Origin of the sequence: Devosia naphthalenivorans (assembly GCF_003056355.1) — a bacterium.
In the GTDB taxonomy this organism is placed as follows: domain Bacteria; phylum Pseudomonadota; class Alphaproteobacteria; order Rhizobiales; family Devosiaceae; genus Devosia; species Devosia naphthalenivorans.
On the sequence record NZ_PYVW01000021.1, the window covers coordinates 1 to 45174 of the forward strand.

Below are 45174 nucleotides of genomic sequence, written 5' to 3' on the forward strand. Positions count from 1 at the left end.
TGCGACCGGCACTTGACCAGGCCAAATCCGAAAACCCCATAGCGCAGCGTGTGCGGACCGCGGGTTCCTGCATGGGTGGCTTTGCGACGCCAAGCGGCATCCCAAACCCTTCACCTTTCCGGCCGTTCGACTGCCGCTTGCGGCGTCCCGAAAGCCGACATTGCTCACGGCGTAGCCAAGCGCAAGCCGATTACTTCGGCGTATATGTTCGAATCCCACCCGGTCCGCCACTTTGGTAAAAACCGGGAACGCCGATTCCCGCCGACTTTCCTCCTTTGGTGGCTACCGGCGTCCTCAATAGGGTGTTTTTTGCTGCCCTCGATGTAGATCGCGTCGTCCGCGATCTCGGCGTGTTGGGCGAAGGCGCGGACATGTTCCCGCCGATAGCCGCCCTTTCCAAGCCGGAGGCGAGTGCGAGCTTCGCTTGCCAGTTCCGGCACGGCCGCTTTGGCGTGAATCTAAATTCAAACAGCAAAGCGCCCGATGGATTGCACCGGGCACTTCTTTCTCAAGTCACCTCGAGATTACTTGGTAGCGAGGATTTCGAAATTGTGGACGTTTGCCACCACACCGTCGTCCCATCCACCTGAGATCAATTCTGAAGCCTTTTCATTCAGGAGTCCGGCGACTTGTCCGGCAAAGTGCGCTTCGCGGCCAGAGTTGTCGGCAAAGATGTCGAAGATGGCGAAGTTGTTCCCGTCAATCTGCAGCGCCGCCCAGAACAATGTCTTGGGTTCAGTTTCTGCGACGATGGGGCCGGCGGCGGTCAGCAAGGCTGCCAATTCGGGGCCTTTACCTGGAGCAGCTTCGAGCTTGATGTAAGTTGCGGTCGTTGCCGTGTAGAGATCAACCGGCGCCTTTACCGACAGGACATCGGAGTTGTTGATATTCGCGACAACACCGTCGTCCCATCCTCCGTCGACCAGCGCGTCGGCGTTTTGCTTCAAAGCCGCAGCAACCGCTCCTGAGAAGTGAGCGTCGCGTGCTTCTTCATCTGCGAAGATGTCAAAGATTGCGAGCATATCGTCGGCTTGCAGAGCAAACCAAAGTACAGTTCCCGTCTCTGTTTCCCGCACGATAGGTGCGGCACCTGCCAGAAACTCCGCGAAGGCTCCGGTCTGGCCTTCGGCGGCGGGCATGGCGATGTAGCTGGCAGTATGATTTTCCATTGCGTTGTCCTGTGCAGTTGCAGAAGTTGTGAACAGAGCCAGTGCGGCGAATGTCTGAAGGATTTGCGCTTTCATGGTCGTCTCCTGATTTGAAGTGCATCGTGTTTGGTTTCGATGCACTCTTGTCCCATGCTGGGTGCGCCGGGCTCCAATTCCGAAATTCTATTCTTTGATAGACGTGGACTATCGAACTTGTTTTGATGGCCTGAAATGAGATGTGACGGAGAATGTGGCGATGGAAATGAACCAGATCAGGTATTTTCTTGCCGTCTGCGAGCACCGAAACTTCACCCACGCAGCCAGTGCCTCCAATGTCTCCCAACCTTCCTTGACGACTGCGATCAAGAAACTTGAAGACGAGCTTGGAGGTGACCTGTTTGTCAGGGACCGTGCGGGATGCAGGCCTACGTCCCTCGGTAAACTCATGCAGCCAAGGTTGCAGAAGGTTCACGATGAGACGCGACAGGCTAAGGCAGAGGCGGTCCGTCATATGCGCTTGGAGCGGGTTCCAATCTCTGTCGGTGTCGGCGAAACGATTGGCCACAACAGGATTTCGGCAGCTATGGAGCGTACTCGTACGCGATTGCCGCAAGCCGAAATCGAATTGATCGTTGCGTCAACCTCCGAGCTTCTTGCCGGGTTACGAGATGGTGAATTTGACGTTGTAGTCACCGCAGAGAAGGTCAGTGAAGACCTCTATCGTATAGACCATCTCTATGAAGAGGACTACAAGGTCGTGGTGTCAAAGTCGCATCCGTTGTCTGAACTAAATGCGATCTCTCTTTCGGCTCTTGCTAAAACTGACATGCTTGACCGCCTAAATTGCGAAATGCGGGATGTTTTGCATGGGGCCTGCGCGGATCATGGTCAGGAACTCTACGCGGCCTATCGGTCAAATCGCGTGGATTGGTTAGTTGAACTTGCTCGGCAAGGGTCAGGTGCGGTGATCCTGCCAGCCACCGCTATTCCTTCGGACATGGGCCTGGTGTCGAAACCCATCGATGGCCTTGAAATATCAAGAACTGTTTTGGCCCTTCGATATCGGCACCAAACGACGAGACCAGAGACAAATGATCTGATCCGTGAGATGACGCGCACGCTGGCGTAGTGAGGTCGGTAATCGACATTCGCCCATCGTGCAGCATTCGTCACTTTGGGCTCAGACCAGACTTTCGCGGCATCACGCTCGAACGTCCGTTCTACTTTTCTTCGAGATCTCGCCCGCAATCCGCCACTTAGCGCTGGAGAAATTGCGCCAGATTGCGGTGAAGGTCACAGCGAACCACACCCATTGTGTGCGGTGATAGTCGTCGGTGACGAGGCCGTACTCTTCAAGAAGCCACAGCGCCGCGTGAGGCGACCTTCGGCGCGGGTAACAGTGGGTGGGTTCTTTTCAATCTTGAAGAGCCGCTTGATTTCCCTGATGACCTCTTCAGCAGACGGCCCCGACTTTGCCGTCGGGTGGAAGTGAATGAACGGCAGGTTTCGGGCGCCGAACGCGGCGCTCCGAACGGCGACAATAGGTCGCTTGCAGACCGGCAGCTTTGGTCCTTCGATGAGCCAAAGCGGTGGCTCCTATATTAGTATCTGGGGTTCTTAGCGATAACGAATAGTTTTACGTGGTCGGCGCATCTCGGGCACCGTATCTTTCTTCTTCAAGCCCGTGAGCCATCAATATATTTGAGCCATCCGAGCTAGACGCTGTATGCCGCCGGCTTGCGGGATGGTATCTGGTCTGGCTGAGATCTTTGTAACCGGGCGGAACAGCGCATGGCACTTGTTAAAACAACCGCTCTCGCCAAGCGCGTGGCTGGTGATACGGCGGTATCGCGAACTATAGTGACCCCGAAGGCGTCGAGGCCGCCAGCCAAGCCACGCATGCCGGTGTCCCGCGAACAGGCCGCGGAGCGGGTTGCTGCGGCGACTATGCAACTGGCCAGCGGTATCGCTGAATCCGCGGCGGCGGCTGAAGAACTTCGGCGGACTCTCGAGCAGATCGCCAGCGGGGCCGAGGAAGCGGCCGGCGCGGCCCACGAGTCGCTGGCGACGGTTGGGGAACTGTCGCGCCAGTTTGCCAGCGCCCGAACCGATGCAGAGGCCTCACGCCGTCAGGCCGAAGTCCTGCAGGCGGCGGTGGTTGAATCCGCTGCCACCATTGAGGGCTCATTGCTGGCTATCGAAAGCAATGCTTCCCGCCAACTGGCCGCCGTCGACCTCATCAACCGGCTGCAGAGCCAGGCCGGCAGCATCGGCGAGACGACCCTGGTCGTCGCCGATGTATCGGACCAGACCAATCTTCTCGCCCTCAATGCAGCGATCGAAGCGGCGCGAGCGGGCGACAAAGGCGCTGGATTTGCCGTGGTGGCCGACGAGGTGCGCGCGCTGGCCGAAAGCGCCGAACGCAGCGCCCGCGATGTCAAGCAACTGGCCCAGTCGATCGGCGATGGCGTGGCCGAAGTGGCCGCGCGCATAGCTGCCACTGCCCAGTCGGCACGGGCTCAGACCGATGTCGGCCAGGCGATTTCGGCCGACCTCGCGACGATCCGCACCGATCTCCTCGCCCTGCTCGACGGCAGCACCGTCATCCTGACTGCCGCGGTTGAGGCCGATCTCGCTGCGCGGGAGGCCCAGAAGGGCGCCGAAAATGTCGCCGCTGCCGCCGAAGAACAGGCCGCTGCGGCAGCAGAAGCCCAGCGCGCCGTGCAGCAGCAGAGCGCGGCCCTCGAGCAAAGCCAGCAGGCGGCCCAGAGCCTGTCGCAGATCGCCGAAGGTCTCAGCGATAGCCGCGACACCGCGAGCGGACCCGCCGCCATGGGAGCGGCGGCCGAGGAACTGTCGGCGACGGTGCAGGAACTGTCGAGCGCAGCCGCCGAGATCCTGATTGCCGTGGATCAGATCAGCCGTGGCGCCGAGGAACAAGCGGCGGCCACCCAAGAATCCAACGCAGCCATGGCAGAGATCGAAACCAGCGCCGGTCTCAGTGCCCAGAATGCACAGGATGCCCTGCAACGGGTTCAGGCGATTGCCGAACGGCTGGCGCGCAACCGGACCAGTGTCGTCGGCATCGGCGGCGACCTTGAGAATGGCCTGACCGATACGCGCTCCGCTATCGAGACATTGTCCTCGCTCGACGAGGTGGCGCGTCGCATCGAGCGCGCTGTGGATCGCATCATTCTGGTTGGCGTGCAGACCAGCATGCTCGCTGTCAGCGGCTCCGTCGAGGCAGCCCGGGCCGGCAGCGAAGGACGAGGCTTTGCCATTGTTTCCAGCGACATCCGCAAGCTGGCCGACAATGCATCCGATACGATAGAAGGCGCCAAGGAAGGCGTGCGATCGATCCAGAGCACGATTGGCTCCGCGAGGCGCGATCTCGAACTGACCGTTCAGACCGCTGAAGCTGAGCTGGCCCGCAACAAGTTGATCGTCGAACGGCTCGATCAGGTGCAGCGCGATTGCGAGACGATCAGCACTGGCAATGCCGCTATTTTGACCAGTGCCGATGCCGTGGTGCTTGCGGTGCGCGAAATCCTGGCCGGCACCGAGCAGATTGCGACCGTGGCGCAGGAAGCGGGCGCTGCCGCGGGACAGGCGGCGTCGACGGCCCGCGAACAGTCGAGCGCCGCTGAAGATCTGGCAGCCTCAATCGAAGAGATTGCGCTGCTGTCGGAAGAGCTTCAGGCGACGGGCGGAGCGTGAGCACCGAGGCGCCAGCCATGTCCAGCGCGCAGCGCCAGTTGACGGTCGTTGTCAGTGGGCAGAGTTATCTCCTGTCCGGCGAAAACGTGATCGAGGTATTGCGCCGCCCGCGCGTGACGCGCGTGCCCCATGGCCCGCCGGCACTCCTGGGCGTCAGCAATCTGCGCGGCGCGGTGTTGCCGATCGTGTCCCTTGCGGGGCTTATGGGCAGTGAGCCTGGCAGCGAAGAGCGGGTCGTTGTGCTCAATCACGCCGGAGCCGTGGGCCTGCTGGTCGACGCAGTGCTGCGCCTTGACCTTGGCGACAAGGGATCGGCCAACCAGCAGATTGATATCGTAGGTTTGCTCGAGGCCGGGTTCAAGCGCCAGGCAACGCGGACTGTTGGCGGACGGGTTCCTGGGACTGCCTTGCCGGCCCAGGCCAAAATGGAGATCGCTCAGCGCGTACTTTTGTCCTTCCTGGTAGGCGAGCAAACCTTTGCCCTGCCGCTCGATGCGGTTATCGAAGTGCTTCGTCTGCCGGAGCTGTCTCGCGTTGCCGGGGCCGATGTGGCGGTGCTTGGCATGGCGAATGTGCGCGACCGCGCGCTGCCGATCATATCGCTGGCTGGCCTTCTGGGGTTTGCTGCCCAAGGGAACGATATCGGGGATAGCCGTGTTCTCGTCGTTGATCATGCTGGCGCTCAGATCGGGTTGGTTGCGGATGCAATCGAAGCGATCCTGCGCCTGGATGAAACCGCCATCGACACGGTGCCCCCAATCCTGCAGCGCGGAAGCGGACAAGCCGAACTCGATGCCATTGGTCGACCAAGCGGCGGTCGGCCCCTGGTGTCGATCCTTTCAGTGCCGCGGCTTTTTGCCAATGCGGCGGTGGAGGCGACGGTCGCTGCGACCGGTAACGAGGCGGCAAGCATGCTCGAGCAAGATATCACCCAGATGCAGGAACAGTTCGTGGTATTCGACCTGGGCGAAGAGCGGTACGGCTTGCCCATCGCCGCTGTACAAGAAGTGCTTCGGCTGCCTGAGAACGTGACCCGCCTGCCCAACGGCCCGCGCTTTGTCAGTGGCATTATCAATCTGCGCGGGAGGCCGGTGCCCGTCATCGACCAGCGGCAACGTTTCGATGCGCCCTCGGCTCCCGCCTCCATACAGCCCCGCGTCATCATCGTGACGGTCGGGGAATTGCAGGCCGGCTTCGTAGTCGATGCCGTATCGGAAATCCTTTCGGTTGCCACCGACCGACTTGCCGTGACGCCGTCGCTTTCCAGCGAGCGTTCGGCCGTATTCAATCGCGTTGCCAATGTGGGCGCGGATGGCCGGCTCATCCTGCTGATAGATCCGGAAGAATTGCTCAGCCGAGCCGAGCAGGACGTCATCGCTGAGATTGCGGCCCGGCAAGACCCGGTTGGTACAGCGTGATCCGCATCCTTATCGCCGAAGATTCGGCGCTCATGCGCAGGCTCCTGAGCGGCATTTTCACGGCGGCCGGAGATTTCGAGATCTCGGTGGCAAAGAACGGTCTGGATGCGTTGCAGCAGATCGCCAGTTTCCGCCCCGATGTGGTGACGCTCGACATCAATATGCCCAAGCTGGATGGCCTGGCCTGTCTGGACCGGATCATGCTGGAGCATCCGGTTCCAGTGGTGATGGTCTCGGCCCTGACCGAGGATGGCGCCGACGAAACGCTGACGGCGCTCGAAATAGGTGCGGTGGACTTCATCGCCAAGCCAGAAGGAGTTGTGTCTCTGCATATGGCTGCACTGGCCGATGAACTGGTGTCCAAGGTCAGAGCCGCTGCCGCGGTACAATTGCCGCGGGCACGGCGACTTGCCGAACGGATGCGATTACGCCGACTAGACGACACACCCTTCCCAATTGCCGCCAAGGCAGTTCCGGGGAAAGCAGGAGGTTTGGGGCTTGTCGTGGTTGGCACTTCGACAGGTGGTCCGCCGGCCCTTGATATCCTGCTCTCAAAACTGCCCGCAGACCTGCGCTGGCCCATCGTTATCGCCCAGCACATGCCGCAGGCTTTCACTGGCCCACTGGCGCGCCGGCTGGACAAGTTGTCGCTACTCTCAATCAGCGAAGTCACCGGACTGACACCGCTACTGGCCGGCGGCGTATACATCGCGCGCGGCGGTACCGACATGGTCATCGGCCTGCGAGGGGGCCAACTGATCGCCAATGCCGCACCGATGCGGGACGATTATCCCTGGCATCCCAGTGTCGATCGCTTGGTGCGCACCGCCATGGAGCATGTACCGCCGGCGCAATTGCTGGGCATCCTGCTGACCGGCATGGGCTCGGACGGGGCCGCCGCCATGGCCGAACTTCGCACAGCAGGCGGTCATACCATCGCCGAAGCCAAGGACACTGCCGTGGTTTGGGGCATGCCAGGCGAACTGGTCAGCCTTGGTGGGGCGGTGGACACATTGCCGGTTGACGAGATTCCACGAAGGCTGGCGGAGTTGCTCGCATGACCCGCCGTAGCGCCGAACTACTGGCCCGGGCGCGGGCGCTGTCGCCCCTCTCCGTCATCGACCTTACCACGCTGTGCGATTTCCTCTACGCCCGCACCGGCATGCAGTTCGGCGAATCCAAGCGCTACTATATCGATCGCCGAGTCGCCGACCGCATGGCTCAAAAGCACATGACGGACTTTGTCGACTACTATGCCCTGTTGCGGGCCGAGCCCGGCGAAGCGGAGCAGTTGATCAACAGCTTCACCGTCAACGAGACCTATTTCTATCGCGAGGAACACCAGCTAGCTTGCCTAAGCCAGTCCATCCTACCTGAAATCATCCGATCCAAAGGGCCTGGCGACAAGATACGCATCTGGTCCGTACCCTGCTCAAGCGGGGAGGAGCCCTATTCGATTGCCATCTGGCTGCTGGAAAACTGGGCTCTGGTCGATGCATACAATGTCGAAATCGTTGGCTCGGACATCGATACCGCTATTGTCGCTGAGGCCCTCGACGCCATATACGGCCGCCGCGCCGTCATGCGCCTGCCGCCCGGACTGGTCGAGCGCTATTTTTCGCCCGCCGCAGACGGCCGCGTCCGCCTGATCGAAGACCTGCGGGAATCGGTCACCTTTACGCCGTGCAACATCACCGACGCCGCATCAGTGGCACGGCAGGGGCGTTTCGACGTCATTTTCTGCCGCAACCTGCTGATCTATTTCGACGGCGCGGCGCGGGTGCGCTGCATGCAGAACCTGTTCAACAGCCTCGTGCCCGGCGGCTACATGTGTCTGGGGCACTCTGAATCAATGTCACGCATTTCCGAGCGGTTCGTCACGCGCCGCTTCTCCGAAGCCATCGTCTATCAGCGGCCGGAACAGCCCTGATGGACGAGCTGATGGCCCAGTTCATCGTCGAGGCGCGCGACCTGGTGCAGGGGGCCATCGATGATCTTTTAGCTCTCGAAACTGAGTCGCTCGATGTGGCGCGGCTCGATAGCGCCTTTCGGGCCGTCCATACACTGAAGGGCTCGACTGGTCTTTTCGACCTGCCCGCCCTGCACTCGGCCCTGCACAAAGCCGAGGACAATCTGGGCCATGTGCGAGCCGGAACGGCCAGCCTCGACGCGCCGCAAATCGACGCACTCATCGCTGTTCTCGAATGGATTGACCAATGCGTGGACGATCTGGAAGGTGGGGGTGTCGTCAGCCTGCAGCGACTGGAGCGGGCAGGACCGCTTGAGGCGGCGCTTGGCGTAGATATTGAAACCGTCGCCGATGGTTTGCCGCCCGGTGGCGCGGGTTCGATCGCCTGGGCCTTGGCCTTGGCGGCCCGCATTGGCGGCACAGCCACTGTCGCCTTGCGTTACCATCCGCATACTGAATGCTTTTTCAGCGGCGATGACCCCATTGCGCTGCTCTCCCGCATGCCCGGCCTCATCCATCTGTCCGTCGAACCGCGGGCCCCATGGCCAACACCGGACCTGTTCGATCCTTTCCGCTCCAACCTGGCTTTCGAGGCGCTCAGCGCGGCGCCGCTGGGTGATGTGGAGGCAATCTTCCGGCTGGTGCCCGATCAGGTGGAAATTGTGCCGCTCGGCGCTGCTGCCGTCTCGCCGCCGGCCAAACCGGTTGCGGACGACACCAAAACCGTGGCCATGCGTGGCCTGCGCGTGGATCCAGCGCGCATCGATGCGCTACTCGATCTCGTAGGTGAGCTGATGACTACCAAGAACGGCTTGGCGGGGCTGGCGGCAGCGACGAGTGTGCTGCCCGGGGGGGCGGAGATATCCCGCAGCATAGCCGTCGCGCAAAAAGATCTCGACCGCCTGACCGGCGCACTTTACGGCGGCGTGTTGCAGACGCGAATGATACCGGTGGGACAGGCCTTTCGCAGACTGCCGCGGATGGTCCGCGACCTGTCGCGCCGCCTGGGCAAGCCGACGGATCTGGTGATCGAGGGCGACACTATCGAAGCCGACAAGTCAATCGTCGATGAATTGTTCGAACCGCTGCTGCATCTGATGCGCAACGGGATGGACCATGGCATCGAGAGCGCCGCGGAACGCTTTGAAGCCGGCAAGCCGGCAACGGCAAAACTGGCCCTCCAGGTGGCCAGAGAAGGCGACCACATCATCGTCAGCCTGTCCGATGATGGCCGGGGTATCAATCCGGAACACATTCGTGCCGCTGCCATTGCCAAAGGCCTCGTGAGCGGGGACCGTGCCGCAGCGCTCGATGATCGCGAGGTGCTCGATCTGCTCTTCGCAGCCGGATTTTCTACCGCCGCAAACGTCAGCGACCTATCCGGCCGCGGCGTCGGCCTTGACGCCGTGCGAACCGAAGTCGCCCGACTGGGCGGCACCGTCAGTATCAGCAGCCGTCCAGGGTTGGGGACCACTACGGCCTTACGCCTGCCCGTCGGCTTTGCGATGACGCAATTGCTGATCGTATCGGTGGGCGCCGAGCGCTATGGCCTGCCGATGCAGGCGGTGGTGGAAACCGTGCGCGTCAGCCACCATTCAGTGACGCCAATTCGCGACAATCGCGCCTTTGTGCTGCGCGACGGCACCATACCACTGCTGTTGCTGGGCGATCTGCTGGGCCTGCCCAATACGGGGCCCTCGGGCGAGATGACGGTCCTGATTTTGGCGATCGCCGAACAGCGTGTCGGCATTATTGTGGACGCTATTGCCGAGAGGATCGAGACTATTACCCGGCCATTGGGCGGTTTGCTAACGGGGATGCCCGGCATCGCGGGGACGACGGTCTTGGGAAACGGGCAGGTGTTGTTGGTGCTCGATATGGCGGAGTTGATCGGATGAGCGTGGTTCTTGACGGCAAAGCAATCGCTATTACCGGGAATTGTGGGGTGGAGGAGGCGGAAGCCCTCATGTCCCTGTTGCAGGGCAACCCGGACGCCTCTGTCGACGTTAGCGCAGCGGGGTCGGTCCATACGGCGCTCTGGCAAGTCCTGATGGCACTATCCCCACGCGTGGTCGGCCACCCTCTAGATCCCTTCATATGCCAGTGGATCATGCCACTCATGCGGGACGTCCACGACCGCAACATGGCGACTTAACTTGCCGCGGACCCGGTGTCCGCATACAGATGACAAATAGATCCGTGGGATCGCAATGACGGAGTTTTCTCGATGGTGACGGTCCTGCTCGTGGACGATAGCAAGCTGGCGCGCATCGTCGCCGGCAAAACCATCGCCGCTTTACAGCCGGACTGGCATCGGGTAGAGGCGGGTAACGCGGATGAAGCGCTGGAAGCGGTGAAGGCCCAGCCCATCGACCTTGCCGTGCTCGATTTCAACATGCCGGGAAAGGATGGTCTCGCGCTCGCCGCGGAACTTCGGGATGCTTATCCGCAAATGCCGATCGCTATCATCACGGCAAATGTGCAGAACGAGATCGTCGCCCGTGCCCGCGAGCTCAATGCGACCTTTGTCGCTAAGCCGGTGACCGAAGACACCATGAAGGGCTTTTTGAGTGGCGCGGCTCTGCGTCTCCGTCAGGCCAACGTATGACGCGCATCGACGTGACTCTTGACGAGCTCGAGCGCGATGCGTTGACTGAGCTGGTCAATATTGGTGTCAGTCGCGCTGCCGCGAGCCTGCGCAAGATGGTGGGCAAGCAGGTTCTGCTGTCCGTGCCGTCCGTCGAGGTTGTCACCCAAAATGCCGCAGCAGCCCTCATCGGGCAACGCGAGAGCGACGATCTTGTCGCTATAAAGCAAGAATTCGGCGGTGCTTTTTCGGGCAAGGCCCTACTGATTTTTCCCGAAGAGAACAGCCTCGAACTGGTTCGCGCCATCGTCGGTGATGAAGTGGATGCTGCCGAGGTTGCCTCGCTCAAGGACGAGGCTCTGGCCGAGACTGGCAATGTGATCCTCAACGGGTGTCTGGGCACCATTGCCAATATGCTCAACCAGTCGCTGCATATGTCCTTGCCCAAGGTGCTCTATGGGGACGGGAAGGTACTGTTCGATATCGGGGTAGAGCCTGATACCGATGGACTGGTGCTGTTTCTCTACATCAATTTTTCAGTGCGTGATCGCAACATCCGCGGCTATATAGCCATGATCATGGATCTTCCTTCGCTTGGCATGCTGAAACAGCTGCTGGGCGACTTTATCAGCCGCGTCACCGCTGACAGTAATTGGGCAGTGGGTGCCTGATCAGCCTGCCTCAAACTATGAAAGCCGCGCTCTAAGTGCCGACTGACCGAGACATGGACGAAACCGGCTCCTCCCGATCCGAGCTTATTGAACTGCAACAACAGATTAAGGAAGCCAGGCAGCGGCTCGACTTGACGCTGGAGGCGGCGGGTGCTGCGGGGAGTTGGGACTGGGACATTGCCAGGCAGCGTCTGACTGCTGATGCGCGCTTTGCCGGACTGACGGGTCAGGACCCGGTGGCGCTTGCCAATGGTGTACCGACCAGCCAGTTCTTTGCCGGCATCCATCCCGAAGACGTACGCCGCATTCGCATTGCGGTTGCCGGTATTCTGGCCGGCGCAGAGGTCTTCTCCAAAGACTATCGGCTGCTTAAGGATGATGGCGGGGTCCGCTGGATTCATGCCGAGGGTCGCACAGTGCTCGATGAACTGGACCAGCCGGTTCGCTTCCACGGTACCCTGGTCGACGTCACCGACCGCAAGCGTACTGAAGAGCAACTTCGCGTTGCCCAGACGGCAGGGCAAGTGGGCACGTTTGAGCATACCGACGGCTTTGGCACAGTTGCCGTGTCGCGGCAGTTTTGCCGGCTGCTCGGCTTGCATCCGACAAACGTCCTGCCGGTCAGAACCATCAATCTGCTGGTTCACGCCGAGGATCGTCCCATTATCGATCCTAAACTGCCGGCCGAGCCGCAGCCCGAGCAAAATATAGAATTTCGCATAACCCGTGCCGATGACGGGGAAACCCGTTGGCTGGCGCGGCGCGGCGAGTATCTGGCGGACATTGACGCCGGCGGACTGCGCTATATCGGCGTCATCTATGACATTACCGGATCCAAGCGCATCGAAGAGCGGTTGCGACTGGCCAATGAGACGCTTTCGGAAAGCGTGCGCGAACGGACGCGCGAGCGAAATCAAGTCTGGCAGAATTCGCGGGACCTGCTGGCGGTCGTTGGCGTCGATGGAATCATTCGCGACGCCAACCCGGCCTGGGACGCCATTCTTGGTTACGAACAGACAAAGCTGATTGGCCGGCCATTCTTCGACATCGCAGCCGAGCAGGAAATTGACGCGGCCCGCCGCCTTATCGGTTTCGACCCTGATCGCCCACCGACAGCGACCGATCTCGGTCTGACTGCGGCGGATGGCTCCCTCCACTGGTTTTCCTGGGACGCGGCAGCCGAAGGGGACGTGATCTATCTCTACGGCCACAACATTACTGCCGAGCGAAAGCAGGCCGAAATTCTGCGTGAAACTGAAGCCTTGTTGCGCCAGTCCCAGAAGATGGAGGCCGTTGGCCAACTGACCGGTGGCATTGCGCACGACTTTAACAACATGCTGACGGGCGTTATCGGCTCGCTCGACGTGATGAAGCGCCGCATAGCCAATCAGCGCTATGACGATCTTGACCGCTTCATGGATGCTGCCATTACCTCGGCACAGCGCGCGGCCTCGCTGATCCATCGCCTGCTGGCGTTTTCGCGGCGACAGTCGCTTGATCGCAAGGCAACCGACGTGGTTCCGTTGATCGAATCCATGCGCGACCTGTTGACCCGCACGCTTGGTGAGCAGATCACGCTGGAAACCGTTCTGCCGAGCGACAGCTGGCAGGCGATCACCGATGCCAATCAGCTCGAAAGCGCTGTCCTTAATCTCGCGATCAATGCCCGCGATGCCATGCCTGAAGGCGGGCTACTGACTATTGAATTGTCCAATGTCAGCCTGACCGAGCGCGATATCCGCCGCACCGATGGGGGGACGGCGGGGGACTATGTGAAAATTTCGGTGATCGATACCGGCGAGGGCATGACGCCCGAAGTCAGAGACAAGGCTTTCGACCCGTTCTTCACCACAAAGCCGATCGGACAGGGCACTGGACTCGGACTATCTATGATCTATGGGTTTGCGCGCCAGTCCGGTGGGCACGTGGACCTTGCCAGCTTGCCTGACAGGGGCACGACGGTTTCGCTTTACCTGCCGCGCAATGATCAGGCCAGTGTCTCGGCCCAGGTGACTAGTGTCGCGCCCACACCCATGGGCAGCGGGGAGACAGTACTTATTGTCGAAGACGACGTCCCAGTCCGCCTCCTCGTTGTCGACGTGCTGCAGGAGCTGGGCTATGTCGCGATAGAGGCGGGCGATAGCAGAGACGCACTGCCCATTCTGCAATCGGGCGAGCGTATCGACCTGTTGATTTCCGATGTTGGTCTGCCCGGCATAAACGGACGTCAACTGGCGGAAATCGCCCGGCAAACGCGGCCTCACCTGCGCGTACTTTTCATTACAGGTTATGCCGCGATGGCAGCGTCCCGTTCCGACTTCCTGGAACCGGGTATGGACATGATCACAAAGCCCTTCGCGATGGATGATTTGGCCACTAAAATCCGCGGGATGCTGTCTGGCTGACGCCGCATAGTTACTGTCCGCAGATCGACAGAGCCCGTCCAGTTTCCGGATCAGTTTTAAGCAAGTTGTATTGGCAGTCCAATGGCACACAGAGATTTCCGCGTGATGCCCGCTTTTGACGTCGGCAAGAGCTCGCTAACCGGCCGATGAGGGGACATGAAGCGGTTGCTTATCTCCGCAAAGGGTCGGTTGCCGACCAGAGATCCGCTACTCGGTACGTTGGTGCTCGTCCTGGCGGACATAGGTTTGAACGTCAAGCGGCCAATCTAGGGGGAAGATTCGTTATGTCATCAGCTTAGCAAAGTGAGCCGCCCTCCCGCCAAGCGGGCAAGTCCGCTGTCTGGCAATGCTAGCCGCAGCGTCCTCTCTTGGGGCAGCCCGAGATAGATACCTATGAGCACACGTGCTGCCACCCCGTGCGTTACCACGACAGTAGGACCGGAAACTGTTCTGAGCCAGTCGCCAAGCCGGGCGTTCACCGCCTCAAAGCTCTCTCCGTCAGGCGTCCTGAGGAACCAGTCGAATGCTTCAGATCCGTCCAGCAGGCCAGGGTACTCCATAGCGATCTCGTATGCCGTCATCCCATCCCAGGAGCCGAACTTCATCTCAGTGAGGCGATAATCAGCGGTCCATTTGGTCCGGGGCAAGGTCGTCTGCAGACGGGATGCCCTGGACTGCGCCCGCCCCAGTGGACTGACCTGACATTGGACGCCTTCTGCTCCTTCAAGTTCGCGAAGTAGTAACTGGCCCATGCGGTCCACCTGCTGAAGGCCATATTCAGTCAGTGGGGAGTCCTGACCGCCTTGAAGCCTTCCAAGGGTGTTCCAGACCGTCGGCCATGCCGCAGTACGTAAATGGGGTCCCTGTTGGTAATCTCGATAACCCCCTGTTGCGCCGCAACCGCGAGCGGACGGGCGACGGATTCTAGATCCGACCTCGATTTAATCTCCTGACGATCATGAACAACACGACCTAACGTGAGCCCGATCGCTCGGCATCATGGGGCCTATGAGACCGACAGGCATATCTACCTTTGCCCTATTGATCGCGCCCTTTGCATCCAATCAACGCCAAAGGGGAGAAGAGCGCAAATATTGGCACGGCGCAGATGATTGTCAGCAGCATAGCCGCGGCCATTCCAGTGATCGATGGCATGCACGGCAAAAAATGTCCTGCCGGAAGGCTGGTACAATACATGACATCCAATCCGTCCTTGCCAATCAGGACGATAGCGAACACGGCAACAAAGAGCCCGCTGGTTGCCAAGGAAATCACTGCAAGCCGTTGCCAGTTGTTCATCACGACGCCCATCATCCGTTGTGATTGCTGGGGGAGGTTTTCACATTCGGATGATCGCTACAACGACCGCTTTCGGCAACAGTCTGCAGCAAAGCCAATGACCTCTGTGGATGGCTCCCCCATTGCAAGAGAAAAATCAGTGTTCTGGCGCTTTGGTCGGGTGCAGTCTTCTGTCCGGCCTGTTGATGCAGCCATAGGAGACTGCTGGCCCTGATGGGGTCGGCGAACAGGGTCCCAATCTGAAATTCAGGCTGTTGCGCCTCGGTCATTCGACGGGTTGTCCCTGTTTCCGGCCTGACCGGCTTCGCCATCACATCGCTTCGCTCTCACAACCTCATGGAGCCGGTTGATCGGCTCGAAATGGATATTGCTTAAAGATTCAATCTCCTCCTGGCTTTACGCTGCAAGGCTTGGGGCATGGCGAGCTTGGTAGACCTCGCCGCGAGCCATGACCGCCGAGACCACGCGGGCCATTTTGTTGGCCATGGCCACGCTTGCAACACGCCCCGGCTTTCGGGCAAGCAACGCCAGAAGGTAGGGATCCGCAGCCTCGGGCTTATGCCTGGCCCGGCGGACAAGAGAGGTCGCGCCGATCACCAAAAGCTTTCTCAGATAGCGATCACCCATCTTGGTGATGCGGCCAAGCCGGTCTTTTCCGCCGCTCGAGTTTTGCGAGGGTGTCAGTCCCAGCCAGGCGGCAAACTCTCGACCGGAACGGAACTGTCCCGGATCGGCAACCGATGCTGCCAGTGCTGTGGCGCCAACCGGGCCGATGCCAGGAATGGTCGATAGACGTCGCGCCACCTCGTCAGTTCTTTGCAAAGCAATGATCGCGCGGTCAATCGCCTGCAAACGGACATGGGTATCGAGGACCTGAGCACAGAGGAGATCAAGCATCTGCTTCGCCACAGCGGGCACATCTGGTTCAACTTCACTGACCGCGATCTGCCGCGCCAGCCCAAGCGCCCGCTCTAAGCCTACTGGGATGTCGATGCCGAACTCGGCTAACAGGCCGCGGATCATGTTCACCAGCTGGGTGCGCTGCTTGACCAGAAGATCGCGTACCCGATGCAACGACAGCGCTGCCTGCTGATCGGTCGACTTCATCGCCACGAAACGCATGGTAGGGCGGGTTACGGCTTCGCAAATCGCTTCGGCGTCCACGGCATCGTTCTTGCTGCGCTTCACGTAGGGCTTCACGTAGGCTGGCGGCATAATGCGGACCTCATGGCCCAGCTTTGTCAGCTCGCGAGCCCAATGGTGGGATGTGCCGCACGCTTCAACGCCGATCAGACAGGGTGGTACCCTGGTGAAGAACGGCAGAACCTGTGATCGCCGAAGTGTTTTGCGCACAACAACACCTCCAGACGCATCAACGGCATGAACCTGAAAAACACTCTTGGCCAGATCTAGGCCCACGGTGGTAATCTGCATGGCGGATGGCTCCTTTGCTCGGGTTGCCTGATAGCAAACCCACTTTGGCACTCAGATGCCGGGAGCGGGAGCCATCCACCTCATCTGAGAAAGGCCGGAAACTGTTGGACCGTTCGAAGTTTAACAGGTGGATCTGGTAAGTTGGGAATCGAAGAACCACCCGTGCAGTGAGGTACCGCCCTTTTTAGGTACTAACTTGTTCCGGTTGCGAAATCGGCCCGTCGCCGCGAAGGGCCTCGTCGATGCGTTGTAGCAGATCCAGGCCGGCGGGGGTCAGGCGAAACTGTCTGGCTCGTTTATTCCCACAGGGCGAGCAGTGGGGAATCTCGATGTGCCAATGCGCCCTGTAAGGTCCATCATATCCAGACGGTGTGTCCCTGGCTGCTGCAGCCGGCAGCACTGAGTGTACTTGCAGGCACCTCGATGATTGTGTCTCTCCCACCTTCCAAGTGCACAGACGCGGTCTGAGGTTCTCGATAGGCGAGAATTGTGTCGCGCGATGCACCAGTATGAAGACCGCGTAGGGCACGCAAGCATCCGCTATGCGTGACGGCAATGTGAAAATGACCGCGTTCCAGGCCTTTACTCCAAGGATCCAGCCGTGAGTTGAGATCGGTTCGACTTTCACCATCAGCCATGGCGATTGTCCAGGGATCAAGCTGTAGAGCTTCGTACTCGGAACTGAAATTGAGGCGGATTTCATCCTGCGTGAAACCTTCCCATTGGCCATAGGAGCGTTCTGCCAAAGCCGCATCAGTTATAAAGCGGTCAAATGGAACATCCCAGATATCTGCAAGGATCGATGCAGTTTGCTGTGCCCGCCCCTGTGGGCTGACCCAAAACTTGATGGGGGCGGACCAATCGAGGCGATCCTTGTGGTTCTTGCCAACCGCCATCACCTGCCGAACGCCATTAGCGGTGAGCGGCGTGTCCAGCCTCCCCTGCAGCCGCCCAGCGCGGTTCCATTGGGTCTCGCCGTGCCGGATGACGAGCAGTCGTGGGGCTGGCGATATCATGGTCTTAATCCTGTCTGTTCTTCAAGTTAGCCATCGGGCCGAGCAGTCCGCGATCGCCTGCAACAGCCGAGCGTCGATGCCATCAGGCAATGCAGGTAGCGTGCCAAGTCGGCTAATTGACCTATGTTCACCGTCGTGGGCGGCTGTCGTAGATGACTTACGCTGAGTTCTGGTCGCGGCTGCTTGGTTTAGCCTCTGATTATCAAACGCCCGCGTTGACTGCGCGCTGTGTGTTCCGGGAGCCGCTGGGTCGTTCATTACCCGCACCGTAAAGGGAGCGTTACCGGAATGACCCAATTATACAGGTTCGGCCAGACAAGTCACACCATTGAGAATTTTGGCCATCACTCTGCAAGATCTTAGAGATTCTATCTTCCAACCACTGCAGAGTTGATCTGGCACGCCTCTTGCGAAGGGTACGGTGCGCCAAACGAAAAAAAACCCGGCGCAACGGAGGACTATATGAAAATCGGCATAGTGGCGCTCAGCGCCGCCCTACTCTTGTCCGGCACCGCGGCGTTCGCCCAACAGGGGACTGTTACCGTCGTAACCTCCTTCTCCAAGGACGTGACGGACCCGTTCAAGGCTGCGTTTGAAGCGGCCTACCCCGGTACGACGCTGGAAGTTCAGAACAAGAGCACCAGTTCGGGCGTTGTTTATCTCGAGGAAACCCGCTCGAACAACCAGACCGATCTGTTCTGGGCCTCTGCCCCCGACGCCTTCTTCACGCTCAAGAGCCAAGGCCTGCTGTGGCCGTTCCAGCCAACCGTTGAAGGCATTCCGGACACGGTCGGCTCCTATCACGTCAATGACCCCGACGGTTACTTCTTCGGTTTTGCTGCATCAGGCTATGGCATGATGTTCAATACGCGCTACCTCGATGCCAATGGCATTGCCGCACCGAGCGAATGGGAGGACTTGGCCCAGGCCCAATATCACGACCATGTGGTTATGGCAGCGCCCTCACGTTCGGGCACCACCCATCTAACTGTCGAGACCATTCTGCAGGGTGAAGGCTGGGAAAATGGCTGGAAGCTGCTCAAGCTGATCGGCGGCAATTTCCAGCAGGTGACCGACCGCTCCTTCGGCGTTCCTGACGCCGTCAATTCGGGCCAGGCTGGCGTCGGCATTGTGATCGACTTCTTCGGCTTCTCGGCTAAGGCCAGCGGCTTCCCGGTGGACTTTGTCTATCCCTCGGTCACCACGGTCGTTCCGGCTAATATCGGCATCGTGGCCAGCGCACCAAACCAGGAAGGCGCCGAAGCTTTCGTTAATTTCCTGCTGTCCGAAGAAGGCCAGCTGGTGCTGTTTGAACCATCCATCCAGCGCCTTCCAATCAACCCATCGGTCTACGATCGTGCGCCCGAGGGTCTGCCCAACCCGTTCACCGATGCGAAATTCGCCTCGATGATCACCTTTGACGAAGGCATGTCGTCGGCGCGTGGCGCCGTGGTCGATGCGCTGTTTGACCAGACCATCACCTTCCAACTCGACAATCTCAGCGCGGCAGTCGCGGCCATCCAGGGCGCCGAAGCGGCGCTTGAAGGCAGGGACAATGCCGAGGCTCGCGGGTTGATCGACGAAGCCATCGCATTGGTTGCCGCTCTGCCGATCACCGCTCCAGAAGCGGCAAGCGCAGATATTGTTGACGCCTTCAAGGGTGGCGATCAGGCCACTGCGCGCCAGTCCCAGCTTGAGCAGCAATGGGCGGCCTTTGCTCAGGAAAATTACGCTGCCGCCAAACAGAAGGCCGAGGCCGCGCTGGCACTGCTGGGCTAACCCCGGCACCCGACGACCCGCCCGGTCGATCCGGGCGGGAACCGGCCCGACGCGGCCGCCCTCGCTCCAACCAAAGAGATATTGTGATGGCTGATATCAGCTTGCCCCTGGCGAAAGCCGGGAAGCGGGTCTCTGGCCTCGTGCTTTTAATGTTCGGTATTGCGGCGTTCTTGCTAATCTTCCTGCTGATCCCAGCAGGAACGGTTATCTATGTCGCTTTCACCGAGAAAGGCACCGGTGCACTGACACTCCTCAACTTCGTCGACTTCTTCTCCAACGACCTGTTCAAACGCTCGTTCGTCAATTCACTTTACGTTTCGATCATGTCGGTGATCTGGGCCAGCCTGTTCGCGCTGCCATTGGCTGTCATCACCACCGCTTTGAATTCCGCGGCGCGGTGCTGATCCAGACCCTGGGCTTTCTGCCCCTGATCATGCCGCCCTTCGTCGGCGCGGTGGCCATGCAATTGCTGTTCGGCCGCAATGGCACGGTTAACCTGTTGCTCGAGCAGAATTTCGGCATTCGCCTGCCCTTCATGGAAGGACTGAACGGCGTCATCTTCGTGCAGTCGCTGCACTATTTCCCGTTTATTCTGATCAACGTTTCCAATAGCCTGCGCCAGATCGACAGCTCGATGGAAGAAGCGGCGCAGAATATGGGCGCCAGCGGCTTTAGCCTGTTCCGCAAGATCGTTTTTCCGCTAGCCATGCCCGGCTATCTGGCTGGCGCAGCGCTGGTTTTCGTCAAGGTCTTCGACGATCTGGCAACGCCCCTACTTCTGAACGTCAAGGATATGCTCGCACCGCAGGCCTATCTGCGGGTCACCTCGATCGGGCTGGCCGACCCGATGGGCTATGTTATAGCCACCATCCTGATCGCCGTGTCAATCTTTGCCATGTGGGCTTCGGTGGCCGTTATGCGGGGCCGCGATTACTCCACCGTCCAGCGCGGTGGTGGCGGGCTGGCCCGTCGCAAGCTCAAACCGCTTGAGGCCGTCATCGCCTATAGCGTGGTTACGCTGGTACTGCTGCTGGTGCTATCGCCCCATATCGGCCTGCTGCTGCTGTCCTTCTCGACCATATGGTCGTTCAGCCCGCTGCCCGATGGCTATACCATGGCCCATTATGGCCGAGTCATTGGCGAGAGCTCGATCTACATCAAGAACACCCTGGTCTATGCCACCACGGCTGGGCTGATCGACGTCGTTATCGGTGGCGGCATTGCCTATCTGGTCCTGCGCACCAAGCTCTTTGGCCGGCAATGGCTCGATTGGGCGGCTTCGGCGGCTCTGGCCGTGCCCGGCGTCGTTCTCGGCATTGGCTATCTGCGCACCTTCTACGATGTCACCCTGCCCAATGGGACGCCGCTGGCGACCCTGCCGATCATGGTGATCCTGGCTCTGGCCGTCCGCCGCCTGCCCTATGCTCTGCGCGCCGTCTTCGCGGCCATGCAGCAGATTTCGGTGTCGCTTGAGGAAGCAGCTGAAAATCTGGGCGCCAACAAGCAGCGCACCGTTCGGCGCATCGTCCTGCCGCTCATGCTGGGCGGATTGCTGGCCGGTTTCGTCACCAGCTTTGCCACCGCAGCCGTTGAGCTGTCGGCAACGCTGATGCTGATCCAGTCGTCCAGCGACGCACCCATCGCATACGGCCTTTACATGTTCATGCAGTCGCCAGCCGGTCGTGGTCCGGGTGCCGCATTGGGTGTCATCGCCGTCCTTCTCGTCGCCATCTGCACATTCGCATCGCATGTCGTGATCGAGCGCAGCCAGAAATCCCTGGGAATGAAGAAATGACCAAGCACCATTCCACTCGCAGCAGCGGCGCCAATGCGGCCAATGGCAGCGAAATCAAGATCGACCCGCAACCCATCAGCATTCGCGGGGTCAACGTGCATTACGGCGCCGTCCAGGTGCTCAAGGACATCAATCTCGAGATCAAACCTGGCGAGTTCTTCGCCTTTCTCGGGCCGTCCGGTTGCGGCAAGACCACCCTTCTCCGCCTCGTGGCAGGCTTTCTGTCCGCGACGTCGGGCAGTGTGGCTGTCGGCAATACCGAGCTTGAGGGCACACCGCCCTGGAAGCGTGACGTGGGTATGGTGTTCCAGTCCTATGCGCTCTGGCCGCATATGACCGTGCGCAAGAATGTCGCCTTCGGTCTCGAAGAACGGAAACTGCCCAGGGCGGAGATCGACCATCGCGTCGATGCCGCTCTGGCTTTGGTCGGCATGAGCCATCTGGCGGATCGTCGTCCCTCGCAGCTGTCTGGCGGTCAGCAGCAGCGCGTTTCTGTTGCCCGCACCATCGCGATCCGGCCAAAGGTGCTGTTGCTCGATGAGCCACTGTCCAACCTTGATGCCAAGATGCGCGTGCAGGTTCGCCAAGAATTGCGCGACCTGCAGCAGCGGCTCGGCCTGACGGCCATCTTCGTCACCCACGACCAGGAAGAAGCCAATACCATCTGCGACCGTATTGCCGTGTTCAGTGACGGCGAAATCCAGCAAGTGGGCCGCCCCATGGACCTTTATGCCAAGCCGGCAAACCTTTTCGTCGCCAATTTTCTTGGCACTGCGAATATCATTGACGGCACTATCTCGGTCGCCGGCGGGTCGCGCAATTTCATCACCGCAAGCAGCGTGATGTTGCCCGTCGATGAGACGGCTGTCGTACCCGAGGGAGCCAAGCTGGTGTTCCGGCCACAGCATTGCACGCTCAGTCGCGTCGATCCGTCCGATGTCCTGCTACCCGGTCTGGTGGAAAGCATCGAGTTCCTTGGAGCATCCGTGCGATATGTGCTCAAGATGGGGTCCGATACCATTCTGGTCGAAGCACCATTCCAGAGCGAATCCAGCGTGCGGGCGATTGGTGCGTCCATGGAGGTCTTTCTTCCGCGCGGCGCCATGCTCTGGCTGAAGAAATAAGATCGATGGGTGCGTGGCCGGCGGCCGCGCCCCATCACCTGCGCGTGAGGAGGATGTGCATTTTGCCAAGCACCAGACGAGCAACAGCTCTTCTTGCCTTCGTGACCACCTGCGCCGTGCTGTTGATGGCAGCGCCGGTACGAGCGGTCGACCTGGTGATCCTCACGTCGTTCCCGCCCGCCTTTTACGAGGTGATCGGGCAGCGCTTCGAAGACGCCCATCCCGATATCGATGTGGAGATCCTGCAGCGCAGCACTACCAGCGGCGTCCGCTTCCTGCTCGAGCGTGAGGCGGTCGACGTTGACGTTTTCTGGGCCTCATCTCCTGACGCCTTCGAACTGCTCAAGCGACAGAACCAGCTAGCCACAGTTGATGTAGCCATCCCGCTGGCCGAGGAAACCGTGGCCGGTTATCCGGTCAACGATGCCGATGGCCAGTATTTCGGCTTTGCCTTTTCCACCTTTGGCGCCGCCTACAATCCCGACTATCTGATCCGGCATGGCCTGGACATTCCCAGCTCCTGGAGCGATCTCACCCGACCGGCCTATTGGGGCCATGTTGGCATCACTTCGCCATCGCGCTCGGGCACCAGCCATTTCATTGTCGAAGCCCTGTTACAGACCTATGGGTGGGACGAAGGCTGGCGCCTGATTTCGCGCATGGGCGGCAATCTTTCTACCATCACCGCCCGCAGCTTCGGAATCACCGACGGCATCGAGCAAGGCCGCTTCGGCATTGGACCCACCATCGATTTCCTGGCCACTGTCGAACGCAGTTCCGACGCCATCGCCTTTGCCGCGCTTGAACCACTGTTTCTGGTTCCCGCCAGCGTCGCCGTGCTTGAGCGCAGCACCACTCGCGAGGCGGCCGTGGCCTTCGTGGAGTTCCTGCTGTCCACCGACACCCAATTGCTATTGATGACGCCAGAGCTTGGACGCATCCCGGTCATCAAGGAATTGCGCGCGCTCGCCTTGTCCAGCCGCGGCACGCGCCTGCCAGAGCCGGTGCTGGTCAATGGGTCGACCTTTGACGCCAGCCTGTCGGCCCGCCGCTACGGTTTGGTCAATGCGATCTTTGACCAATGGATCGTGGCGCATCGTCAGGAACTGAGCGAAAGGTGGAAGGTGCTGAATGCCCGGCCCTGGGCCGATCGCAAAGATCTGGCGGCGCTTTTGACAACGCCACCGGTTGGCGAGGGACGGGCTGCAGCAATCATCGCCTCCGATGACAGCGCCAGCACCGTTGCCGCCACCTCGCTGGCCGAGAGCGACGCGGCCTCCGAAGAAATCAGCATCGCAGTTACCCGTATGCTGACCCAGTTTGATTCCGAGTTGGAAAGTGCCGCTGGTCTTGACCGCAATCACTGAAACGGTACCCAGAGAAAACCGCAGGCGCTGGGGTATTGCGACACGCATCGCTCTGGCTTTCGTACTGGTAGTTGGCCTCTCCAGCGTCGCCTGCCTTGCCGGGCTCGTGGTCTATGAGCGGCTATCCAGCGAGTTGCAGCGCATTGTGCAGCGCGAACTGCCCCGCCTGACTACAGCAACGCGCCTTGCGCAGGTGGGCGCTGAAATCAATGCCAGCGTTGCCCTGCTCTCCAGCGCCGAAACCTCCGCCGAGTTCGATGATCTCTATCACGGCGGGTTGGCGCTGTTCGAGCGGCTAGACCAGACCATATCAGGCACTTCCGAGTGGCGCGACAATGAGGCCCTGCGTCAGCGCCAGTTGAGCCTCGCCAATAGCCTTGTGACCCTTGAGGCCCTGGCCCGTTCCCGCTTCACCTTGCTCGCACGCTTGCGCACGCTTGTGGACGAATTGCGCTGGTTGCAATCGGACCTGATTGGCGAGATCGAACCACTGATCGACGATGCGCGCTTCAACATCGCCCAGGACCTCGAAGGCGCGGCCACCCCCAATAGCGTATTGCGCGAAACTGCCCGCAGCGAAGCCCTACTCACTACCCTTGCCCAGGCCAATCTCACGGTGGGCCTCCTCTCGCGCTTCTCCGAAATTTCCAGCCGCTCCGGCGTCAATGATGCCTTGGCGTTCCTTGCCGACAGCACCGACGACTTATCACGCAGCATTGCCACGCTGACCGCTTGGTCAGACAGCATCACCGTCCGCCAGCTGGCGTCGCGGGTGACTGAGCTCACCGATCGAGAAAAGGGCGTCCCGGCCATCAAACTCGAAGAACTCGACATTCTTGAAGATATCGGCGCCACCACCATTGCCGCGCAGAACGCGGTGGAGGCCCTCAATGCGCAGATCGCCCTCGAAGTGGCCGAGAGCAAGGAAGTCTCCCGCGAGGCCTCGCAGAATGCTCAAGCCGTACTATCTTTCGGGCGCATCCTGCTCATCGCCATTGTGGCACTATCCATCGCCGGCGCCTGGGCGGTGGCCTACTTCTATGTGCATCGTAATCTGGTCGCCGGCATCCGCCGTCTGGCTGAGGAGGCCGTCAACGCTTCGCAGGGTCTCCCCGTCACGCCTGGCCCCCTGCCCCGCAATGACGAGCTAGGCGATCTCGCAGCAGCGCTGCAGCAACTGCGTCAAACCCGCGACGAGCTGATCCAAGCCGGTAAGCTCGCAGCCCTCGGCCAGATGGCCGCGGGTATCGCCCACGAACTCAACCAGCCCCTCTCGGCGCTGCGCTCCCATAGCTTCAACGGTTCCCGTCAGCTAGAACGCGGCAACACGGCGGCCGTGGAAACTACGCTGGAAAAAATCACCGCCCTGATTGATCGCATGAGCAACCAGATCGCCCATATCCGCCGCTTCGCCCGCCTGCCCGCAGAGGATCTCGAACAAACCTCGGCCAGGCAGATCATGCAGGAAGCTCTGGCTCTCCTGGCGCACCGCACCGAGGACGATCATGTTGCGGTGACGATCGACTGTGACAGCGACGACCGCTACGCGGTGCTGGCCGAGCCGGTCCGCCTCGAACAGGTCTTCGTCAATCTGGTCGCCAATAGTCTCGACGCACTGATCAACGTGGCCGTGCCGCGCCTCCACATCACCTTGTCACGCGCACCCGGGCTTGTGGTTGTGCGGGTTCACGACAATGGGGGCGGCATCGCCACTGCCGAGCGCAGCCAGATTTTCGACCCCTTTTTCACCACCAAGTCCCCGGGCGCCGGGCTTGGCCTCGGTTTGTCGATATCGTTCAATATCGCACGCGATTTTGGCGGCAGGCTGATACTGGAAAAGAGTTCGCAGCAAGGCAGCACCTTCCTGCTGGAGCTCAAGGAGTGGTCGGGTGGCTGACATGTGCGTGCTGTTCTGTGATGACGACCCCGAAGTGCTGGAGGCACTCACCGAATCGCTGCGCATTGAGGAACTCTCCGTCCGCCCTTTCACGCGCGCTCAGTCCCTGATCGAGGCCCTCAGCCCGGGCACACCCTGCGTGGTGCTGTCAGATGTGCGCATGCCTGATATTGACGGATTTTCTCTGCTAGCCCGCCTGCAGGCCATCGATCCTGGCGTCCCTGTACTGTTTTTGACCGGGCATGGCGATGTACCGCTCGCGGTTCAGGCGCTACGGCAGGGCGCGTGGGATTTCATCGAAAAGCCCGCCGATCCGCTGGTGCTGGTGCAGTCGCTGAAGCGTGCGCTCTCCCACCGCGCCACAATCCTCGAAAACCAGCGCCTCAAGGCAGCCTCACGCGATCTGTCATCCATCGAGGGTCGCGTTCTGGGCAGCGCGCCTGCCACCGTCAAACTGCGCCAAACCCTTTCCCGGCTGGCTGAAACCAGTGTCGACGTCTTGCTGATGGGCGAAACCGGTACCGGTAAGGAAGTCGCCGCCCGCGTGCTGCATGATTTCGGCGTGGGCCGGAACCACCCCTTTGTGGCGGTCAATTGCGGTGCGCTCGCTGAAACGGTGCTGGAATCGGAACTGTTCGGCCACGAAGCCGGCGCGTTTACCGGGGCCAGCAAGCAGCGCATCGGCAAGATCGAACATGCAAATGGCGGCACGCTGTTTCTCGACGAAATCGAATCCATGCCATTATCGGCTCAGGTCCGCCTGCTGCGTGTACTGCAGGAGCGCTCACTGGTGCGGCTTGGCTCTAACAAGGAAATTCCTGTCAAGCTTCGAGTGATCACGGCCGCTAAAGAAGACCTTGTCGAGGCCAGCAAACAGGGCCGCTTCCGTGAGGATCTGGCCTATCGCCTCGATGTTGCCCGGGTCGACATTCCGCCCCTACGCGCCCGAACAGGCGACGCCGAAATCCTGTTCGCCTATTTCCTCATGCTCGCGGCCGAGCGAGAGGCCATGCCGCCACCTCCGATCACTCCGGCTCTAAATGCCTTCGTTGCCCGCCATAGCTGGCCTGGCAATATTCGCGAAGTTCGCAATCGGGCAGAGAAATACTTCCTCGGTCTTGATCCGCCCGCTATCCCCAGTGATGAAGCGGACGAACCATCTCTGCAGTCGCACCGGGATGCGGCCGAAGCCGTCGCCATCACCCAAGCGCTGCGCACCAATAACTTCCGCGTCGGCCGCACAGCCGAAAGCTTAGGCATTTCGAGGAAGACTCTCTACCTCAAGATGCAAAAGTTGGGGATTGAATATTGATCTGGGCACTTCGGACAGTCTTGCCAAGGCTAGGATAGCAGATCGAATTGATCTCGTTGCCCACAAAGCGGGCCGGCGGCTTTCTAGAACGGGCAAGGGCGGCTCAAATGGCCGACATGGGGTCGGAACCCGCCCGTCCGTACCGCATATTACGCCCCCGGTTTGCCCGCTAAAGCTCTCCAGGCACGGTCCTATATTGCGGTACGCCATCGCAGATGTCGTAGTAGTCACCTTTGTTGCCAACAAAGATGTGCTCGGCAATCTTGGTGCCGGTAGGTCCGTCAAACGCACCTAGCATCAGGCCGATCCAGTCCGCTTCCGGGGGATCAAAAAACATCGGTGAGCCGCAGGTGGAACAGAAGCCACGCCTCACTCTCGCGGATGAGAAATACCATGTCAGGCTCGCTTCCCCACTGATGATGACGGAGGACTTCTTCACATCAACTCCAGCCTCAAAGTGACCAGTTGTCTTGCGACACTTGCTACAATGGCATGAGATCGCTTTGGGAAGGTCGCCTTGAACGACGAAGGTTACCTCTCCGCAGAGGCATGAGCCTTTGTGCATTTGACTGTCTCGAATTTAACTAGCTACCAAACTAGCCTCGATGGCCGCTTTTGGAAATCAGCTCATTGCCGCGAATGGCCAAGAGGGGGTCGGCACCAGACTGACGGTTCTGGGCGCCAGATACCGGCGGCGTCGGGTGGAATGCGGATTGCCTTCTTCCAGTATGCGGCGGAGTAAACCGGACATTACCCCGGATTCCATTTCGCCGTGAGTTGGATTGCACCGGAGTTGTTCACCATGGAGGCTGTTGCGATTGCCGGATGGGGTAACTGGTGCAGAAATCCTGATTTTGCACTACGCTAGGACAATGCAGGAACTGCTCTCGATATATCAGTCCTATCTCGATTGTCTCAACGCACAGGATTGGTCCCGTCTGGGCAATTTCGTGCATGATGAGGTAAGCCATAATGGGCGACCTTTTGGACTAGCAGGCTACCGTGCGATGCTGGAAAACGACTTTCAGCAAATACCCGATCTCCAATTTAAGGCTGAGCTGTTCGTCTGTGAGCCGCCCTTCGTCGCAGCTCGCCTCTGGTTCAGCTGCTCGCCAAAGGGTGATTTCCTCGGGCTGGCACTCAACGGCAGGACCGTGTCGTTTGCTGAAAACATCTTCTATGAGTTTGACGGCGGCAAAATCAAAAAGGCGTGGTCGGTGCTCGATAAAACTGCCATTGAAAGTCAGCTTGCATAACGAACATCACACGCCAGGGTAGAAGACGCGGTTGTTTGCGGGAGGCGCCAGCTACCAGTGCTTCAGGATGGCCTCAACTACATCCTCCACAGTCATCTTGGAGGTATCCAGCCACAGGCCTTCGCGAGGCGTTTCTTACGGACCATGCTGGCCCATTACAACAAGCCGAAGCGAGCCATATCTGGCCGAGAGGGCAACGCGGCAAACCGGGATATCAGGAGATATCATTTTGGCAATCGCCATGGTCATAAGCCCCAAGAAGTATGACTAATGCGACGTCGCAAGGCCGCCGCCTGTGATATCTTGGGTATTAACGGACGTTTCATCGAACCTTGACACTACTTGTATGATGTCGCATAGCATACGCCAGAACCCGCGATAGGGGTTGGAGGAGCTACGCATGCGCAACACACTACTCGCGGCTTTGACCGCAATCGCCCTGTCATCGACTTCGATGGCCGCAATGGCGGCGACGCCGGCGGACCAGCTGGTGGTCGGGCTGAGCATGAGCAACATCCTGACCCTGGACCCGGCGGCGATTGCCGGCCGCGAGTCCACGGCTGTCATCACCAACATCTATGATACGCCCGTCCAGCTCGATGCGGTCGAGCGCGCCAATGTCAATCCGGGCCTCGCCGAAAGCTGGGAAATCAGCGAGGACGGCACCACGATCACCCTCAATTTCCGCCAAGGCGCCACCTTTGCCTCGGGCAATCCGGTGACCGTGGAAGACGCGATCTGGTCGTGGAAGCGCATTCTCGAGCTCGAGCTGGTCGGTTCGGCCACCTGGCAGTCCTACGGCTTCTCGCTGGAGAATTTCGACGACCATGTCCGCGCCGAAGGTAATTCCATCATCGTCACCATGCCCCAGGCCGGCGACCCGCTGCTGATCCTCTACATGTTCGGCAAGCCCAGTGCCGCCTCGGTCATCGACAGCGCCACGGCCCTGCAGCATGAAGTCGACGGCGACAAGGCCGCGGCCTGGCTCACCACCAATACTGCCGGCTCGGGCCCCTTCGTGCTGCGCAACTGGACGGCCAATGACACGATCATCCTTGATCGCAACGACGCCTATTGGGGCGGTCCGGCCGCGATGAAGCGCGTGCTGATGCGCCATATGCCGGAAAGCCAGACCAAGCGCCTGATGCTGGAACGCGGCGACCTGGATGTGGGCCTGGCGCTCTCGGTGCCCGATATCAGCGCCCTCTCGAGCAATGGGGATGTCGAAGTCCAGTCGATTTCCAGCTCGGGCTTCTATTTCCTCGCCGTCAACATGAAGGACGGGCGTTTCGCCAACCAGGAAACCCGCCTGGCGCTGCGCTACCTCATCGACTACCAGGGCATCAACGATACGATCATGCCGAACTACGGCGTGCTGCATCAGCGTCCGGTCTCGCCCGGCGTGCTGGGCAGCATGGAAAATCCCGGCTACACGCTCGACGTCGAAAAGGCCAAGGAACACCTGGCCGCGGCGGGTTATGCCGACGGCTTTGCCGTCAAGCTGCTGTCGCTCAACGAGCCCCCATTCATCGATATCGCCACCTCGGTACAGAGCACGCTGGCCCAGGCCGGCATCCAGGCCGAGATCATTACCGGCACCGGCAACCAGGTCTATGGCCCGATGCGCGAACGCACCTTCGAGATGATCGTGGGCCGCGGCGGCGGCGGCCAGGAGCCGCATCCGCATTCCAACATGCAGGCGCTGGTCATCAATCCGGACAATTCCGACGATGCGGGCCTGTCGGGCCTGATCGGCTGGCGCACCTCCTTCTACAATGAAGACCTCAACAACCTGGCGCTTTCGGCCCTGGTGGAACGCGATCCCGCCGCCCAGGAGCAGATGTATGAAGATGTCCAGCTGATGTATGAAGAGCTGGTCCCGGCGCTGCAGCCCATCTCGGCCGTGGTCGATACGGTCGTCTTCCGCTCCGACGTGGAAGGCTATCAGGAGCACTATGGCTGGACCACGCGCTACCATCACATCGAGAAGTCCCGCTAACCGCGATTGATCTTCGATGCCTCGTCCATGGGCGGGGCATCGAGTATTTCCGCAGACCGGTTTCTCCGGCCCTTCCCAAAGGCATATGCGTGGCCACTATCAGAAGCTTCGAGCTGACCCTGTTCTCCTATCGCTATGACGATCTCACGGTCGACAGCGCCGGCAACACGGTCTACTGCGCCGGCGCCCAGGTGACCCGATCGGGGCTGTTGCTCGAGGTGCATGACACCGACGGCAATGCCGGCGAGTTCGTCAACCTCGACAGCGATCCGGCCATGACGGCACAGACCCGCCAGATCGCGCTGAGCCTGTTGGGCCGCGATGTCGATGCCCGCGAGCAGATTTACGACGACGTCAAGCGCCTGCACCGCAAGCAGGGCGCGTTCGGGCATTCCAATATCGATATTGCGCTGTGGGACCTGGCCGGCAAGCGCGCCGGCATGCCGGTCAACAAGCTGCTCGGCGGCTACCGGACGACCCTGCCGGCCTATGTGAGCACCTTCCACGGCGACCGGAATGGCGGGCTTTCCTCCAAGGAGGCCTTTGCCGACTATGCCGAGGAATGCCTGGCGCTGGGTCATCGTGCCTTCAAGATTCACGGCTGGAGCGCAGGCGACCGGCGCGAGGAAGCGGCAAATGTCCTCCATGTGGCCGAGCGCGTCGGCGACAGGATGGACCTTATGCTCGATCCGGCCTGCGAATTGCGCACCTTTGCCGATGCGCTCTATGTCGGCCGGGCGTGCGACGAGGGCGGGTATTTCTGGTACGAGGACCCGTTCCGCGACGGCGGCTTTTCGCGCCATGCCCATCGCAAGCTGCGCCAGATGCTGGCCACTCCCATCCTGATGGGCGAACATATCCGCGGCCTCGAGGCCAAGGCCGATACGATAACTGCCGAAGCCACCGACTTCGTGCGGGTCAATCCGACCCTCGACATGGGCATTACCGGCACGATGAAGATCGCCCATCTGGCCGAGGCGCATGGGCTCGACGTCGAGTTCCACGGCTGCGGCCCGTCGCAACGCCAGGCCATGGCCGCCATCCGCAACGCCAACTATTACGAGCTGACGCTGTGCGCCCCGCGCATCGGCAATCCCAAGCCCCCGATCTACGCCTGCGGCTACAGCGAAGCGCCCGACGCGGTGGACGAGACCGGCGCGGTAAGCGTGCCGCAGCTGCCGGGGCTGGGCGTGATCTATGACATGGATTTCATTGCCGCCAACACCACGGCCCATGAGGTGATCCACTGATGCAGACGATGTCTCGAACGGACGCCTCGCCGCGGCACCGCTATTGGTCGAACCTGGTCTCGGCCACGGGCTTCGTCGGCTCGATCGTCGTTACCCTGTTCGGCCTCCTGGTCCTCACCTTCGTCATTGGCCGCATGATGCCGGTCGATCCGGTGCTGGCCATTGTCGGCGACGAAGCCAGCCAGGCGACCTATGACCGCGTCTATGCCCGGCTCGGGCTCGACCAGCCGCTCTATGTGCAGTTCTTCCGCTTCGTTTCCGACGTGCTGCGCGGCGATTTCGGCGTGGCCCTGGTCAGCGGCCGCCCCGTGGTCGAGGACATTATCCGCGTCTTCCCGGCGACCATCGAGCTGGGCACCATTTCCATCATTCTTGGCGCGGGCCTGGGCATTCCGCTCGGCGTGCTCGCCGCCGTCCGCCGCAACAAGCTGCCCGACTATTTGGTGCGGTTCCTGAGCCTGTTGGCCTATTCCACGCCCACCTTCTGGTTCGGCCTCATGGGCCTGCTGCTGTTCTATGCCTATCTCGGCTGGTCCGGCGGCACCGGGCGGGTCGAGGTTTATTATTCCGGGCTCGTCTCGCCCATTACCGGGTTCCTGCTGATCGACAGCATCCTGGTCGGCGAATGGGACGTGTTCTGGAGCGCCTTGCGCAATATCTGGCTGCCCGCCACCGTGCTCGGCCTCAATTCCATGGCCTATATCGCCCGCATGACGCGCAGCTTCATGATCGACCAGCTCGGCCAGGAATATGTGGTTACCGCCCGCATCAAGGGCCTGTCGCAGCGACAGGTGATCTGGCGCCACGCCTTCCGCAACATCCGGGTCCAGCTCGTCACCATCGTGGCCCTGGCCTATGGCGGGCTGCTCGAAGGCGCCGTGCTGATCGAGACCGTGTTCTCCTGGCCGGGCTTTGGCGGCTATCTCACCAGCAATTTGATGATGGGCGACATGAATGCGGTGATGGCCTGCACCCTGCTGGTCGGCGTGCTGTTCATCGCCCTCAACATCCTGTCCGACATCCTCTACCGGGTGTTCGACCCGAGGACGCGTGCAGCATGAGCGGGACCGAGACCATGACCTGGCGCGAATATCTCTCCACCGACACCATCACCTCTGGCCGGCAGGCCACGGCGCAGCGCCTCTATTGGGGCACGCGCAGCTTCTTTTCGAGTCCGCTGGCCGTGTTCGGCCTCGTCGTCATCCTGCTGCTGGCCATCATGGCGATCTTTGCCCCCTGGATCGCCACCCATGATCCACTGGTCCAGAATCTGGCGCGCGATCTTGAGCCACCCAGTGCGCAAAACTGGCTGGGCACCGACGAATTCGGCCGCGACATTTTCAGCCGCATCGTCCATGGCTCGCGCATCTCGCTCTATATCGTGATGCTGGTTTCGGTCATCGTTGCCCCCATTGGCCTGGTGATCGGCATGACCGCCGGCTATTTCGGCGGCTGGACGGATCGGGTGCTGATGCGCATCACCGATATCTTCCTCTCCTTCCCCAGCCTGATCCTGGCGCTCGCTTTCGCCGCCGCCCTCGGGCCGGGCATCGAAAACGCCGTCATCGCCATCGCGCTGACGGCCTGGCCACCGATTGCGCGCCTCGCCCGGGCCGAAACCCTCACCACGCGCGCCGCCGATTATATCGCCGCCGCCCGTGTCTCGGGCGCCGGTGCCCCACGTATCCTGTGGCGCCATATCCTGCCGATCTGCATTCCCTCCGTCGTGGTGCGCATCACGCTCAACATGGCCGGCATCATGCTGACGGCCGCAGGTCTGGGCTTCCTCGGCCTCGGCGCCCAGCCGCCCTCGCCCGAATGGGGGGCCATGACCTCGGCCGGCCGCCGCTTCATGATCGACAGTTGGTGGGTCGTCACCATGCCCGGCATGGCCATCCTGATCGTCGCCCTGGCCTTCAATCTCTTTGGCGATGGCTTGCGCGATCTGCTCGATCCGCGTCAGTCGAGGTAATCCGATGACCGATCCAATCCTCTCCGTCAAAAACCTCAACGTCCGCTACTTCTCGGCACGCGGCCTGCTGCATGCCGTGCGCAATGTCAGCTTCGACCTCGGCAGGGAAAAGGTGGCCATTATCGGCGAATCCGGCTCCGGCAAGTCCACCGTCGGCCGCGCTCTGGTGCGGCTGCTGCCCGATATAGCCAAGGTCAACGCAGACCGCCTCAGTTTCGAGGGCAAGGAATTGCTCTCGCTCAGCGAACGCAAGATGCAGGATATTCGCGGCCGCCGCATCTCGATGATCCTGCAGGACCCCAAATTCTCGCTCAACCCGGTCATGAGCGTGGGCGAGCAGGTCAGCGAGGCCTATCTGGCCCATTTCAAGGTGAGCCGCGCCGAAGCGAAAAAGCGCGCCATCGAACAGCTCGCCTCGGTGCAGATCCGCGACCCCGAACACGTCTATGGCCTCTATCCGCACGAAGTTTCGGGCGGCATGGGGCAGCGCATCATGATCGCCATGATGCTGATCCCCGATCCGGCCATGATCATTGCCGACGAGCCGACCTCCGCCCTCGACGTCACCGTGCGCGCCCAGGTGCTGTCGCTGCTCGACGATCTGGTCCAGCGCCGCGGCATTGGCCTGCTGTTCATCAGCCATGACCTCAATCTTGTGCAGAGCTTCTGCGACCGCGTACTGATCATGTATGCCGGCCAGGTCGTCGAGGAGCTCAGGGCCAGCGAACTGCATCTGGCCCAGCATGACTATACCAAGGGCCTGCTGGCCTCCCTGCCCCGCATCGGCCAGCGCCGTGATCGCCTTTCGGTGCTGAACCGGAAGCAAGACTGGGCCCGCGACCTGGAGCGCCAGCCATGAGCCTGATTTCCATTAGCGACATCGACCTGCATCTCGGCGCCGGCACCCGCAGCCGCCAGATTCTCGACGGCATCAGCTTCGATGTCGACGAGGGCCAGACCTTTGGTCTCGTCGGCGAATCCGGCTCGGGCAAGTCGACCGTTTTGCGCTGCATTGCCGGGCTCTACAGGCACTGGACCGGGAGCATCGCCGTGGATGGCGACACCTTTGAGAGCGCCGATCGCCTCGCCTGGTGCCGCAAGGTGCAGATGGTGTTTCAGGACCCCTATGGCTCGCTGCATCCCAAGCACCGCATCTCCGACATTCTTGCCGAACCGCTGCAGATCCACCGCTTCGGCGATATCGACCGCCGCATCGGCGAAGCCCTCGAACAGGTGGGTCTCGGCGGTCAGTTCCGCTATCGCTATCCCCACCAATTGTCGGGCGGCCAGCGCCAGCGCGTCGCCATCGCGCGCGCCCTCGTCCTGCGCCCGCGCATCCTGCTGCTCGATGAGCCGACCTCGGCGCTCGACGTGTCAATTCAGGCCGAGATTCTCAACCTGTTCAAGGACCTGCGCGAGGAGCTCAACCTCACCTATGTGCTGGTCAGCCATGATCTAGCGGTCATCGACCATATGTGCAGCGCCTTTGCCGTGATGCAGGCGGGCAAGATCGTGGAAGTCCTGACCCGCGATGCGCTCGATGCGGGCCAGGTCTCGGCTCCCTATACCCGCGCTCTGCTCGAAGCCAGCGGTCACTATGACCTCGCCGCCCCCCCTTCAGCTCAATCCTAAGGAACCTATCATGGCCACTTCCGGCAATTTTCTCGACGGCAAGGATGCTGTCTGGCAGGTCACGGGCGAAGGCCGTCGCATGCAGATGCTCTGCTACACCGATGCCCTGATGATGCTGCGCTGGGACTTCGCTACCGGCGCCGTCGGCGAACCCCATACCCATCCGCATACCCAGGCCGCTTATATCGAAAGCGGCCTGTTCGACGTCACCATCAATGGCATTACCAGGCGCCTCGGACCGGGGTCGAGCTATGTGGTCGATGGTGGCGTGCTGCATGGCGCGGTCTGCATCGAGGCCGGTACGATGGTTGATAGCTTCACACCGCACCGCGAGGACTATATCTAGTCAGGTAGGGGGAGACGCAATGGCCATGGAGTTTCGCAGAGGCAGCCTGTCCGAGCAGATCGTCGAGGTCATGCAGCGGCGCATTCATTCGGGCGAATATGCCCGTGGCGACAAGCTGCCGACCGAACTCGAGCTGGTCTCCGAATTCGGCGTCAGCCGGACTGTCATTCGCGAAGCCATCGCCAATCTCAAATCCGGCGGCCTCGTCACCACCCGCCAGGGCGTCGGTGTCTTCGTGCAGCAATCGGCGCCCCTGCGCCCCTTCTTCATCGAAGCCGGCGATCTCGACCGTGTCGCCGAAGCCGTCTCGATCCTGGAGTTGCGCATCGCGCTCGAAGTGGAAGCCGCCGCCCTCGCCGCGGCCCGCCGCGACGGGGATTCGCTGACGGCCATGACGAACGCCATGGATGCCATGAGTGCCGCAATCCTTGCCGGTGACGACGCCATCCAGTCGGACCTCGCCTTTCACCGCGCCATCGCCGCGGCCACCGACAACATGCACTTCCTCAAGCTCTTCAACTATCTCGGCGAATTGTCGGTACCGCGCGCGCGCGTCAACACCTTCGCCATCGCCCAGGAAAGCCGCGAAGATTATCTCAACCGGGTTAACTCCGAGCATGGCAGGGTCTTCGACGCCATCGAAGCCGGCGACAGCGACGGCGCCCGCGGCGCCATGCGCCTGCACCTCATCGGCAGCAAGGAACGCCTCCTCGCCGGCAGCAAGCGACCGGTCTAGCAAAAAATACGCCGTGCTGCCCTCGGGCTTGACCCGAGGGCCGTTCAGGGAACCCTGTCAGAGCGGTTGTGCCTACGGGACGTGACCCTCGGGGGCAGCACGGTGGGCAGCGATAGATCTGATCATGCGGTCAAAGTGACCAGTCCCTCCTTGTGGGGAGTGTTCATTTTGGGTGCTTTGCGCCGCCGTTTCAGTCGACACCCTCCCCCTTGCGGGGAGGGATCAAGGGTGGGGGGCGCCACGCACACCGGATTATGGCAAGTGAACACTTCCTCTCAATGGTCGCGGTTGGCCCGGATCGGAACCACCTTACCCACCGAGTCATTCCGGCGAAGACCGGAATCCATCCTGATCTATCTCAACCTGTCGCGGGCGTGGGTACATCTCAGGATGGATCCCGGCCTCGCCGGGATGACACTGTGGATGTGGAAGCGTCCGAAATGAACCTCCCCCACAAAGGAGTGGCGGGCACCCCCGACATTCGGCCCCCTACGCACCCCCCGGGGCAAAGCAGTCCTACAACTCCCAGCGGCTGGCAAAAGCCACTCCCACCAGCAAACCCGAGGCAGCCGCCAGAAAACCACAGGCATGCCGGCAGCATATCGCAAGCAATCCACAAGCATGCCCGCAGCATGCTGCACGAAAAAACCCCGCGGCTTGCGCCGCGGGGTTCACGCTGGGAGGAGCGTGTAGTTACTGCGGACCGAGGGCGTCGATCAGTTCCTTCAGATCGGCGATATCCTTGGCCGCCAGTTCCGACAGCGGCGGGCGAACCGGGCCGGCCGTATGCCCGACAATGGTCGCCCCGGCCTTGATGATCGAGACGGCAAAGCCGCCGGCGCGGTTGCGGATGCCGATATAGGGAATGAAAAATTCGCGTAGCAGCCGGTTGGTGACGTCGCGATTGCCGGCCTGCACGGCCCGGTAGAACTCGGTCGCCGTCTTGGGGATGAAGTTGAACACGGCCGAGGAATAAACGGGGAAGCCCGCGCCATAATAGGCTTCAGCAAACACTTCGGCCGTCGGCAAGCCGCCGAGATAGCTCAGGCGGTCGCCCATTCTGGCGCGCACCACGGTCACTGCCTCGACATCACCCACGCCATCCTTGAAGCCGATCAGGTTGGCGTTGTCGTCGGCCAGCCGCGCCACCGTGTCGGCGCTCAGCTTGCACACATTGCGGTTATAGACCACGACGCCGATGCGGACCGCCTTGCAGACGGCGTCGATATGGGCGCGCAGTCCCTCCTGGTTGGTTTCGGTCAGGTAGTGAGGCAGCAGCATGATGCCGGCTGCACCACTGGCCTCTGCAGCCTTGGCTAGGTCGATGGCGATGCGGGTGCTGTAGCCCACGCCGGCAATGATCGGGGTGTGGCTGCCGCAGGTTTCCACGGCGGTGCGGATGACCTGCTTGTGCTCGTCCGGGGTCAGCGAAAAACCCTCGCCCGTGCCGCCGGCAGCGAACAGCACCTTGGCGCCGTAAGGCATCAGCCATTCCAGGCGCTGGCGATAGCCGTCCTCGGCAAAGTCGCCAGCGGCGTCGAAATCGGTGATCGGAAAGGACATCAGCCCTTCGGACAAAGCCGATTTCAGCGCCTGCGGATCGAGACTGGTCTGGGTCGAATGAAGAGTCATGGTTGGCCCCCTATGGCCGCCTGCCCGAAGCTAGGCGACGAGATTGTCATTGATGAAATCGAAATTGATGTCTTCGCCCATGCCGGGCTTGTCCGAGAGATGGACGAAGCCGTCCGCGTCCATCGGATCGGCGAGGCTGTTGAGATATTCAAAGCCGTCGTCATACTCGAGGAAAGGATGCAGCAAGCCCCGCTCGTACCAGCGGATATTCTTGGCCGATGCCGCCAGCACCAGGTTGGGCGCACCATTGCCGTGGATTTCGCAGTTCATCCCATAGGCATCGGCAAGATGGATCGACTTGAGCGAGGGCGTGATGCCGCCCACGTCATGCACGCCCGTCCGCAGGATGTCGCAGGCGCCTGCTTTGATCCATTCGGCCCGGGCATAATGTTTGCCGGCCGCACTTTCGGGGCCTAGCACCGGAATATCGAGATTGGCGGCAAGCCAGGCATAGGAAGAAGTGCTCTGCTCGTCGAGCGGCTCTTCGATCCAGGCGAAGTCGAGCTTTTCGAGGCCCCTGCCCAGTTCCAGCGCATCGGTGCGCGAATACCAATGGTAGGCGTCGATCATCAGCGCCACGTCGGGCCCGACGGCCTCGCGCACTGCGGCACAGGCCTTGAGGTCCATCTTCACATTGGGCGACCAGGAGACCGGCGGCATCCAGGTATGCAGCTTGATACCCTTATAGCCGCGCGCCACCAGCTTTTCGGCAAAGCGGCCATAATCTTCCGGCGTTGCCAGCCCGCCCTCGAGCTCGTCACCGCACATCGTGCTGCCATAGGCCGGCACCTTGTCGCGATAAGCGCCGATCAGCTTGTGCACCGGCAGGCCCAATGCGCGGCCAGCCAGGTCCCACAGCGCGGTATCCACCACAGCGAGTGTCCGGTCAGTCAACTGCCCGGCGCTGCCCCGCTGCCAATGCGCCAGTTCCTGCCACAGCAATTCGCGGTCGAACGGATCCTGCCCGATCAGCACCTTCTTGACGAAGGTCTCGATCAGATGCGGGCGGATCGTTTCCGGCGCACCAAAGCAATGACCTTCGCTGCCATCGTCGCAGACAATGCTCAGCATGCCCTGCTTGACCTTGTGCGGCTCACCCGGATGGCCATGCCCCGCCGAATCCTGATGGCGCCGCGTCGTGTGCCGGAAAACCCGCACCTTCACATCTACAATCCGCATATCATCCCCCACCGTCACCAAGGCCCCAGCGCCCAATCGCAACGCATCCAATCCCATCATTTGCCTTGCACTAGCACGTTGTACGACAACCGACAAGTATGCTTTGCTTGAGGTGTCGCAGGTGCTGTCTTCCGGTGATGCTCAAGGGGCACCGAATGCTAACGCTTCAGGCTGAAATGCTGCAGTTGGTCGAGGTCCAGGCTAAAGCCCCAACCGGGCCGGTCCGGCACCAGGATATCCCCGCCATCCATCTGCATCTGTTCCTGATAGAGCGGGCTATACCATTCGAGATGTTCCAGCAGCGTCGCATTGGGAATCGACCCCATGACCTGCAGGCTCATTTCCGGGAAAAGATGTGATGACACCGGCCTGTTATAGGCCGCCGCAAGCGCCCCCACCCGAACGAACTCGCTCACCCCGCCAACCCGTTGCAGGTCCGGCATCAGGATATCCGCCGCCTTGGTATCGAGTAGCCGCTTGAAGCCGTGCAGAGTATAGTCGTTTTCGCCCGAAGCGACCGGCATATCCAGCGCCGCTGCCACTTCGGCCGACTGTTCGAGGTCATGTGCCGGCACTGGCTCTTCGAACCAGGCAATCCCGTACTCCGCCATCTGCTGCCCCAGCCTTATGGCCGCCTTGGCATCGAGCACCTGATTGGCATCAACCATCAAATCCACTTCATGGCCAATGGCTTGGCGCACAGCCTTAAGGCGCGGCAAGTCCACATCCGCCCGCCCCACATGCCGCAGCTTCATTGCCTTGAAACCCGCTGCCGCAAAGCCGCCCGCCTGTTCAACCAGCTCGTCCGTGCTCTCGCTCAGCCACAAGCCGCCGCTTGCATAGGCCGGAACGCGGTCGCGCGCCCGTCCCAGCAGACGCGAGATCGACAGCCCGGCAGCTTTGCCGCGCAGGTCCCACATGGCGCCATCGATAGCGGAAATGCCCATGATGGAAACGCCAGAAAACCCGATGAAATTGATGCGCTTCCAGCATTCCGCCCAGACCGCGGCCGTGTCATCCGGCGAGCGTCCGATCACCGCGTCGCGGAGCACATGCACCATGGCATCGAGCAGTTTCACTTGCTCCGGGCGGATGGTGAAAATCAGGTTCTCCCCAACCAGGCCCTCGTCAGTATCAAGAAACACCGCAATGCAGGAAAACATGGTAATGCGGGCTGTGGCGTTGCCGATAGGCTTGTCCAGCGGCAGCGCCACGGGCACGGTTCTGAGGTCGGTGATTTTCAAAGGGACTCGGCCTCCTTGCCTGCCTGTTGATAGCGGCGGGCGCTGCCCGAAAGATGCTGGCGCATGGCATCGCGAGCAAAGGCCGCATCGCCCTGCTCGATCGCACGTGCAATGGCCCGATGCTCCCCAAGCAACATGGCGAGATAAGCAGCCTCCTGCTCCGGCGTCTGCGCCGTGGCGCTCAAACGACTACGCGGAATGGCGGAAGGCCCAATACCATCAAGGAATTGCGCAAAGCGCGGATTGCCAGTGGCATTGGCGACGGCACGGTGAAAGGCAAAGTCTGCGGCACTGGCTTCTTCTCGGCTCTGGGCCGCTTCCTGCGCCCGCAATGTCGCCCCGATGGCCTGCAGATGCGCCTCGTTGCGCCGCCGCGCGGCCAGGCTGGCCGCCTCGATTTCGACGGCAGAACGGATCTCGAGATCCTGCAGCACATCCGGCACTGATGCGAGGTCTGCTGGGTGTAACCGCAGCGGCGGCACAGAGTATGACTGCGCCACGAAAACGCCAGAACCCCGGCGACTGGTCAACTCCCCGCGCGCCCGCATCCCGGCCACCGCCTCGCGCAACACGGTCCTGCTGATCCCCAGGCTCTCAATCAGCTCATGTTCGGGCGGCAGCTTATCCCCGTCCACCATGGCACGCTCTATGATCCACGCCCGCAATTGCTCCGCCGTCCGATCCGACAAACTCGGTCCACGATTTCCCATCAAGCACCCCTTGCCGCAAAAAATTAATACGACTACTAAGCCATACGACTAATGTTGACAGATGACTAGTCGGGGAGAATGCGGTGCGCATCGTGGTAACGGGTGGATCGGGACGCGTCGGCCGCTTCGTCGTGAGGGAACTCGCGGAGGCGGGCCACACGGTCACTAGCCTCGATCTATCCCCTGCCGCCAAGCGTCATCCCGACGTGCGCTACATGCAGGGCAATGTTTCGAAAGCCGAGGACGTTTTCGGCACACTGACCTATGCAAAGGCCGAAGCCGTCGTCCATATGGCGGCCTGGTCCGATCCCGGCATAGTTCCAGATACGCGCACCTATGGGGACAATGTCGCCGGTGCTTTCAATGTGCTGGACGCGGCAGCGAGCTTGGGATTGCGTCGGGTTATCCAAGCCTCTAGTGCCCAGGTCTACGGCTTTGCCGAACACGCGCCGGTATTTGCGCCCGTGACTGAAGAGCACTCGCTGTTCCCGCTTAATTCCTATGCATTGGCCAAAATCGCAAGCGAGCAGGCGGCAGCCTACTTTGCGAACAAGGGGCTGAATGTGTTGACCTTTCGGATCATGGGCGTCCGCGCTCCCGAGGATTTGCGTGATGAAATTGCCCGTGCCCTGACCCATCCCGAGGCCGAGCGCTTCCTGCTCTGGACCCGCACCGACGCCCGCGACATTGCCACCGCCTGCCGTCAAGCGCTGGAACAGGATACCGTCCCTTCGGGCATCTACAATCTTTCCGGTGCCGAAAACATCTTCGGCATCGAGACCCGGCACCTGCTGGAGCGCCACCTGCCCTCCACCGACTTGTCCCGACTCCCCCGAGGCCTCGCCTCCCCCTTTAGCTCCCAAAAAGCAGCGACCACCTTCGGCTACAGCCAGCGTTTCATCTGGAGCCACTCAAATTCACATGATGTCGAGCAGCAATGAGCCAAATGCTTCGGGTCGCACAAATGGCGGTCTCTGAGCTTCCGATCGACAAAGCACTTATCAGTGGCGCCCGACGGCCAATATCAGTTTAAGTCGGTTCTATCCAAAAGCGGCTGGTCGGAGAACGGCCCAATTCTGCCGTTCGCACCTTTGGTGCCACTGCGAAGTTGGGGCGGGAACCGAACCGTCAGGTCTCGGGCGATTACCGCTCGGAAGCTGCTAGCCTTGCTTAACCGCCCCATAAAGAACGTGACAATCAGGCGGCCACGGTTTGATATCGCAACAAGCTGAACACTGGAGACATGGCCATGGCCAATCAAGCGCTTACGATACCTGACCTGGTCGGCAAGGCGGTGCTGATTACCGGCGCTTCAACGGGAATCGGAGCGGCGCTCGCAACCGCCTTTGCGGCACAGGGGGCCTTGGTCGGGTTGCACTACAATTCCAGCGTGGACTCCGCGGAGGCGCTCGCCAAGACCATTCGCGACAGTGGCGGCACGGTTGAGCTGATCCGCGCCGATGCCTCCAAGGAAGGTGAAATTGCCGGTGCTGTCGGGGCCGCGCAGAAGGCGTTCGGCCGACTGGATGGCCTGATCAACAATGCCGGAGGCATGGTCGCCCGCCAGCCCTACCAGGAATGGACCAGCGCGCTCTATGACCAGATCATGGATCTCAACGCCCGCTCGGTGCTGGCGGCGTCGCACGCTGCCATTCCGCACCTGAAGGTGAATGGCGGCTTCATCATCAACACCACCTCCATTGCGGCCCGCAACGGCGCCAGCAATGGCGCGGGGCTCTATGGTTCGTCCAAGGCTTTTATCGCCAATGTGACCCGCGGCATGGCCAAGGAATTGATCCCTTTTGGTATCCGCGTCAACGCGGTGGCGCCGGGCGTCATCACCACACCATTCCATGAACGCTATTCAACCCAGGCCCAAATGGACGCCATGTTGGCCAGCGTGCCGCAAGGCCGGCTGGGTGTGGCCGAGGATTGCGTCGGTGCCTACCTGTTCCTCGCTTCCGAAAGCCTCTCCGGCTACACCATCGGTCAGACTATCGAGGTCAATGGCGGGCAGTTGATGCCGTAGCGATAACCGGCCTGCTTCGGGCAAGGCCTGGCGCAGACTGGTTCCGGCGCTGGTGCAGAACCTGGTCGGGCCGCGCGAAAGCATTGCATTTCATGCGCACACCGCAACACACCGTTCTTATATCGGCACTTGCCGATGAAACGATGAATGTGCATCTTGTGGCTGCCCAACGGCACCAACCATAGAGCATTTATGTCCAAGCTTTTCTCACCTGCCTCCCTGCGCGGCCTCAACCTGCGCAACCGTACCGTCATCGCCCCGATGTGCCAGTACTCTGCCATCGATGGCTTCGTGAACGACTGGCACATGGTCCATCTCGGACGTTTTGCCATGGGTGGGTTCGGCCTGATCCTGTTCGAAGCCACTGGCGTAACCGCCGAAGGGCGCATCTCATATGGCGACCTGGGCATCTGGAAGGATGAGCATGTCGCGCCGCTGGCACGCATCGTTGATTTCCTTCACAGCCAGGGCGCTGCGGCAGGTATCCAGTTGGCTCATGCCGGCCGCAAAGCCTCGACGCCTGTCACCTGGAATACCGAGGCGGTCAAAACGCCGGAAGGCCGCGCCTCTGTTGGCTTTGAACAATGGACGCCGGTCGCGCCGTCCGCCGTCGCCCATAGCGATGATCCCAGCTTTACGGTGCCGACAGCGCTTGATCTTGCCGGGATCAAGGGTGTCGTTGACGCGTTCGCTGCCGGGGCCAAGCGCGCGCTCGCTGCTGGCTTCGACACGGTCGAAATCCACGCCGCTCATGGCTATCTGCTCAACCAATTCCTGTCGCCTCTGGCGAACAAGCGCACCGACGAATACGGCGGCAGCCGCGAGAACCGCATGCGCCTGCCGCTTGAAGTCGTGGCCGCCGTGCGCGCGGTGTGGCCGGAAGACAAGCCGCTGCTGGTCCGCATCTCAGTCAGCGACAATCATCCGGATGGCTGGCAGGTAGAAGACAGCGTCGCCTTTGCCAAGGAACTCAAGGCGCTTGGGGTGGATGCGATCGACTGCTCCAGCGGCGGTTTTGATGGCGCGATCATCAATTCAGTCGCCCACTACCAGGTTCCGTTTGCACAGGCCGTACGCGACGGCGCGGATATTCCCACGATCGCGGTGGGCCTGATCGATGAGGCTCACCAAGCCGAAGCCGTCATTGCGCGTGGCGAGGCCGATTTCGTCGCCCTGGCTCGTGGTGCACTGGATGATCCCAATTGGGCGCTTCATGCCAACCACATCCTGGGCGAGGATAAATACACCTTGTGGCCGGTGCAAACCAAGCGCATCGAGAGTCTGGACCGTTCGCTAAAGCGCCGGAGCTATGCCGACTAACTTTGGCTTTGCCGCCCTCAAAAACACCGCATTCGCGATGCCAGACTTGCGGTGTTGCGTATGCGGCACCAGATGAGTGCAGCCCTCGGAGGAACGACGATGGATACCAAGGCTGCAATCCTGGCACTGCTCGGCGTTTGGGGCGTAGGCACCTGCGGCAGCGTGATCCCCACCATGGCCCAGGAAACCGAAGATGCCGCCGACGACCACGGCGAGCCCAATCCCCTGCTGAACAAGGTCTGGGTGCGCTCCGAGGCCGACGATGCGCTGCCCGGACCAATGCAGATCTTCCTGGCGGATGGCACGCTGGTCAGCGATAGTTGCTGGGAAACCTACCGCCTGTCGAAATGGCAGCAGGTTTCCGACACCGCCATCAGCTGGGACGAAGACGGCATGACCATCAATGCCGACATCGCCAGCCTTAGCGACAGCGAACTTGTGCTGAATCTGAAACTGGGTAGCGAAACACAGGAGCAGCGGTTTGTGTCAGCAACGGTGCCCTATGTCTGCCCCGACATGGTGAAGTAGCAGCTTCGAAGTTTATTTCGTTCACTCGGCGTCATTCCCTCGAAAGCGGGAATCTCACTCACTTCCGCGCAACAGTGGGATTCCCTCGACTCACGCCACAAGTGCAACACCTGCTATGGTGTTGGTGCGATGGGAACTTTGTATGAGCAGTTGAGCCTGCGGGAGGGGGTTGAGATCGACATTGGGCGGCGCAAGGGGCTCTCGATGCAGGCGATCGGCCAGATGCTGGGGCGTTCGGCCTCAACCATCAGCCGTGAGTTGGGGCGCAATGGCAGGCCCACCAGGCATTGGCGCGGGAGCTATGATGGCGAGCGGGCGGATGGTCTGGCGGCGCGGCGCCGGCGCTGGGATGCCCGCCACAAGTTGGCGCGCCAGCCGGCGCTGGCCATAACGGTCAGGGATT

The 45174-nt window shown here is 61.0% G+C and carries 38 protein-coding genes and 1 pseudogene; 29 read left to right on the forward strand and 10 right to left on the reverse strand.

Going from position 1 to position 45174, the window contains the following annotated elements:
- Positions 1-524: 524 nt before the first annotated feature.
- The gene (locus C8264_RS19630) at positions 525-1244 is read right to left on the reverse strand and encodes a hypothetical protein (protein WP_108462684.1); all 720 of its coding nucleotides are present in this window, start codon (positions 1242-1244) and stop codon (positions 525-527) included.
- Positions 1245-1410: 166 nt separating this feature from the next.
- On the opposite strand from C8264_RS19630, the gene C8264_RS19635 reads away from it, so the two are divergent.
- From C8264_RS19635 to C8264_RS19685, 9 genes are all read left to right on the forward strand, one after another.
- On the forward strand, positions 1411-2277 hold the full coding sequence (locus C8264_RS19635; protein WP_245893406.1) for a LysR family transcriptional regulator: 867 nt from the start codon (positions 1411-1413) through the stop codon (positions 2275-2277).
- A 662-nt stretch (positions 2278-2939) separates the two neighbouring features.
- On the forward strand, positions 2940-4865 hold the full coding sequence (locus C8264_RS19645; RefSeq protein WP_108462686.1) for a methyl-accepting chemotaxis protein: 1926 nt from the start codon (positions 2940-2942) through the stop codon (positions 4863-4865).
- A gap of 17 nt (positions 4866-4882) precedes the next feature.
- Positions 4883-6283: a chemotaxis protein CheW gene (locus C8264_RS19650; RefSeq protein ID WP_162783788.1), complete on the forward strand. Its 1401-nt coding sequence runs from the start codon at positions 4883-4885 to the stop codon at positions 6281-6283.
- A complete protein-coding gene (cheB, locus tag C8264_RS19655; RefSeq protein WP_108462688.1) occupies positions 6280-7344 on the forward strand; it encodes a chemotaxis-specific protein-glutamate methyltransferase CheB in 1065 nt (354 codons plus the stop codon). The genes C8264_RS19650 and cheB overlap by 4 nt, the downstream gene beginning before the upstream one ends.
- Positions 7341-8213: a CheR family methyltransferase gene (locus C8264_RS19660; protein WP_108462689.1), complete on the forward strand. Its 873-nt coding sequence runs from the start codon at positions 7341-7343 to the stop codon at positions 8211-8213. Before cheB ends, C8264_RS19660 begins: the two co-directional genes overlap by 4 nt.
- A complete protein-coding gene (locus C8264_RS19665; protein ID WP_108462690.1) occupies positions 8213-10150 on the forward strand; it encodes a chemotaxis protein CheA in 1938 nt (645 codons plus the stop codon). Before C8264_RS19660 ends, C8264_RS19665 begins: the two co-directional genes overlap by 1 nt.
- 329 nt (positions 10151-10479) lie before the next feature.
- Positions 10480-10860, forward strand: a complete 381-nt coding sequence (locus C8264_RS19675) for a response regulator transcription factor (protein WP_108462692.1) — start codon at positions 10480-10482, stop codon at positions 10858-10860.
- Positions 10857-11510: a chemotaxis protein CheC gene (locus C8264_RS19680; RefSeq protein WP_108462693.1), complete on the forward strand. Its 654-nt coding sequence runs from the start codon at positions 10857-10859 to the stop codon at positions 11508-11510. Before C8264_RS19675 ends, C8264_RS19680 begins: the two co-directional genes overlap by 4 nt.
- A gap of 35 nt (positions 11511-11545) precedes the next feature.
- Positions 11546-13915 carry a hybrid sensor histidine kinase/response regulator gene (locus tag C8264_RS19685; protein ID WP_245893407.1) on the forward strand — a complete coding sequence of 790 codons (2370 nt, stop codon included), beginning with the start codon at positions 11546-11548 and terminating at the stop codon, positions 13913-13915.
- Between the two features lie 290 nt (positions 13916-14205).
- On the opposite strand, the gene C8264_RS23015 is transcribed toward C8264_RS19685, so the two are convergent.
- From C8264_RS23015 to C8264_RS19710, 4 genes are all read right to left on the reverse strand, one after another.
- A complete protein-coding gene (locus tag C8264_RS23015; protein WP_108462695.1) occupies positions 14206-14856 on the reverse strand; it encodes a histidine phosphatase family protein in 651 nt (216 codons plus the stop codon).
- 97 nt (positions 14857-14953) lie between these two features.
- A complete protein-coding gene (locus C8264_RS19695; protein ID WP_162783789.1) occupies positions 14954-15214 on the reverse strand; it encodes a hypothetical protein in 261 nt (86 codons plus the stop codon).
- A 396-nt stretch (positions 15215-15610) separates the two neighbouring features.
- A complete protein-coding gene (locus tag C8264_RS19705; RefSeq protein WP_108462698.1) occupies positions 15611-16648 on the reverse strand; it encodes an IS110 family RNA-guided transposase in 1038 nt (345 codons plus the stop codon).
- Between the two features lie 356 nt (positions 16649-17004).
- Positions 17005-17664, reverse strand: coding sequence for a histidine phosphatase family protein (locus tag C8264_RS19710; protein WP_108462699.1), 660 nt, complete (start codon positions 17662-17664; stop codon positions 17005-17007).
- A 462-nt stretch (positions 17665-18126) separates the two neighbouring features.
- Between C8264_RS19710 and C8264_RS19715 the strand changes: the two genes are divergently transcribed.
- The 6 genes and pseudogenes from C8264_RS19715 (at position 18127) to C8264_RS19740 (ending at position 26938) form a co-directional block, all read left to right on the forward strand.
- Positions 18127-19443 carry an ABC transporter substrate-binding protein gene (locus C8264_RS19715; protein WP_108462700.1) on the forward strand — a complete coding sequence of 439 codons (1317 nt, stop codon included), beginning with the start codon at positions 18127-18129 and terminating at the stop codon, positions 19441-19443.
- A 149-nt stretch (positions 19444-19592) separates the two neighbouring features.
- Positions 19593-21238: pseudogene (locus C8264_RS19720) on the forward strand (ABC transporter permease).
- Positions 21235-22362, forward strand: a complete 1128-nt coding sequence (locus tag C8264_RS19725) for an ABC transporter ATP-binding protein (protein WP_108462701.1) — start codon at positions 21235-21237, stop codon at positions 22360-22362. Before C8264_RS19720 ends, C8264_RS19725 begins: the two are co-directional and overlap by 4 nt.
- 62 nt (positions 22363-22424) lie before the next feature.
- Positions 22425-23729, forward strand: coding sequence for an ABC transporter substrate-binding protein (locus C8264_RS19730; protein ID WP_162783790.1), 1305 nt, complete (start codon positions 22425-22427; stop codon positions 23727-23729).
- On the forward strand, positions 23713-25626 hold the full coding sequence (locus tag C8264_RS19735; protein WP_162783791.1) for an ATP-binding protein: 1914 nt from the start codon (positions 23713-23715) through the stop codon (positions 25624-25626). The genes C8264_RS19730 and C8264_RS19735 overlap by 17 nt, the downstream gene beginning before the upstream one ends.
- 1 nt (position 25627) lies before the next feature.
- Positions 25628-26938: a sigma-54-dependent transcriptional regulator gene (locus C8264_RS19740; RefSeq protein WP_205245737.1), complete on the forward strand. Its 1311-nt coding sequence runs from the start codon at positions 25628-25630 to the stop codon at positions 26936-26938.
- A 169-nt stretch (positions 26939-27107) separates the two neighbouring features.
- On the opposite strand, the gene C8264_RS19745 is transcribed toward C8264_RS19740, so the two are convergent.
- Entirely contained in the window at positions 27108-27503 is a 396-nt protein-coding gene (locus C8264_RS19745; RefSeq protein ID WP_108462705.1) for a GFA family protein, read from the reverse strand.
- Between the two features lie 307 nt (positions 27504-27810).
- Between C8264_RS19745 and C8264_RS19750 the strand changes: the two genes are divergently transcribed.
- From C8264_RS19750 to C8264_RS19790, 9 genes are all read left to right on the forward strand, one after another.
- Complete coding sequence (locus C8264_RS19750; RefSeq protein WP_108462706.1) at positions 27811-28194, forward strand: ester cyclase; 384 nt, start codon at positions 27811-27813, stop codon at positions 28192-28194.
- Between the two features lie 400 nt (positions 28195-28594).
- A complete protein-coding gene (locus tag C8264_RS19755; protein ID WP_108462707.1) occupies positions 28595-30193 on the forward strand; it encodes an ABC transporter substrate-binding protein in 1599 nt (532 codons plus the stop codon).
- A gap of 89 nt (positions 30194-30282) precedes the next feature.
- Positions 30283-31443, forward strand: a complete 1161-nt coding sequence (locus tag C8264_RS19760) for an enolase C-terminal domain-like protein (protein WP_108462708.1) — start codon at positions 30283-30285, stop codon at positions 31441-31443.
- Between the two features lie 8 nt (positions 31444-31451).
- Positions 31452-32504, forward strand: a complete 1053-nt coding sequence (locus C8264_RS19765; protein ID WP_108462717.1) for an ABC transporter permease — start codon at positions 31452-31454, stop codon at positions 32502-32504.
- Positions 32501-33415 (forward strand): nickel transporter permease, encoded by a 915-nt coding sequence (nikC, locus tag C8264_RS19770; RefSeq protein ID WP_205245736.1) that lies wholly within the window; start codon positions 32501-32503, stop codon positions 33413-33415. The genes C8264_RS19765 and nikC overlap by 4 nt, the downstream gene beginning before the upstream one ends.
- Before the next feature lie 4 nt (positions 33416-33419).
- A complete protein-coding gene (locus tag C8264_RS19775) occupies positions 33420-34274 on the forward strand; it encodes an ABC transporter ATP-binding protein (RefSeq protein ID WP_108462709.1) in 855 nt (284 codons plus the stop codon).
- Positions 34271-35047: an ABC transporter ATP-binding protein gene (locus C8264_RS19780; protein ID WP_162783792.1), complete on the forward strand. Its 777-nt coding sequence runs from the start codon at positions 34271-34273 to the stop codon at positions 35045-35047. The genes C8264_RS19775 and C8264_RS19780 overlap by 4 nt, the downstream gene beginning before the upstream one ends.
- 10 nt (positions 35048-35057) lie before the next feature.
- Entirely contained in the window at positions 35058-35393 is a 336-nt protein-coding gene (locus C8264_RS19785) for a cupin domain-containing protein (protein ID WP_108462710.1), read from the forward strand.
- A 25-nt stretch (positions 35394-35418) separates the two neighbouring features.
- Entirely contained in the window at positions 35419-36129 is a 711-nt protein-coding gene (locus C8264_RS19790) for a FadR/GntR family transcriptional regulator (RefSeq protein WP_108462720.1), read from the forward strand.
- Between the two features lie 693 nt (positions 36130-36822).
- On the opposite strand, the gene kdgD is transcribed toward C8264_RS19790, so the two are convergent.
- From kdgD to C8264_RS19810, 4 genes are all read right to left on the reverse strand, one after another.
- Entirely contained in the window at positions 36823-37761 is a 939-nt protein-coding gene (gene kdgD / locus C8264_RS19795; protein ID WP_108462711.1) for a 5-dehydro-4-deoxyglucarate dehydratase, read from the reverse strand.
- Positions 37762-37791: 30 nt separating this feature from the next.
- Positions 37792-38940, reverse strand: a complete 1149-nt coding sequence (locus tag C8264_RS19800; RefSeq protein WP_108462721.1) for a mandelate racemase family protein — start codon at positions 38938-38940, stop codon at positions 37792-37794.
- A 158-nt stretch (positions 38941-39098) separates the two neighbouring features.
- Positions 39099-40184, reverse strand: coding sequence for a mandelate racemase/muconate lactonizing enzyme family protein (locus C8264_RS19805; RefSeq protein WP_108462712.1), 1086 nt, complete (start codon positions 40182-40184; stop codon positions 39099-39101).
- The gene (locus C8264_RS19810) at positions 40181-40894 is read right to left on the reverse strand and encodes a FadR/GntR family transcriptional regulator (protein WP_108462713.1); all 714 of its coding nucleotides are present in this window, start codon (positions 40892-40894) and stop codon (positions 40181-40183) included. The genes C8264_RS19805 and C8264_RS19810 overlap by 4 nt, the downstream gene beginning before the upstream one ends.
- Positions 40895-40977: 83 nt before the next feature.
- Between C8264_RS19810 and C8264_RS19815 the strand changes: the two genes are divergently transcribed.
- The 5 genes from C8264_RS19815 to C8264_RS19835 all read left to right on the forward strand — a co-directional run.
- On the forward strand, positions 40978-41835 hold the full coding sequence (locus C8264_RS19815) for an NAD-dependent epimerase/dehydratase family protein (RefSeq protein ID WP_108462714.1): 858 nt from the start codon (positions 40978-40980) through the stop codon (positions 41833-41835).
- A 308-nt stretch (positions 41836-42143) separates the two neighbouring features.
- Positions 42144-42923 carry an SDR family NAD(P)-dependent oxidoreductase gene (locus tag C8264_RS19820; protein ID WP_108462722.1) on the forward strand — a complete coding sequence of 260 codons (780 nt, stop codon included), beginning with the start codon at positions 42144-42146 and terminating at the stop codon, positions 42921-42923.
- A 192-nt stretch (positions 42924-43115) separates the two neighbouring features.
- Positions 43116-44243, forward strand: a complete 1128-nt coding sequence (locus C8264_RS19825) for an NADH:flavin oxidoreductase/NADH oxidase (RefSeq protein WP_108462723.1) — start codon at positions 43116-43118, stop codon at positions 44241-44243.
- Between the two features lie 99 nt (positions 44244-44342).
- Positions 44343-44771, forward strand: a complete 429-nt coding sequence (locus tag C8264_RS19830; RefSeq protein ID WP_108462715.1) for a hypothetical protein — start codon at positions 44343-44345, stop codon at positions 44769-44771.
- 129 nt (positions 44772-44900) lie between these two features.
- On the forward strand, positions 44901-45174 hold a 274-nt coding region (locus C8264_RS19835; protein WP_162783794.1), incomplete at its 3' end, for a helix-turn-helix domain-containing protein.

Excerpts from the sequence above, each read along its gene's own strand:
- C8264_RS19630 (WP_108462684.1), bottom strand. The coding sequence starts at position 1,244 with ATGAAAGCGCAAATCCTTCAGACATTCGCCGCACTGGCTCTGTTCACA.
- C8264_RS19635 (WP_245893406.1), top strand. The coding sequence starts at position 1,411 with ATGAACCAGATCAGGTATTTTCTTGCCGTCTGCGAGCACCGAAACTTC.
- C8264_RS19645 (WP_108462686.1), top strand. The coding sequence starts at position 2,940 with ATGGCACTTGTTAAAACAACCGCTCTCGCCAAGCGCGTGGCTGGTGAT.
- C8264_RS19650 (WP_162783788.1), top strand. The coding sequence starts at position 4,883 with ATGTCCAGCGCGCAGCGCCAGTTGACGGTCGTTGTCAGTGGGCAGAGT.
- C8264_RS19660 (WP_108462689.1), top strand. The coding sequence starts at position 7,341 with ATGACCCGCCGTAGCGCCGAACTACTGGCCCGGGCGCGGGCGCTGTCG.
- C8264_RS19665 (WP_108462690.1), top strand. The coding sequence starts at position 8,213 with ATGGACGAGCTGATGGCCCAGTTCATCGTCGAGGCGCGCGACCTGGTG.
- C8264_RS19675 (WP_108462692.1), top strand. The coding sequence starts at position 10,480 with ATGGTGACGGTCCTGCTCGTGGACGATAGCAAGCTGGCGCGCATCGTC.
- C8264_RS19680 (WP_108462693.1), top strand. The coding sequence starts at position 10,857 with ATGACGCGCATCGACGTGACTCTTGACGAGCTCGAGCGCGATGCGTTG.
- C8264_RS19695 (WP_162783789.1), bottom strand. The coding sequence starts at position 15,214 with ATGAACAACTGGCAACGGCTTGCAGTGATTTCCTTGGCAACCAGCGGG.
- C8264_RS19705 (WP_108462698.1), bottom strand. The coding sequence starts at position 16,648 with ATGCAGATTACCACCGTGGGCCTAGATCTGGCCAAGAGTGTTTTTCAG.
- C8264_RS19710 (WP_108462699.1), bottom strand. The coding sequence starts at position 17,664 with ATGATATCGCCAGCCCCACGACTGCTCGTCATCCGGCACGGCGAGACC.
- C8264_RS19715 (WP_108462700.1), top strand. The coding sequence starts at position 18,127 with ATGAAAATCGGCATAGTGGCGCTCAGCGCCGCCCTACTCTTGTCCGGC.
- C8264_RS19725 (WP_108462701.1), top strand. The coding sequence starts at position 21,235 with ATGACCAAGCACCATTCCACTCGCAGCAGCGGCGCCAATGCGGCCAAT.
- C8264_RS19740 (WP_205245737.1), top strand. The coding sequence starts at position 25,628 with ATGTGCGTGCTGTTCTGTGATGACGACCCCGAAGTGCTGGAGGCACTC.
- C8264_RS19745 (WP_108462705.1), bottom strand. The coding sequence starts at position 27,503 with ATGCACAAAGGCTCATGCCTCTGCGGAGAGGTAACCTTCGTCGTTCAA.
- C8264_RS19750 (WP_108462706.1), top strand. The coding sequence starts at position 27,811 with ATGCAGGAACTGCTCTCGATATATCAGTCCTATCTCGATTGTCTCAAC.
- C8264_RS19755 (WP_108462707.1), top strand. The coding sequence starts at position 28,595 with ATGCGCAACACACTACTCGCGGCTTTGACCGCAATCGCCCTGTCATCG.
- C8264_RS19765 (WP_108462717.1), top strand. The coding sequence starts at position 31,452 with ATGTCTCGAACGGACGCCTCGCCGCGGCACCGCTATTGGTCGAACCTG.
- nikC (WP_205245736.1), top strand. The coding sequence starts at position 32,501 with ATGAGCGGGACCGAGACCATGACCTGGCGCGAATATCTCTCCACCGAC.
- C8264_RS19775 (WP_108462709.1), top strand. The coding sequence starts at position 33,420 with ATGACCGATCCAATCCTCTCCGTCAAAAACCTCAACGTCCGCTACTTC.
- C8264_RS19780 (WP_162783792.1), top strand. The coding sequence starts at position 34,271 with ATGAGCCTGATTTCCATTAGCGACATCGACCTGCATCTCGGCGCCGGC.
- C8264_RS19785 (WP_108462710.1), top strand. The coding sequence starts at position 35,058 with ATGGCCACTTCCGGCAATTTTCTCGACGGCAAGGATGCTGTCTGGCAG.
- C8264_RS19790 (WP_108462720.1), top strand. The coding sequence starts at position 35,419 with ATGGAGTTTCGCAGAGGCAGCCTGTCCGAGCAGATCGTCGAGGTCATG.
- kdgD (WP_108462711.1), bottom strand. The coding sequence starts at position 37,761 with ATGACTCTTCATTCGACCCAGACCAGTCTCGATCCGCAGGCGCTGAAA.
- C8264_RS19800 (WP_108462721.1), bottom strand. The coding sequence starts at position 38,940 with ATGCGGATTGTAGATGTGAAGGTGCGGGTTTTCCGGCACACGACGCGG.
- C8264_RS19810 (WP_108462713.1), bottom strand. The coding sequence starts at position 40,894 with ATGGGAAATCGTGGACCGAGTTTGTCGGATCGGACGGCGGAGCAATTG.
- C8264_RS19820 (WP_108462722.1), top strand. The coding sequence starts at position 42,144 with ATGGCCAATCAAGCGCTTACGATACCTGACCTGGTCGGCAAGGCGGTG.
- C8264_RS19825 (WP_108462723.1), top strand. The coding sequence starts at position 43,116 with ATGTCCAAGCTTTTCTCACCTGCCTCCCTGCGCGGCCTCAACCTGCGC.
- C8264_RS19830 (WP_108462715.1), top strand. The coding sequence starts at position 44,343 with ATGGATACCAAGGCTGCAATCCTGGCACTGCTCGGCGTTTGGGGCGTA.